Annotated in this window: 54 protein-coding genes and 2 pseudogenes (2 of these 56 running past the window's edge); 46 read left to right on the forward strand and 10 right to left on the reverse strand. The window is 54.5% G+C overall.

The window, feature by feature from the left end:
* From RUESEDTHA_RS07345 to RUESEDTHA_RS07360, 4 genes are all read left to right on the forward strand, one after another.
* Nucleotides 1–701 carry the 3' portion of a site-specific integrase gene (locus tag RUESEDTHA_RS07345; protein ID WP_180885700.1) on the forward strand. The gene continues 523 nt to the left of window position 1, outside the view, so the window shows 701 of its 1,224 coding nt (coding positions 524–1,224); the start codon falls outside the window, past its left edge; it ends in the stop codon at nt 699–701.
* 456 nt (nt 702–1,157) lie between these two features.
* Nucleotides 1,158–1,352: an AlpA family transcriptional regulator gene (locus RUESEDTHA_RS07350; protein WP_170387985.1), complete on the forward strand. Its 195-nt coding sequence runs from the start codon at nt 1,158–1,160 to the stop codon at nt 1,350–1,352.
* A 244-nt stretch (nt 1,353–1,596) separates the two neighbouring features.
* Nucleotides 1,597–1,938: a hypothetical protein gene (locus tag RUESEDTHA_RS07355; RefSeq protein WP_180885702.1), complete on the forward strand. Its 342-nt coding sequence runs from the start codon at nt 1,597–1,599 to the stop codon at nt 1,936–1,938.
* Nucleotides 1,931–2,458 carry a helix-turn-helix domain-containing protein gene (locus tag RUESEDTHA_RS07360; protein WP_180885704.1) on the forward strand — a complete coding sequence of 176 codons (528 nt, stop codon included), beginning with the start codon at nt 1,931–1,933 and terminating at the stop codon, nt 2,456–2,458. The genes RUESEDTHA_RS07355 and RUESEDTHA_RS07360 overlap by 8 nt, the downstream gene beginning before the upstream one ends.
* 1,120 nt (nt 2,459–3,578) lie before the next feature.
* Here RUESEDTHA_RS07360 and RUESEDTHA_RS07365 read toward each other — a convergent pair.
* The 4 genes and pseudogenes from RUESEDTHA_RS07365 to RUESEDTHA_RS07375 form a co-directional block, all read right to left on the reverse strand.
* Entirely contained in the window at nt 3,579–4,523 is a 945-nt protein-coding gene (locus RUESEDTHA_RS07365; RefSeq protein WP_180885706.1) for an aldo/keto reductase, read from the reverse strand.
* Between the two features lie 321 nt (nt 4,524–4,844).
* A complete protein-coding gene (locus tag RUESEDTHA_RS21000; RefSeq protein ID WP_370456772.1) occupies nt 4,845–5,351 on the reverse strand; it encodes a zinc-binding dehydrogenase in 507 nt (168 codons plus the stop codon).
* A gap of 147 nt (nt 5,352–5,498) precedes the next feature.
* Nucleotides 5,499–5,879: pseudogene (locus tag RUESEDTHA_RS21005) on the reverse strand (alcohol dehydrogenase catalytic domain-containing protein); the annotation flags it as partial.
* A 54-nt stretch (nt 5,880–5,933) separates the two neighbouring features.
* Complete coding sequence (locus RUESEDTHA_RS07375) at nt 5,934–6,782, reverse strand: TauD/TfdA family dioxygenase (protein ID WP_180885712.1); 849 nt, start codon at nt 6,780–6,782, stop codon at nt 5,934–5,936.
* Nucleotides 6,783–6,926: 144 nt separating this feature from the next.
* Here RUESEDTHA_RS07375 and RUESEDTHA_RS07380 point away from each other — a divergent pair, with 144 nt between their 5' ends.
* Nucleotides 6,927–7,814: a LysR family transcriptional regulator gene (locus RUESEDTHA_RS07380; protein WP_180885714.1), complete on the forward strand. Its 888-nt coding sequence runs from the start codon at nt 6,927–6,929 to the stop codon at nt 7,812–7,814.
* Between the two features lie 830 nt (nt 7,815–8,644).
* Here RUESEDTHA_RS07380 and RUESEDTHA_RS07385 read toward each other — a convergent pair.
* Complete coding sequence (locus RUESEDTHA_RS07385) at nt 8,645–9,715, reverse strand: adenylate/guanylate cyclase domain-containing protein (protein ID WP_180885715.1); 1,071 nt, start codon at nt 9,713–9,715, stop codon at nt 8,645–8,647.
* Between the two features lie 454 nt (nt 9,716–10,169).
* Between RUESEDTHA_RS07385 and RUESEDTHA_RS07390 the strand changes: the two genes are divergently transcribed.
* The 11 genes from RUESEDTHA_RS07390 (at nt 10,170) to RUESEDTHA_RS07440 (ending at nt 19,343) form a co-directional block, all read left to right on the forward strand.
* Nucleotides 10,170–11,345, forward strand: coding sequence for a substrate-binding domain-containing protein (locus RUESEDTHA_RS07390; RefSeq protein ID WP_219635827.1), 1,176 nt, complete (start codon nt 10,170–10,172; stop codon nt 11,343–11,345).
* Nucleotides 11,346–11,419: 74 nt separating this feature from the next.
* Nucleotides 11,420–12,184, forward strand: coding sequence for an ABC transporter ATP-binding protein (locus tag RUESEDTHA_RS07395; RefSeq protein ID WP_180885717.1), 765 nt, complete (start codon nt 11,420–11,422; stop codon nt 12,182–12,184).
* Nucleotides 12,177–12,899 carry an ABC transporter ATP-binding protein gene (locus tag RUESEDTHA_RS07400; protein ID WP_180885718.1) on the forward strand — a complete coding sequence of 241 codons (723 nt, stop codon included), beginning with the start codon at nt 12,177–12,179 and terminating at the stop codon, nt 12,897–12,899. The genes RUESEDTHA_RS07395 and RUESEDTHA_RS07400 overlap by 8 nt, the downstream gene beginning before the upstream one ends.
* Nucleotides 12,900–13,931 carry a branched-chain amino acid ABC transporter permease gene (locus RUESEDTHA_RS07405; protein WP_170464589.1) on the forward strand — a complete coding sequence of 344 codons (1,032 nt, stop codon included), beginning with the start codon at nt 12,900–12,902 and terminating at the stop codon, nt 13,929–13,931.
* Nucleotide 13,932: 1 nt separating this feature from the next.
* Nucleotides 13,933–14,991, forward strand: a complete 1,059-nt coding sequence (locus RUESEDTHA_RS07410) for a branched-chain amino acid ABC transporter permease (protein WP_180885719.1) — start codon at nt 13,933–13,935, stop codon at nt 14,989–14,991.
* The gene (locus RUESEDTHA_RS07415) at nt 14,988–15,773 is read left to right on the forward strand and encodes an alpha/beta fold hydrolase (RefSeq protein WP_180885720.1); all 786 of its coding nucleotides are present in this window, start codon (nt 14,988–14,990) and stop codon (nt 15,771–15,773) included. Before RUESEDTHA_RS07410 ends, RUESEDTHA_RS07415 begins: the two co-directional genes overlap by 4 nt.
* Nucleotides 15,770–16,366, forward strand: coding sequence for a TetR/AcrR family transcriptional regulator (locus RUESEDTHA_RS07420; protein WP_180885721.1), 597 nt, complete (start codon nt 15,770–15,772; stop codon nt 16,364–16,366). Before RUESEDTHA_RS07415 ends, RUESEDTHA_RS07420 begins: the two co-directional genes overlap by 4 nt.
* Nucleotides 16,363–17,130, forward strand: a complete 768-nt coding sequence (locus RUESEDTHA_RS07425; protein WP_180885722.1) for an enoyl-CoA hydratase/isomerase family protein — start codon at nt 16,363–16,365, stop codon at nt 17,128–17,130. The genes RUESEDTHA_RS07420 and RUESEDTHA_RS07425 overlap by 4 nt, the downstream gene beginning before the upstream one ends.
* Nucleotides 17,131–17,135: 5 nt before the next feature.
* Nucleotides 17,136–18,626: a class I adenylate-forming enzyme family protein gene (locus tag RUESEDTHA_RS07430; protein WP_180885723.1), complete on the forward strand. Its 1,491-nt coding sequence runs from the start codon at nt 17,136–17,138 to the stop codon at nt 18,624–18,626.
* The gene (locus tag RUESEDTHA_RS07435; RefSeq protein WP_180885724.1) at nt 18,619–18,969 is read left to right on the forward strand and encodes a MaoC/PaaZ C-terminal domain-containing protein; all 351 of its coding nucleotides are present in this window, start codon (nt 18,619–18,621) and stop codon (nt 18,967–18,969) included. The genes RUESEDTHA_RS07430 and RUESEDTHA_RS07435 overlap by 8 nt, the downstream gene beginning before the upstream one ends.
* Nucleotides 18,969–19,343, forward strand: coding sequence for a phosphate acetyltransferase (locus RUESEDTHA_RS07440; RefSeq protein WP_180885725.1), 375 nt, complete (start codon nt 18,969–18,971; stop codon nt 19,341–19,343). The genes RUESEDTHA_RS07435 and RUESEDTHA_RS07440 overlap by 1 nt, the downstream gene beginning before the upstream one ends.
* 210 nt (nt 19,344–19,553) lie before the next feature.
* Here RUESEDTHA_RS07440 and RUESEDTHA_RS07445 read toward each other — a convergent pair whose 3' ends face one another.
* The gene (locus RUESEDTHA_RS07445) at nt 19,554–21,437 is read right to left on the reverse strand and encodes an aminoacylase (RefSeq protein WP_180885726.1); all 1,884 of its coding nucleotides are present in this window, start codon (nt 21,435–21,437) and stop codon (nt 19,554–19,556) included.
* Between the two features lie 304 nt (nt 21,438–21,741).
* Between RUESEDTHA_RS07445 and RUESEDTHA_RS07450 the strand changes: the two genes are divergently transcribed.
* The 5 genes and pseudogenes from RUESEDTHA_RS07450 (at nt 21,742) to RUESEDTHA_RS07470 (ending at nt 26,833) form a co-directional block, all read left to right on the forward strand.
* Nucleotides 21,742–23,673: a DUF3604 domain-containing protein gene (locus RUESEDTHA_RS07450; protein WP_255431643.1), complete on the forward strand. Its 1,932-nt coding sequence runs from the start codon at nt 21,742–21,744 to the stop codon at nt 23,671–23,673.
* Between the two features lie 224 nt (nt 23,674–23,897).
* Nucleotides 23,898–24,323 carry a GFA family protein gene (locus RUESEDTHA_RS07455; protein WP_180885728.1) on the forward strand — a complete coding sequence of 142 codons (426 nt, stop codon included), beginning with the start codon at nt 23,898–23,900 and terminating at the stop codon, nt 24,321–24,323.
* Nucleotides 24,324–24,534: 211 nt separating this feature from the next.
* Nucleotides 24,535–24,993: a YdeI/OmpD-associated family protein gene (locus RUESEDTHA_RS07460; protein WP_180885730.1), complete on the forward strand. Its 459-nt coding sequence runs from the start codon at nt 24,535–24,537 to the stop codon at nt 24,991–24,993.
* Nucleotides 24,994–25,467: 474 nt separating this feature from the next.
* A pseudogene (locus tag RUESEDTHA_RS21010) lies at nt 25,468–25,800 on the forward strand (ester cyclase); the annotation flags it as partial.
* A gap of 304 nt (nt 25,801–26,104) precedes the next feature.
* On the forward strand, nt 26,105–26,833 hold the full coding sequence (locus RUESEDTHA_RS07470) for an SDR family NAD(P)-dependent oxidoreductase (protein ID WP_170687599.1): 729 nt from the start codon (nt 26,105–26,107) through the stop codon (nt 26,831–26,833).
* 48 nt (nt 26,834–26,881) lie between these two features.
* Here the strand turns inward: RUESEDTHA_RS07470 and RUESEDTHA_RS07475 are convergent, their stop codons facing one another.
* On the reverse strand, nt 26,882–27,595 hold the full coding sequence (locus RUESEDTHA_RS07475) for an N-acyl homoserine lactonase family protein (protein WP_255431644.1): 714 nt from the start codon (nt 27,593–27,595) through the stop codon (nt 26,882–26,884).
* 194 nt (nt 27,596–27,789) lie between these two features.
* On the opposite strand from RUESEDTHA_RS07475, the gene RUESEDTHA_RS07480 reads away from it, so the two are divergent.
* From RUESEDTHA_RS07480 to RUESEDTHA_RS07530, 11 genes are all read left to right on the forward strand, one after another.
* The gene (locus tag RUESEDTHA_RS07480) at nt 27,790–28,797 is read left to right on the forward strand and encodes a pyridoxal phosphate-dependent aminotransferase (protein WP_255431645.1); all 1,008 of its coding nucleotides are present in this window, start codon (nt 27,790–27,792) and stop codon (nt 28,795–28,797) included.
* 188 nt (nt 28,798–28,985) lie between these two features.
* Nucleotides 28,986–29,459 (forward strand): DUF427 domain-containing protein, encoded by a 474-nt coding sequence (locus RUESEDTHA_RS07485; RefSeq protein WP_180885736.1) that lies wholly within the window; start codon nt 28,986–28,988, stop codon nt 29,457–29,459.
* A gap of 6 nt (nt 29,460–29,465) precedes the next feature.
* The gene (locus tag RUESEDTHA_RS07490; RefSeq protein WP_180885738.1) at nt 29,466–30,785 is read left to right on the forward strand and encodes an AarF/ABC1/UbiB kinase family protein; all 1,320 of its coding nucleotides are present in this window, start codon (nt 29,466–29,468) and stop codon (nt 30,783–30,785) included.
* A gap of 229 nt (nt 30,786–31,014) precedes the next feature.
* Entirely contained in the window at nt 31,015–32,529 is a 1,515-nt protein-coding gene (locus RUESEDTHA_RS07495) for a deoxyribodipyrimidine photo-lyase (protein ID WP_219635831.1), read from the forward strand.
* A 2-nt stretch (nt 32,530–32,531) separates the two neighbouring features.
* Nucleotides 32,532–32,663, forward strand: coding sequence for a DUF2256 domain-containing protein (locus RUESEDTHA_RS07500; protein WP_370456773.1), 132 nt, complete (start codon nt 32,532–32,534; stop codon nt 32,661–32,663).
* Nucleotides 32,660–33,904, forward strand: a complete 1,245-nt coding sequence (locus tag RUESEDTHA_RS07505; protein ID WP_180885741.1) for an FAD-binding domain-containing protein — start codon at nt 32,660–32,662, stop codon at nt 33,902–33,904. The genes RUESEDTHA_RS07500 and RUESEDTHA_RS07505 overlap by 4 nt, the downstream gene beginning before the upstream one ends.
* A 3-nt stretch (nt 33,905–33,907) precedes the next feature.
* Nucleotides 33,908–35,407 (forward strand): cryptochrome/photolyase family protein, encoded by a 1,500-nt coding sequence (locus tag RUESEDTHA_RS07510; RefSeq protein ID WP_180885743.1) that lies wholly within the window; start codon nt 33,908–33,910, stop codon nt 35,405–35,407.
* A 66-nt stretch (nt 35,408–35,473) separates the two neighbouring features.
* A complete protein-coding gene (locus tag RUESEDTHA_RS07515; protein ID WP_180885745.1) occupies nt 35,474–35,968 on the forward strand; it encodes a YdeI family protein in 495 nt (164 codons plus the stop codon).
* Between the two features lie 277 nt (nt 35,969–36,245).
* On the forward strand, nt 36,246–36,749 hold the full coding sequence (locus RUESEDTHA_RS07520; protein ID WP_180885747.1) for an aggregation factor core: 504 nt from the start codon (nt 36,246–36,248) through the stop codon (nt 36,747–36,749).
* A 13-nt stretch (nt 36,750–36,762) separates the two neighbouring features.
* Nucleotides 36,763–37,215, forward strand: a complete 453-nt coding sequence (locus RUESEDTHA_RS07525) for a TspO/MBR family protein (protein WP_180885749.1) — start codon at nt 36,763–36,765, stop codon at nt 37,213–37,215.
* 11 nt (nt 37,216–37,226) lie between these two features.
* Nucleotides 37,227–37,781, forward strand: coding sequence for a CIA30 family protein (locus RUESEDTHA_RS07530; RefSeq protein ID WP_180885751.1), 555 nt, complete (start codon nt 37,227–37,229; stop codon nt 37,779–37,781).
* 1,233 nt (nt 37,782–39,014) lie between these two features.
* Here RUESEDTHA_RS07530 and RUESEDTHA_RS07535 read toward each other — a convergent pair.
* Nucleotides 39,015–40,739: a phosphoenolpyruvate hydrolase family protein gene (locus RUESEDTHA_RS07535; protein ID WP_180885753.1), complete on the reverse strand. Its 1,725-nt coding sequence runs from the start codon at nt 40,737–40,739 to the stop codon at nt 39,015–39,017.
* Nucleotides 40,736–41,377: a phosphoenolpyruvate hydrolase family protein gene (locus RUESEDTHA_RS07540; RefSeq protein ID WP_180885755.1), complete on the reverse strand. Its 642-nt coding sequence runs from the start codon at nt 41,375–41,377 to the stop codon at nt 40,736–40,738. The genes RUESEDTHA_RS07535 and RUESEDTHA_RS07540 overlap by 4 nt, the downstream gene beginning before the upstream one ends.
* A 190-nt stretch (nt 41,378–41,567) precedes the next feature.
* Here RUESEDTHA_RS07540 and RUESEDTHA_RS07545 point away from each other — a divergent pair, with 190 nt between their 5' ends.
* From RUESEDTHA_RS07545 to RUESEDTHA_RS07580, 8 genes are read left to right on the forward strand one after another with little or no spacing between them, the layout of a single operon-like run.
* Nucleotides 41,568–42,434, forward strand: a complete 867-nt coding sequence (locus RUESEDTHA_RS07545; protein ID WP_171210936.1) for a branched-chain amino acid ABC transporter permease — start codon at nt 41,568–41,570, stop codon at nt 42,432–42,434.
* Nucleotides 42,431–43,411, forward strand: coding sequence for a branched-chain amino acid ABC transporter permease (locus RUESEDTHA_RS07550; protein ID WP_180885757.1), 981 nt, complete (start codon nt 42,431–42,433; stop codon nt 43,409–43,411). The genes RUESEDTHA_RS07545 and RUESEDTHA_RS07550 overlap by 4 nt, the downstream gene beginning before the upstream one ends.
* 15 nt (nt 43,412–43,426) lie before the next feature.
* Nucleotides 43,427–44,665 carry an ABC transporter substrate-binding protein gene (locus RUESEDTHA_RS07555; RefSeq protein ID WP_180885759.1) on the forward strand — a complete coding sequence of 413 codons (1,239 nt, stop codon included), beginning with the start codon at nt 43,427–43,429 and terminating at the stop codon, nt 44,663–44,665.
* A complete protein-coding gene (locus RUESEDTHA_RS07560; RefSeq protein ID WP_180885761.1) occupies nt 44,656–45,429 on the forward strand; it encodes an ABC transporter ATP-binding protein in 774 nt (257 codons plus the stop codon). The genes RUESEDTHA_RS07555 and RUESEDTHA_RS07560 overlap by 10 nt, the downstream gene beginning before the upstream one ends.
* On the forward strand, nt 45,419–46,138 hold the full coding sequence (locus RUESEDTHA_RS07565) for an ABC transporter ATP-binding protein (protein ID WP_180885763.1): 720 nt from the start codon (nt 45,419–45,421) through the stop codon (nt 46,136–46,138). The genes RUESEDTHA_RS07560 and RUESEDTHA_RS07565 overlap by 11 nt, the downstream gene beginning before the upstream one ends.
* 11 nt (nt 46,139–46,149) lie before the next feature.
* A complete protein-coding gene (locus RUESEDTHA_RS07570) occupies nt 46,150–47,358 on the forward strand; it encodes a Tm-1-like ATP-binding domain-containing protein (protein WP_180885765.1) in 1,209 nt (402 codons plus the stop codon).
* Nucleotide 47,359: 1 nt separating this feature from the next.
* Nucleotides 47,360–48,220: a phosphoenolpyruvate hydrolase family protein gene (locus tag RUESEDTHA_RS07575; protein ID WP_180885767.1), complete on the forward strand. Its 861-nt coding sequence runs from the start codon at nt 47,360–47,362 to the stop codon at nt 48,218–48,220.
* Nucleotides 48,221–48,278: 58 nt separating this feature from the next.
* Complete coding sequence (locus tag RUESEDTHA_RS07580; protein ID WP_180885769.1) at nt 48,279–48,677, forward strand: cupin domain-containing protein; 399 nt, start codon at nt 48,279–48,281, stop codon at nt 48,675–48,677.
* A 688-nt stretch (nt 48,678–49,365) separates the two neighbouring features.
* On the opposite strand, the gene xylB is transcribed toward RUESEDTHA_RS07580, so the two are convergent.
* Nucleotides 49,366–50,802 (reverse strand): xylulokinase, encoded by a 1,437-nt coding sequence (gene xylB / locus RUESEDTHA_RS07585; protein WP_180885771.1) that lies wholly within the window; start codon nt 50,800–50,802, stop codon nt 49,366–49,368.
* Nucleotides 50,803–50,923: 121 nt separating this feature from the next.
* On the opposite strand from xylB, the gene RUESEDTHA_RS07590 reads away from it, so the two are divergent.
* From RUESEDTHA_RS07590 to RUESEDTHA_RS07615, 6 genes are all read left to right on the forward strand, one after another.
* Complete coding sequence (locus RUESEDTHA_RS07590) at nt 50,924–51,949, forward strand: LacI family DNA-binding transcriptional regulator (RefSeq protein WP_180885773.1); 1,026 nt, start codon at nt 50,924–50,926, stop codon at nt 51,947–51,949.
* Nucleotides 51,950–52,044: 95 nt separating this feature from the next.
* On the forward strand, nt 52,045–53,346 hold the full coding sequence (locus tag RUESEDTHA_RS07595) for a sugar ABC transporter substrate-binding protein (RefSeq protein WP_180885775.1): 1,302 nt from the start codon (nt 52,045–52,047) through the stop codon (nt 53,344–53,346).
* 108 nt (nt 53,347–53,454) lie between these two features.
* Nucleotides 53,455–54,321, forward strand: coding sequence for a carbohydrate ABC transporter permease (locus tag RUESEDTHA_RS07600; RefSeq protein ID WP_180885777.1), 867 nt, complete (start codon nt 53,455–53,457; stop codon nt 54,319–54,321).
* A gap of 12 nt (nt 54,322–54,333) precedes the next feature.
* Complete coding sequence (locus RUESEDTHA_RS07605) at nt 54,334–55,164, forward strand: carbohydrate ABC transporter permease (RefSeq protein ID WP_180885779.1); 831 nt, start codon at nt 54,334–54,336, stop codon at nt 55,162–55,164.
* 12 nt (nt 55,165–55,176) lie between these two features.
* Nucleotides 55,177–56,181 carry an ABC transporter ATP-binding protein gene (locus tag RUESEDTHA_RS07610; RefSeq protein ID WP_180885781.1) on the forward strand — a complete coding sequence of 335 codons (1,005 nt, stop codon included), beginning with the start codon at nt 55,177–55,179 and terminating at the stop codon, nt 56,179–56,181.
* Nucleotides 56,178–56,744: the 5' portion of an L-iditol 2-dehydrogenase gene (locus RUESEDTHA_RS07615; RefSeq protein ID WP_180885783.1), read on the forward strand. The gene runs 207 nt beyond the window's last position; 567 of the gene's 774 nt are visible here — the first part of the coding sequence; the start codon lies at nt 56,178–56,180; the stop codon falls past the right edge of the window. The genes RUESEDTHA_RS07610 and RUESEDTHA_RS07615 overlap by 4 nt, the downstream gene beginning before the upstream one ends.

Below are 56,744 nucleotides of genomic sequence, written 5' to 3' on the forward strand. Positions count from 1 at the left end.
AGTCACTAACCCGGCTCAAAGCCTGCTTGAGCTATGCAAGCGCCAAACGGTACGAAATCGACCGTCATGCGATAGAGGATGCCCGCGAACTGCTAGGCAAACAGGTTCACAAACCCGAGAACATACCGTCGATGAATTGGAGGGATGTCCCGACGTTTTATCAGAGCCTTGAAGGCGGTGGCACGGTTCAACTCGCTTTACAATTGCTAATCCTGACAGGGCTACGGTCGAAACCTATCCGGTTTGGGCAGATTAGCCAGATTGAGAACAACCTTTGGACCATACCGGCAGAGCTTGTGAAAGGCCCGCGCGGCAAAACGGATGATTTCCGCGTACCGCTGTCAAAAGAAGCAATGCGGATCGTGGAATTGGCCGAGAAGACTACCCGAGATGGGTTTTTGTTCCCCGGAGCGCGCAAGGGCGTCATCAGTGATGCCAGCATGTCCCGACATATGGAGCGGTTGGGGCTTGAGGCGCGACCTCATGGATTCCGTGCCAGCTTCAGGACGTGGGCTGACGAAGCGACCAGCACGGATTATGAAATCAAAGAGACCGCAATAGGCCATAAGGTCGGATCAGCCGTTTCGCGCGCCTACCAGAGATCTGACTACTTTGAAGAACGCCTGCTGTTGGCTGAACGTTGGGCCGCTCACGTTACAGGAAAAGAGGTCGTTTCGATTCGGGGTATTGCGAATGCGTGACCATCGGTCAGTTAACCACAGTTTATCCACAGCTTATCCGCAAAATCGACCCTTTATCCCCCTGTATATTGTGGAGATCATGAAACCTGTCATCAAGGTGTTGCGGTCCAAGATGCACGGGGTTTATGTTCATTCCATAGGCAGTACACTCCACGATTGCTTATGAAGCATCACCGCAGAGGGGCGCCGCGGTCTCCTACAACTTGGGCGCCCCACCTGCTTAGAACGAAACCTTAGCGAAAAGGCCTCGAATAGAATGCAACTCTCAGGAGAACATCGCGGCTCAAATTTTCAGCCGACTATCCTTTGTTTCTCCCTCGCATTATACGTTTTTATGACGACTGCGAGAAAAATTGGCAAGGATAAATGTCCGCTGTTGCCGACACTATTCTTGTCAATGTCCTTGGGAACTCGGTGCTCTATTCCTGGTTTTTTCCTTTTTTCAAGGAAAACTAGATGGCAGAGCAGAACACAAAAACTGCAAACCTGATCCGTCTTACGGACGCTATCAAGCGATACTCGTTGAGCCGGTCCACATTCGACCGAGCAGTCAAAAAGGGTGCCATTACAAAGCACACCGTAGGGCGTGCCGCGTTCGTGGACACCCATCAGATTGATGCCTGGATCATGGGTGAAAGCCTGAGCGCATAACGAAAACCCGCGCCAATGGGACGTCATTGACACGGGTGATTTCGTTCTCACACTGTAGAAAATCTACACTCGAAATCTATCGTGTTTCGTCCCTACGCGCAAGCGAGGACAGAATACATGAAAATAGTAAGCAACTACGACTCAAAGCGGGCCGCTTCCAAGAAACCTAACGAGCGCCGGTATTACTGGTCGCCTTTGAGCCGTTCGGTTGAACGGGTGATCGTACGGAAAGGACGGATCAAACATGGCTAATATGTCCTTTTCCAAATCGCGCAATCAAAGCTATGAAGGCGGGCTGGATGACGGCTCTCTTTCCTGGACCGATCATCGGGAAACCGCTGAGAACTACCATGGCGAACTCTTTCGCCATGGTATCTACCGCGTCTCTGTCTGCCGGGACGATATCCAATGGCTGTTTCAGCGTCAGAGACCCCAATTTCCGACCGGTGGAGCGGCATGGGACACGCTCGGGTACTATGTGTCCAAATCTGGCCTAACCCGGCTCGTCCGGGCGCATATCGGCTGTGACTTTCCTGAACTGGATGCATTGCCCGCGCATTTCCAGCGGAGATGTCGCGATGAGTAGGCGGCGGTCTCCCAAGGGTAAACGTTCGGATGAGGGTCAGTTCGTTTATCTGCCCTACGCCATGATCAAGTCCCCGGCGTGGCGGGCTCTGTCCGGACCTGCAGTGAAGCTCTGGCTGGAGCTTCACACCCGCTTCAACGGCGGCAACAACGGCAAGGTGTTTCTGTCGATGAACGAAGCGGCAGAGATATTGGAAATAGGCAAGGCCACTGTTCAGCGTGCCTTGGAGGAGTTACAGGACAAGGGCTTCCTTGTGCTGGAGCGGAGAGGCAACTGGTATCACCGTCGCGCCCATGAGTGGCGGTTGACGACCAAGGCCATGCAGACCCGGTCCGGCAAGAAAGCAGCCACCAATGACTGGAGGTTCTGGCAGCCCCAAAAAACAAAACGCGGTTCTGAGTCGGACCCGTCACCTTCCTCTGTGGTTCCGTTTGAGAACCCAAAGACCACCGATGGTTCCATATCAGAACCCGTCAGGCCGGTTTCTCTCCGATCGGTCGGTTCTGATTTGGAACACTAATACTAACCACTCTGTGAGAAGCAAAGAGACATACGAAGGAACAATGAAGGGCGACTAAGGAGTAGGCCAGCGCACCATCTTAACGGCGGGGGGTAGGTCAATCATCGTTGCTTTCGCACCGCATACCGACCCACCCGCTGTTTGCACATATCCGCAATTCAGAAATTCGAGGTACAGAATGCCCAGACCAAAGACACCACTAGGCAAGGCGATCCTGACAGGCGCCGCAAAGAAAGACCCCCAGCGGTACAGAGGACGAAACGAACCGGAAGGTCTGGGCGAACTCGGGGGGCCGCCGAATTATCTCAACGAGACTGAAAAGGTCGTCTGGCGTGCCTTTGCAGAGGAATTGCCCTGGTTGGTTCACAGCGACCGTGCCTTGTTGGAGTCGGCGTGTATCCTGAGGGCTCGAGTACAGGTCCAACAGGACCTCAGCGCGGCGCTATTGAGAGAACTTCGTTTACACGTCAGCGCATTGGGTGGGAGCCCAACCAACCGTAGCAATATTCAGGTTCCTGAAGCAGAGGCGGAGCACAATCCATTTGATCGGTTCGCGTAGAGCAAAAGCGTAACGGATATTCAGTATTTGAGGCTGCTTTCCCGCAGAAAGCAGCCTTTGATCAACAAGCAGCACCTAAAGTTAGGCAGACTGTTCCAAGTTTTTCCGTGCAGAAGTCAAAGAAGGTGGCCAAGCCGTTATCGACAACGTGCAACACGAGGGGCGGCATGATGACAAAAAGCAACGACAAACTCGTGGGCGCTACGAAATTGACCAGGAATGCGCTCAGATGCGCAGCTAAAGCGAAGTCTACCGGCTAGCGATGCTGCCGCCAGCAGTTCAAGGTTGGAGTTTTTGCCGCCGGCGTGGCGCCAGAGTTGGGAACGCTGCAGGATCAACACATCCGCCCGGGAGGCGCGGAGAAAGATCGAGAAAAGCCGAGGAAACGCGCAAGACGATCAATGAGCTTATCCGCGCCAATAGGAAACTGCAGAAAATGATCAACCGCTTCGACACCGACCAGTACCAAGCCAAAGCAGTCATTCGACCGAACTGTTTCGATGACCGCTTCGAGCCCAAAGCGGCCAATTGGCAGAACAGTATCCTATCCGAAAATTGACTCTAAGCTTCTGGGTCGCTCGAAGTTTTATCGAGCTCAGCGAGTTCCTCCCAAACGCCTTCAGGGATTGACCACTCTGCCCATTCCATCGCCTGTTCAACATGCTGAGACCACGTCACTCCGCAAACCGTCGAAGTTATTTCATCGTCGTTTAACGAGTATTGCAACGCGACTGCCCCGACCGGGACATCGTAGTGTCCGCATATGTCTTCAACAGCACGTATTGGCGCAAGTACTTCATCATTTGCAGGTCGATAGACGTAAAAGCGATGGATCGCGCTGCCCCGGGCAAGTGCGCCTCCAGAATAAGGTGCGGCGTTCAAAATCGAAACTCCTCGTGATTTTGCGAGTTCTATTAGCGGTCCCGCGTTATTGTTTACGAGAGTATGCCTGTTGTGTGTCAGGACCACGTCAAAATCCCAACTCTCCAAAATTGGCATCATCAAGTCGATACGTCCCGCTGCGATTCCGACCGCTTTGGCCAGACCTTCCTCCTTGATACGGAACAATTCTTCAATCGCGCCACCCCGTCCTTTGACCTCAGACAGGTCATTTGCGTATTCGACATCATGGACGTGCAGTATATCAACGCTGTCGACGCTTAGGGCCGCAAGACTTTCCTCGAATGATCTACGTGCCTGAGAAGCATCAAAAGCACCGGTTTCCATGTCCCGGTCGACTTTGGTGGAAAGCACCCGCCCGTCCGGCCAACCACCAAGCTCATGAACGACCTTTCCTATACGCTCTTCACTTCGTCCCATGGCATAGCAGCGGGATGTGTCCAAGAACGCATTTGGCTGCGAAAGAATTGCCCGAATTGTATCAATCGCGCGATCTTCCTCAACCTCATACCCATAAATTTCCGGGATACTTCCCAATCCCGTCGATCCAAACCCGATGCGAGGGACTCGTATCCCTGTCTTACCAATTTCGCGTAGCTCTGCCATGCCAACCTCCCAATTGGTTCCGGACATTCACGGATTTCGCGCGAGTAATTTATCGAAAACAAGTCAGACTTGTCGCTGGAGCTAATCTCTGGCCTCAACGCTATTGTTGAAACCGCAAATTCACAAAGCTTTTCGCGAATTGTAGTAATGTCCGCATGGTGGGTGTACTAGCAAATTTGTTGAACGACTGCCTCGAGTCAAATCAGGCGTTCATTGCGTTACCCTGAAAAGCCAATTTTGCACGAATAACTGAATTTGCACAGGGGCGTACAATGATAGAGAGAATGACTGTTTAAAAAACCTATCAGGCGTTTGGGCTGATCACGGCTGAAACCTTGTGATAACAGCTGTTCCTGGGGGAGTCGGTCCATTCATTGCGCGAAGTTCATTGCTAGCCTCTTCCAATCGGATTTCTCTGGCGACCATTGGCTGGATATCCACTTCGCCACGTTCGATCATTCCTAGAAGACGAGGGTATTTCCACGAAGGCATACCACGAGTGCCGAAAAACGAGAGTTGTTTAGAATAGATCGCACGCATGTTCACCTGCATCAGGCCGTCGCCCGACGGCATACCAATTTGCACGTGTCGACCAATGATAGCGAGACACTCTAAGGATGCGTTCGTCGTTTTTTCGATCCCCAACGCTTCTATGGATACCTGTGCTCCTCCATCCGTGATATCTAGGATCGCTGCTGCGGCGTCTTCTTTGCTGGCATTTACTGTAGCGTCTGCACCGTTGAGCTTTGCATGCTCAAGTTTCTCTTCAACCACATCCACTACGACAACTCTGCATCCAAGCATTTTTGCCAATAGAAGAACGGACAAGCCAATACCTCCTGTTCCGTGGACAGCCACCCATTCACCAGCTGCGACATCTGCACGGTCTGTCAAAGCATGCCAAGCAGTGGTTACGCGACACCCGAGCCCTGCCGCCAAGGAAGGAGAGAGCGTTTCTGGCAAGTGAACTAAGTTATGGTCAAACGGCACAGCAACATATTCTGCGTAGGCACCTGGCGTTCCAAATCCTGGAACGATTTGGTTAGCACACGTGTTTGATGCGCCTGTTTGACAAGCGCTGCAGCTGCCGCACCCCAAGATGAATGGCGCTATGAGGCGGTCACCAACACTGTGCTTCGCTTGAGGCCCTGCCTCTACCACAGTTCCACAATATTCGTGCCCTAGGATGGAGCCATTTTGAACTTTGGGGTGTGCACCAGACCATCCATGGTAATCCGAGCGGCATACGCCACAGGCAGCGACCTCTAGGACCACTCCATTGTCTGGGCAGGTTGGGTCCGGGACCGTCTCAATCGAAAGGTCTTCACAAAACTCTCTTACGACTGCAGCTCGCACTTGGCGCTCCTAAAGATCTGGTTTCTTTGATCGAGCAATTCGGTTCGGTCGAGTCTAGACTGGTCTATCGCCTTTCACGGTTACGCGTCGCCCTTTTCGCTCTGCTGGCCAATAGTCCCAGATCGCACGATGCATACAGCACCGGTTGTCCCAAAAGGCCATGTCGTTAAGCGACCACCTGAACCGGATTTGATAGTTGATCTGTTCCGCATGCTCGAAAAGCATGTTGAGGATCGCGTCGCTTTCCTTTTCCGACAAGCCCAAAATCTTTGTTGTAAACGTTCGATTCACAAACAGCGATTTCCGGCCCGTTTCCGGATGAGTCCTAACCATCGGATGAACTGTTTCGGGACAGTCAATTTCGCTGTCTTTTTGCCCCCGGTCGCTATAGCGGCCTTTATAGATATGCTCGGAACTATGAAGCGCAGATAACCCGCCGATCATATCTTTTATCGGTTCAGAAAGATCGTCGTAGGCCGCATACATATCACTGAACATGGTATCCCCACCGCAGGGTGGAGCGATATGAATTTGTAGCATAGTTCCAAGGGGGGGTGTCTCATCGCAAGAAACGTCAGAATGCCAAAACTCACCGTTTGCTACCTTGGAATTCTTAGTTGCATGTATTTCGAAAATCTCCGGATACCCGTCCATCGTTGGGGCTGCGGGGTGTGCGTGAAGCGGCCCAAAGCGTTTCCCAAATTCAATGTGCTGCGCAGGTGGTATTTCCTTCTGCTCTTTGAAGAACAGCACTTGGTAGGTGTGAAAGGCGTCGCAGATCTCTGCAAACTGAACGTCAGGCACAGGCCGGCTTAGGTCGACTCCGTAGATCTCAGCACCGAGATTTGGAGCGAAGGGTTTGGCGACGATGGAAGTATAGGTGTTGGATTTAGGAGCAACCATAAGCACCTCTGGGTTTGGTTTCATAGGGCGGGCTATGCGCAAGGTACACATCAGTAAAAATGAACAAAAACGAAAAATCTTTGACTAATTAGTGAAAAAATTTCACATAATGATCGCGGTTTTAGCGCTAGCGAGGTTATCGGAATGAGCATTCGGGCGCTGCGAACTCTAGTCGCAGTTCATCGACATGGCAGCTTCCGTGCCGCGTCAGAGGCGGAGCATCTAACTCCGTCGGCGGTCAGTCACCAGATGCGGAATCTGGAGGTCGCGTTGGGGCTCGAATTATTTGACCGATCATCCAAGTCGCCCAAACTTACTCATACCGGGCTAACCTTCGTCGGAGAGGCTGCTGCGGTGGTGGCCGCATATGACGGTTTGGCGGAAAGGGTGAAGTCGAATAACGAACTCTCTGGTGAAATAACTTTGGGTGCCGTTCCAACGACACTGACTGGATTAGTACCGACTGCGCTAGCGACGCTAAAGTCCGTGCATCCGGATATCCTTGTACGGATTGTTCCAGGTTTGACCAATCAGCTTTTGCTACAATTAGACCGCGCGCAGATCCAAGCGGCTATCATCTCCCGACCAGATATTCTGCCAAACACGTTGGAATTCTCTGAAATTGTATCCGAAAAATTGGTCCTGCTTGTCTCGGAAAACACCCCAGATTTATCTTCAAGAGAATTGCTTTGTGCGTCACCGTTTATTCGTTTTACGCGTGATGCGGTTGTGGGAAGGCAAATCGAGACTTGGCTGCAAAGGAAAGGCATTGAAGTCAAAGACGCTATGGAGCTTGAGAGTCTTGAAGCAATCTCAAGTATGGTCGCCGCTGAACTTGGCGTATCAATCATACCAGACAGCCGTTTAGCTGCATATGACCATCTGCGGCTCAAAAGGATCCCCCTTGAACATAATGGACCAGAACGCATTGTTGGCTTGGCAACTATGACGGCGTCGCCTCACACCAAAATGATCGACGCAGTTACGACGGCGCTAGTGGAAGCAGCAGATAGCCAACGGGTTTATCTGTGAGATGGCTCTCCAATAGGTATCCACAAGACATTTTCGACTAGTTGAACTAAGAAAACTGGAAGTCAAAACTGGTCTTGGTTCAGTCATTAGCATGCAACGTGGAGAAAAGCAGCTTCGAGCACATAACGAACACTCATCCAATGTCTTTTTGCCGTTCTGCAAAGTATCGCTGCCATCATCCAATGCGAATTTGAGAGATGGAGAGGCAAGGTATGGCCGGAAAGACAGTATTGACGCGCTTAATTTGCAGTCTAATTAGCTGGCTACCCTTGCAAAAAGCAGACTGCCTTCGTGATCTAACATCTTACCTCTACGGTCACATGCGGTCCAATAGTAAGGTACCCACGTAGCTGGTTCGTCGGTAGTGAGTGACGTCGAGCCAGCTTGGTCTGCACGGCTTCAAACGCCGTCTGAGTGGGGCCTCGCGTGGGCCAAACGATCCCCAACTCGGCCTCGCGAGGTTTCAGACACCGCTTGAGGGGTTACCGATGGAACATAGCAGCAGCTATCCAACCAAGGCCTTCGGACGTCTGGTTTGAGCCCAAACCTGACCGGTTTCATTCCGGTACTCGCGTCTCAAAACGCGCCAATACGAATGATTGCAATTCGCCCAATTCAATTGTGCGTTATGTGAAAATTTCGTAACTAAAGACATCTAAGTCTTCCTCAAAACCCCGCAGAGAATGCCGCCCCAATTTTTTTGGCCCTTCAGATACCAAGTTCACAAAATCGCCCGTTGCCAAAAGCCGCGCCTCCAGTTTTCGCGTCAGGCCCTCTAACCTGCTGGCTATCGCGACTGATGGCCCGGTAACCGTAAAATCCAAGCGCTTTTAAGTGCCAACATTCCCGTAAACGGCCGCCCCAGTGTGCAAGCCAACCCCAAATTCAACACGGTCCGATGGATCAAGTTCTTCATTCCTTTGGAACGCTTCACGCGCCGCGGACAGGGCCGCTTCGCACATGTCTTCGGGTAGTCTACGTTGACCATCAAAAGGAAAGATCGCAAGCAATCCATCGCCAACGAATTTAAGAACCTCTCCGCCGTGATCGTGTACCGCCCCACCGACACAATCGAAGAATTGGTTAACCGTTGCGACATAATTTTCCGATGACAAGCGCTGGCTCAAAACCGTAGAGCCGCGCATATCGCTGAATAAGAGAGCACAGTCAATTATGCTGACATCTCCCCGGGCTATTTGACCGTTCAGTACGGATCGACCGGACAACTTGCCTAGATAGACCTCCATCAACTCAGCTGCCAAGAACTGCTCCGACAATACACGCGCTGCACCAAGCAAAGGTAAAGATAGCCGCGACAGACCATCTATCTCACGGTCTGTGAAGCCAGAACGACGTTTTGTAGCAAAAGATACAGACGCGCCCAAAGCCCACTCCATCTCTCCGTCAAAGACAACAGTACGATTGCCGAATGGTGCACTGCATACGACATAGTCGGTGACACCTGCTTGAGCGAGTTTTTGGAATAGCGGAAATTTGTCACGGGTCGCTTGATCTGTCAGATTTGCCCGCATGAAAGGAAACTTGATTGTGCCGTTCGCAAGTCCGTCCGCCAAGTCCCATACTTCCTTATTGAAGTGCTGTTTCGCAATCTCATTGGCCAATTTCGAATTCTCCCCGAAGGGTGCTTTGTCGAAGAGATCGGCCGTTACTGAGCTGCGTGGAAGAACGGTCCATTCAATACGATGGTTTGATGCATCCCACGTTGCATCGAGTAATCCAATTACAGGGTGCATCATCAGGCGGCCCAAGGAAACACGCGTGACCGGCACGCCACCATCGATCAGCCGGTCACTTAACTGCTCGACTAGCCCGCCAAGATCAGCGTCAAAAAAGGCCAGCTTTTGCAGCCAATCTGCTATGCGGTCGAAAACATCCGCCATATCTTACACCTCCACCATCATCTTGTTACAGCCGAAGGCTCGTGTCATTCGGTTTGTCTTCGAACGCTCAATTCTCCAGCGATAGGTTTGCAAATTCGCACGCGCGTGTGCTCGCAATGTTGGCCAAAGCCCGTCAATTTTTCGAGCTGCGAAAAAGTGCTGGGCGCAGCATTCGATAGAGAAATGTGACTATTAAAATCTAAAGTGCTCTTTCCAAGGTCTTGTGCAGCGGCGCAACTAACGGCCACTTTGTCCGCTCAGCGGTCATTCCGACGTAACACATTGAACGGCCCCTCTGCACCCAAAACAACATATGCAACTTGGTGTTTGAGTGCCTGCAACGAAGCGGACCTATGGAGTAGGACAGACCTTTTGCCGTTTCAAAGGACAAACACCTTTGACATGAATAATGATTCATGTTTCATATCTAATGAGGAAAACGGGAGGAGCCTTTATGTTGCGCATGCTTGCACTAACCGCTGTCAGCGCGTTGATATCGTCGACAGCGAGCGCGGAAATTAGAATTGCCCATGTCTACGGCAAAACTGGACCTTTTGAGGCCTATGCAGCCCAATCCCACAATGGTCTGAAGCTAGGGTTGGAATACGCCACCGATGGCACGATGGAGATCAATGGCGAGAAGATCGTCATCATCGAAAAAGACACGCAGTTGAAGCCGGACATCGGTCGGGCGCAACTGGAGGAGGCTTATGGCGACGATGATGCCCATATCGCTGTTGGCCCGGTCAGCTCTGGTGTCGCCCTGGCGATGCTGCCCGTTGCCGAGGAGTATGAGCGTGTTTTGATCGTAGAGCCCGCTGTGGCGGATTCGATCACCGGCGCGAACTGGAACCCATATATTTTCCGTACCGGTCGCAACTCATCTCAGGATGCAATCGCGAACGCCGTAGCCTTGGGCGGTGAGAACGTCACCGTTGCAACCCTGGCGCAGGACTATGCTTTTGGTCGGGATGGCGTGGCAGCGTTCAAGGAAGCTTTGGAGGGCACCGGTGCGACATTGGCACATGAGGAATATGTGCCGACCGACACGACGGATTTCACCGCGGCCGCAGAGCGCATCTTCAATGCGATGAGCGAAGTCGAGGGCGAAAAGAAGCTGTTCATCATCTGGGCCGGGGGCGGCAACCCCATGAGCAAGATCAACGCGATGGAGCCCAGCCGGTTCGGAGTTGAGATTGCCACTGGCGGGAACATCCTTGCAGCTTTGAAAGCGTACAAAGAACTGCCTGGTATGGAAGGCGCCACATATTACTACTATGAGATCCCGCAAAACCCGGTGAATGACTGGCTTGTGAAAACACATTTTGAGCGTTTCGACAGCCCGCCGGATTTCTTTACCGCCGGCGGCATGGCTTCAGGCATCGCCATTGTTGAAGCGATCAAAAAGGCCGGTGGCGCCGAAGATACCGAGGCGTTGGTTGCGGCGATGAAAGGGCTTACGTGGGAAACGCCCAAGGGCACCATGATGTTCCGTCCGGAAGACCATCAGGCAATGCAGACTATGTACCATTTCCGCACCGAAATTCAGGACGGCAAGGACTATGGCGTGCCGGTTCTTGTTCGTGAGATCGGCATGGACGAGATGGAAATCCCGGTTCGCAATCAATAATCTGCGACCGCAGTCTGTCACATGAAACCGGGGCGGTTCGTTTTTCCTGCCCCGGGACCTTAGGACTTCATCCAATGACCCAGATACTTTTGGAAACTGACGCACTTACTGTGCGCTTTGGTGGGCATGTGGCCGTGGATGCGGTGACCTGCAAATTTCCCGCCGGAGAGCTGACGGCGATTGTCGGACCCAATGGCGCAGGCAAGACGACGTACTTTAACCTGATCTCGGGGCAGATCGCAGCGACCGCCGGAACTGTGACGCTGAAAGGTCAAGACATCACCCGCCTGGGCGTCGCTGAACGCTGCCGCCGTGGTCTGGGGCGCGCCTTTCAATTGACCAACCTGTTTCCCGACCTTTCGGTTCTTGAAAACTTGCGGCTGGTGATCCAGTCGCGCAAACACAAAGGCTTTGGGTTGTTTTCGATGGCTGACAGCCACACAGAATTGACTGCGGAAGCCAGCGGTATTCTGGAACGGGTTCGCCTTGATACTCAGAAAGATCAACTGGTGACCGAACTGTCGCATGGCGATCAGAGAAAGCTGGAGGTGGCCATGCTTATTGGTCTCGACCCGCTGGTTTACATGTTCGACGAACCGACCGCAGGCATGAGTGTGGATGAGGCCCCGGTGATCCTTGACCTGATTGCCGAGATCAAGGCCGATACCAGCAAAACGGTGCTGCTTGTCGAACACAAGCTCGACGTAATCCGCACCTTGGCTGACCGAATTATCGTTTTGCACAATGGCGCCTTGGCCGCTGACGGTCCGCCCGCTGAAGTCATGGCCTCGGCCGTGGTGCAAGAAGCTTATATGGGTAAGGAGCTGGATCATGTCTGACCCAATCCTGACGCTGAAAGATGTTTACACCGACATCGCGCAATACCACATCCTGCAAGGTGTCGACTTTGAGGTGCCACGTGGCGAAGTAACCATGCTGCTTGGCCGCAACGGTGTGGGCAAAACCACGACGCTCAAGACGATCATGGGGCAATGGACCGCGAAGTCGGGCGAAATACTCTATAACGGGCAGGACCTGAAACGCCTGCCAGTCTCTGCCCGCGCCCGCACAGGCATTGGCTTTGTGCCCGAGGATATGGGTATCTTCAGCGATTTGACGGTCGAAGAAAACATGGTGCTGGGTGCCAGTTCTGGTCCGCTTGACCCAAAACGGAAAGAGTGGCTGCTAGGTGCGTTTCCTGCACTGGGCACCTTCTGGAACAGCGAAGCCGGTAACCTGTCGGGGGGGCAAAAGCAGATGCTCTCTATCGCCCGGGCCATGGCCGAAGACCGCGAACTGTATCTGATTGACGAGCCCACCAAGGGCCTGGCACCCGCCATCATTGCGACCATGGCAAACGCTCTGCGCGACCTAAAGGCACAGGGGCGTTCGATCCTTCTGGTGGAACAGAATTTTTCGGTCGCCAAAGCCCTTGGGGACAGCGCCGTAGTCATGGATGACGGGCGCGTAATCTGGACCGGGGCCATGGCGGAACTTGCAAGTAACAAAGACCTTCAGGAAAGCCTGATGGGTTTGAGCATGGAGGCGCACTGAATGACGGCCGCTCCTGATCATAGACCAACCTTCGCAGACGTATCGCTGGGCGAGCGTCTGGACAAGGCGATGCCGTTCCTCTTGATCCCGATCCTTGTGGTGCTTGGGTTCTTCGCGATCGGGGCACCATCGTCCTGGCTGACTTTGACGGTTTCGGGCCTCGCTATGGGGATGATGATTTTCATCATGGCATCCGGGCTTACGCTGGTGTTTGGCCTGATGGATGTCATCAACTTTGGCCACGGCGCATTCGTATCGGTCGGGGCATTCGTCGGGGTCTCGGTCCTGATTGCACTTGGCGACTGGACCGGAGCGACCTCGTTGCTGCTGAACATGTCGGCAGTTTTTCTTGCGGTTGTGGCGGCGATGACTGTGACTGGCGCGTTGGGCTGGGTGTTCGAAAGAGTGATAGTCAAACCCGTTTACGGCGCGCATCTAAAGCAAATCCTTGTCACTGTCGGCGGCCTGATCGTGATCGAACAGTTGATCCATGTGATCTGGGGCCCGGATGAGATCTTTATCAACCGCCCCGAAATGCTGAAAGGCGCGATCACCTTTGCAGGCGCTGCGATGGAAAAGTACCGCCTTCTCGCCGTGGGGATCGGCGCTGTTTTGTTCATCGCCATGCGCATGATCCTGCGCCGCACCAAGATCGGTCTGATCGTGCGGGCAGGCGTCGAAAACGGTCCGATGGTCGAAGCGCTGGGGTATCGGCTGCGCGTGGTTTTCGTCGGCGTATTCATTGCCGGATCAGCACTTGCTGGCTTGGGCGGTGTAATGTGGGGCCTTTATCAAGAGGTTATCACTGCGGGCATGGGCGAACGCATGATGGTCCTTGTTTTCATCGTGGCGATTATCGGTGGCCTTGGCTCGGTCGAGGGAGCTTTTATCGGCGCGCTGCTGGTGGGGCTTTTGCAGAACTACGTCGCGTTCCTTGAACCGAAACTGGCGCTTGTGTCCAACATCGCGCTGATGACTGCAATCCTGATGTGGCGGCCACAAGGCATGCTGCCTGTAGTGAAGGCGAAATGAAATGATTGTGCGTCTGATATCTGGCGATACGCCCCGGTCCCCCATTTTAACCGCGCTTTTGCTGCTGATCCTGATTTGTCTGGCCGGAGCGCCGTTTCTTTTTGAAGGTGTGCGAGCGTTGGATACTGCTGCTCGGATTTGCATCTTTATCCTGCTGGTGGCGGGTTATGACCTGCTTCTTGGGTACACTGGGATCGTGAGTTTTGCGCATACCATGTTCTTTGGCATGGGCGCGTATGGTGTCGCACTGGCATCCACCCATATGGGGCGCGGCTTTGATGCCCTTCTGGTCGGCACGGTCCTCGGCGCGTTGGCGGCAATCGTACTGGCGCTGCTGATTGGATTATTCAGCCTCAGGGTGCGCGCGATATTCTTTGCGATGATCACACTAGCCGTTGCCTCTGCCGTCGCAGTTCTTGTGTCGCAGTTCTCCGACATAACCGGTGGTGAAGACGGGCTGACCTATAAAATCCCGCGCGTTCTGACCTCTGCCAACAGGATGGGCGAGGTGATGGGGGTCAAGTTCACCGGGAAGATCCTGAACTACTACCTGATCTTCTTCAGCTCGCTGGCGCTGTTCCTGCTTCTGCTGCGTATCGTGAATTCTCCGTTTGGTCGTGTCCTGCAAGCCATCCGCGAGAACGACTTTCGGGCCGAAGCAATCGGTTACCGGGTGGTCTGGTATCGCACGGCTGCGACCTGCTTGTCGGCGGCTACTGCCGCCCTTGCCGGAAGCCTGTTTGCAATTTGGCTAAGGTATGTCGGTCCGGATACAACGCTGAGCTTCGAGATTATGCTCGACATCCTGCTGATGGTCGTCATCGGCGGCATGGGCACGATGTATGGCGCGGTGCTGGGTGCGGTGCTTTTCGTACTGGCGCAGACCTACCTGCAAAACCTCATGGGGGCGGCATCTCATGCCACCGAAGGCTTGCCACTAATCTCCGAGCTTGTTGATCCTGATCGTTGGCTGATGTGGCTGGGCATCCTGTTTATTCTCAGCGTCTATTTCTTCCCAACCGGAATCGTCGGTCGCCTGCGCAGGCAGGGCACCACATGAGCGTACCGCTGGTTTTCCTGCATGGCTGGGCCATGAATGGCGCGGTTTTTGACGACGTCAAAGCTCGGCTCGGGCCTGATTTCGACTGCCATGCACCGGATTTGCCCGGACATGGTTCCCGAGAAAAGGATGAGCCAAGCCTTGCGCGTTGTGTCGAGGTTGCGGGCAAAATCATCGACCAGTTGGATCATGCTATTCTAGTCGGCTGGTCCATGGGGGCCGCTGTTGCATGGCAGTATCTCGCGCAGGCAGGCACTCAAAACTTGGGCGGGCTGGTCACCATTGACATGAGCCCACGTTTGCTGCCTGACGATCAGTGGACGTTTGGACTGGGCGGCCAAACCGCGGATGCTGTTCTGTCCACGTCCTCTAAGATCGAATTTCAATGGCGCAGCATGGTCAAAAATATTCTGCGTAACATGTACGCGCCTAGCGGCCTGCAAGAGACCGACGAGGACGCGATGAGGGCGCTTCTATTGAAGCAGGACCCGACAACACTGCGCCCGATTTGGGACGATCTTGTTGCAATGGATGCACGGCAGATCATCGCCACGATCGATATTCCCTACCTGGTTTGCGCGGGGGCGCAGAGCAGGCTTTATGATCCGGGCGTAGCGAACTGGATCGCGCGACACTCACCTATGGCCGAGGTGCAGATTTTTCAGAACTCGGGCCATTCTCCGCATCTCGAAGAGCCCGACGCCTTCTGCGATGCCCTCCGGCGCTTTGTCAGTACACTGCAAAGCGCAAAGACCGAGCAAAGGAAGACACTATCAAGATGACAAAATCCTCTGCTTCCCAACCGAAAACCAAACGCGGAATCGAACGCCGCGCAAAGATCCTTGCGGCTGCCGAGCAGGTGATCGGTGAAAAGGGCTTTGCCGCCGCTTCCATCGCCGACATTACACGTGCGGCGGAAACGGCACTTGGCACATTCTACATCTACTTTTCCAGTAAGGAAGAGCTGTTTCGCGAGCTGGTCGAGGACATGGGCCGCGCCACAAGAACCCAAACGACCGAACGGATCGTGGACGCGCCAAACCGCTTGGAAGCCGAGCGTGCAGGGCTTGAAGCCTATTTGCGTGTCGTTCGCGACCGCCCGTTGCAATACCGGATCGTGGAAGAGGCCCGATTTGTTGATCCCGAAGCCTATCGCACCTACTACAAAGAGTTTGGCAAAGCGTACGCCGATCAGTTGGAACACGCCGTGCAAAAGGGCGAGATTTCTGAAGGTGATGCCGAGGTCAGAGCCTGGGCTTTGATGGGGATCGCGAAGGCCTTGGGCGAGCGCTACGTGCTTTGGGACGACAATGTCGATATCGACCGCGTTGTTGCCGAAGCGCATGAGTTGATCTGCAACGGACTGGCCCCATGAGCGGGTTAGTCACTTGGCAAACAATAGAACTGCCGAACTCGGAACCCTGCTGCCACATCCAATTGCAAGCGCCGCGCGCAAATGCTCTGGAACCGGGCCTTCTGGCCGAACTGCACCGGGCATTTAATGCGCTGGATCAATCGGATGTACAAAAAGCGCTGATCTCAGGCGGGCGCAATTTTTCGACCGGCGGGGATGTCGGACGGTTCGCCAAGGCGGCGAGGGATGGGCAAATCGAAAGCTATACAGCGCAAGTTGTACCCGTTCTGCAGGGGCTGGTTTTGCGCATGGTTGAGATGCCGGTCGTCCTGGCTTCGGCCATACGCGGTGCAGCTACAGGTGGTTCGGCCGGATTGGTTTTTGCCTCTGATCTGGTGGTTTCAGCGCCTGACGCCTTTGTTCAACCCTATTACGGAGTGGTGGGTTTTGCTCCGGATGGCGGATGGACCGCCCTCTTGCCGGACTTAATTGGCGGTGCAAACGCAAGCGGTTGGATAATGGCCAACCATCGGAAGGGTTCAGAGCAGCTAAAAGGCCTTGGGCTTGTTCAGGCTGTTGATCCTGACCCCGAAACGCGCGCCGCGAAGCTGATTGCCGACATCGATACCGGCACTGCGCTGGCAACAAAATCCCTGTTCTGGGACGACAAGCGCCGGGCGGTTGTGAAAACACGTCTTGAGGCAGAAACCGAGGCTTTCCGGGCCCTCATTGGGCGACCGGAAACTCTGACCAAGATGAAAGAATTCCTTCAACATGGGGGATGAAAGAGATGTTTGAACAGATCCCTGACATGGCCGCAAAAAGGGCGGAGCTTTCGCCCAGTGCCCTGGCGTTTCATGACACGGCGCCCTCGCGAGATTGGACCTTTGGTCAGATAAATGAAGCCGCCAATGCAGTTGCCGCCGGACTCACTGCCCAAGGTCTTTCCGAGGGCGATCGAGTGGCCATCCTGTGCCAGAACTCCGCTGAGTTCTTCATCACCCTGTTTGCCTGCCAAAAAACAGGCATCATTCTCTGCCCACTGAATTGGCGTCAGCCCGCACCAGAGCTTGTGGAGACCATAGAGCAAGTTGGTGTCTCGATTATGCTTGCGGACACGGAATTCCAAAAGGTTGCGGCCGAAACGGCTAAAGAGGTCGGGGCACCGCTCTTGACGATAGAAAACGACCTTGCCGGATGGATCGAGCAGGGTGGCCCGGAGTTGACGGCTCTGATCCCATCCGATCGGCCTTGGTATCTGCTTTTCACCTCTGGGACGACGGGCCTGCCCAAGTCCGTCATTCAAACCGCAGGAATGGCATGGGCAAACACCATAAACATTGGGCAAGCCATCGACATCGCGTCAACAGACCGCTCTGTGTGTTTCTTGCCTTTGTTTCATACAGCGGGGATTAACCTATACACGCTGCCCATTTTTCTATCCGGCGGTTCATCGACCATCTTTCCAAAGTTCGAAGTGGAAGAGATACGTGACCTGATCGCGTCGGGCCAGATCAACCAGTTCTTCGCCGTACCCGCGGTGTATCAGGCGTTGTCGCTTGCCCCCTGGATTGACGATCTTGACTGGCGCAATATCCGTTGCGGTTGCGGCGGTGCGCCTCTGTCGGAACCACTGATCCAGTTTTTTGCTGAACGCGGTGTGAAAGTCCTGAATGGAATGGGCATGACCGAAACTGGCCCAACTGTATTTCTGATGGACGCCGCCCGTGCCGAACATAAGATCGGTTCGGTCGGCAAGCCACAAAGCCTGGCGCAAGTGCGATTGTACGGGGTACCCGATGGCACGGAGGGTGTTGGCGAGTTGCACATCAAAGGTCCCGGTGTGACGCCGGGTTATTTTGGCAACCCGGAAGCCACGGCAAATACCTTTTCCGAAGATAGGTGGCTCAAAACCGGAGACGTCGCACGTCGCGATACAGACGGGTATTACTACATCGTTGACCGCATCAAGGACATGTACATTTCAGGTGGAGAAAACGTCTATCCGGCTGAAGTTGAAAGGGTTTTACATTCCCATCCCTCCGTTCTCGAAGCAGCTGTAATCGGTGTGCCCGACGACAAATGGGGGGAGGTTGGCGCCGCGTTCATTCTGCTGCGACCGGAAGAAGCGCTTAGTGTTGAAAGTTTGCTTCCGTGGTGCCGCGAGCGCCTGGCCGGATACAAAGTGCCTGCGCATGTTAGAATTGTCGAAGATTTCCCTCGTACCGCTGCGGGTAAAGTTCGCAAGCCCGCCCTGAGTGAGGCATTTATTCATGATTGACATCCAAGAACGCTGGACGCCGATGCAGGATGACTTCGATACTTTCGCGCGCGTGTCCGGTGACGACAACGCGATCCACGTGGATCCGGATTTCTGCGCAAACACCGCATTTGGTCGGACGGTGTCTCATGGCATGCTGCTCTACGCCAAGCTTTGGGGCATGCTGAAGCAACACGACCCGTCTCTCAACACGACTTCACAAAGTCTAATGTTCCCAAATCCGGCTTTTGCCGGAGAACCCCTGGACTTGTCTATCAAGCAAGATACCCAAAGACGCCTGAATATGCGCGTCGTCAGGGTTGCCGACGGTGCAGAATGTTTGATCGGAGAGGTCGAGATCTGATGCTGAAATTAGGACAATCAGCTCAAATCACCCGACGATACACCGAAGAGGACATGAGCGTTTTCACGTCGCTGAGTGGGAGCAAATCCGAAAGCGTCCCAGAACCGTTGGTCGCCGCTTTGTTTTCTTACCTACTTGGGGTCGAGCTACCAGGTTCAGGCACCAACTACCTAAAACAAGAGCTACAGTTTAATGCGGCGGCACCATTTAACACAGTCCTGACAGCGCAAGTTACGATTACTAAACTGCGCCCTGAAAAACACCTGGTGGATCTATGGGCCTGTTGTACGACACCAGACGGCATAGTGATTTGCGAAGGTCGCAGCTTAGTAAAAGCTAAGGATGTGTATGGTGCCTTTCCCGAGCAAACATAGATTTGCAACGATCCTGAAAAGAAAGAGCAATCCTTCCTTGGAATCCACTTAACAAAAGGTCTGTCTGTAAAGCGGACGCTCCCGGCGAGCGCAGCGAATGACAGTTTGGAGCCCAATGCAGACGACGTCAGCACCACTAACCAAGCCCAATATGTTGCCGAAGCGCCCACAGTTCTATCAGCGTCAACGGAGTTGATTTTTCGCCCTTGCCTATTGAGTTTCCAGCGGATCGAAATTTTTTCTTGGAGCACCGCCTCGCTTCGCTGCCATTGCCATTGCCCAGTCTCGTGCAGCGGTGTTCTTGTCCTCGTAGCGCCCATGCAACACGCAGAAGAACAGTGCGCTGTCGTCGAGGCCGTTTCGAGGCGAAAACCAGTCGAAAGGATCAATTGGTTTGACGTATGCGAACTGTTTTGAGGCAGGTGTATTGCGCTCAAGTTTCGCCTCATCATTTGTGATGTCCTGCAGCAATGTCGGGCGTGTCGTACCAGTATCCGGTGTCAGAATTCCCATGATTTGCTCGCGACCCGCAGGTACAAATCGTCCCTCTTCCTCCACCGGGAACCGTATGGCTTGCCCTGCAAAAACATCTCGCTGAACAACACTATCGCGGACAACAACGGTTCCGTTCACCAAAACAAAGGGAATTCCAGTAGACGGCAAGCCCTGCTGTCCCAGTGTATAGTTCGCATTTTCAGTGACGTTTTCAGGATCAAAAATAGTGATGTCAGCCACCATGCCTTCCTGCATGCGTCCGCGTACTTGCATCGCAAGCAAACCGGTATCGCCAAGGCGTTTAGCATGAATATAGCTCAATTGGGTCAATGTGAGCATCAGTGGCACGTCCGCTTCTCGCGCCATCCGAAGCACAAGTGCATGGCTGCCTGCCGACCTTGGATGCCCGGCATAGTCTTCATATGGCGATTCCCACCTCAAAGGCTGACCCTCGACATCGAGACCCATCATACCATCACCTGAAATCCCATAGCCCGCGATAGTGATCCAATCGTTCAACCATTGCTCCCTTGGTGGGCTAAAAACAATGGCAGTTCGCCCCGGTTCATTCTCAGCAAATTCGAGAAACTCTTCTTTGGTCACGTATCGATTGAGTTGAGGGTCAAAGATGGTTTCTTCATACTTGTAACCCATTGATCCTTCCCAATTTTCAGGGGCGATAATTGAGGCTCCGTAATTTCCCGAACCGGCCGTCCAAGGGTAATAGCTGGACCAAACATTGTAGCCTTGGTCTCTCGCCATCTGCAGCTTTTCCTGGTTCTCCCACCAACCGTAGTCATTGTCATGATGGATGTGCAGCGGTGCCTGCAGAACCATCGCATTGACAAGGATTTCATTCACACCAGTCTGGGTCTCGGTCGGTGTGGATGCGCTCGGGTGAAATCGGTGATGGACAGAGGTGAGCCTGCCGTAGCGAGAGGCAGCGCGTTGCGCTTCGAACATTTCATAGGTGGTAATGCCTTCACGGGCATAGCCGATGGTCGACCCGACGCCTATGGCTCCCAGGCGCAAACCTTCGTCGAGCTGCGCTGTTATCTCGTTCATCTGTTCGCGGTTGCTCGGCACAGAAGACCAGCCTTCAACTCCATCTTCTACGGATTCTGCACGAAGCGCGAAGAAATTTCGAAAATCGATGTCTCCACCTTCGAGCACAAGCCCGTCGTGGACCCGCATGCGCGCATATTCCTGTCCTACAACAGTCCCATAGTTCGCTTGGGTGACACCGGCCCGCGCGTCGTACCACTCGCCAATGTTGGCCGCACCCACCTCAAAGTCCATTTGCGTGGTGACACCATCGCGGAGGTTCACCTTGATACCCCAGGGATCAAGCCCATGCTGTTCAAGATCAATGAATCCGGGTGCGACGACGTGGTTGGTGGCATCTATCGTCTCCTCGCCCTTGATAGCCTCGGTCGTTATTGCTGTGATCCAACCGTTGTTGATCCCGACATTTGCTATTTGGTCGAACCCAGTCTCGGGGTCCATGACCCGACCGTTCAGGATTACAACATCGTAGCTTTGTGCGTGTACCGAAGCCGCAGCCAAAGCTATGGCCGCCGCTGTAGAAACAAGTCTCATGCGAATCCTCCCGTCCAGCAAAGCTTACGGTGACTGCATAATTCCAGCAACGTTGGGGGTGGCATCACAAAAGCCAATGCGGAGCAACACCAAATGCTCGCCGTGTTCCGTTTTTGAGCGACGGCTTTGTCCGCAGAGCAGAAATTCGCCCAAACTCTGCGAGCGACCGCTTCGATCCCAACGCAGTCTTGGCGAGAAACGTGCTTCAGCGTGCTAATGGTTCGTTCAACTGCGTAGAATTTGAGCAATTAGGAATTGTTGACTATGCTTCACTGTACGTGTTTTCAACTTTCGGGAGATAAGGATGCCAAATTTGATCCTTCAAGAATGCCGCCGAAAAGCAGGAACCATCGCCTACATTGTACTTGGTTGCTCAATGACGTGGGCATCAGCCATTTCCGCGCAAGAATTTCAAACGGAGCAAGAAAACACGGAAGTTATTCTAGCACCGGATGCATTCTCGCCCTATGCCGGCCGAAACTTTCCGCAACGACCTCTCTGGGGAGACTCTCACCTCCACACGTCTGTATCTGTTGATGCGGGCACTATGACTCGGCTCACGCAGGAGCAGGCATTCCGCTTTGCGCGTGGCGAAGAAGTAACCACTACTCATGGTCTACGCGCGAAGCTATCACGTCCGCTCGACTGGATTGTAGTGTCTGATCACGCCGAGATGTATGGCCTTATGCCGCAGCTTCTCGCCGGGGACGCGGAAGTCTTGGCGACCCCGCAAGGAAAGGCCTGGTACGAAGCATTGACCGCAGGAGATCCCCAGCTGGCTTTTACTACAGCGATGGAAATCGTAGCTTCCCTTTCTGATGACGAACCGCCAATAGACAATCCAAAGGCCATCAAACACGCTTGGGAAGAATACACTGAGCTGGCCGACAGCTATAACGAACCTGGCGTCTTTTCTGCGATAATCGGATATGAGTACACCACAGAAGGTGCAAACAACCTTCATCGCAACGTTCTGTTTAGAGATGGGCAGTTCAGAGCCAATCAAACTCGCCCATTTTCGCAATACGACAGTAAAAATCCGGAAGACTTGTGGGCATTTCTGTCCGAGTACGAAGAACGAACTGGCGGCGAAGTTCTCGCTATTGCGCATAACGGGAACCTGTCAAACGGGCGGATGTTTTCGATGAACGCCTATGATGGTTCAGCTCTTACAGAAGAAATCGCGAGTCTTCGCTCACGATTTGAACCTCTTTATGAAGCCACACAAATAAAGGGCGACGGTGAAGCGCACCCGTTCTTAAGCCCTGAGGATGAGTTCGCAGACTTCGATACGTGGGATGCTGCCAATTTGAACGGCACGGAACTGAAACGGCCCGAGATGCTAGCCGGTGAGTATGCGCGCGAAGCATTGAAGCGCGGCATGTTAGTTGAACAAGAACTTGGGGTGAATCCTTTTAAGTTCGGGATGGTCGGTGCGACGGACTCGCATACTGGCATGGCAACAGCCCAAGAAGACAACTTTTTCGGAAAGCACTCTGGCGTAGAACCTGAACCGAACCGCTGGGAACATTTGGTCATTGAAGCACCCGATCCCGATCTTTCTATCTATGGATGGAAGCAAGCAGCGGGAGGACTTGGCGGAGTATGGGCTGTTGAAAACACTCGAGAGGCAATCTTTGATGCAATGAAACGCAAAGAAACCTATGCGACAACGGGTTCTCGCATGGTTGTTAGGTTTTTTGGGGGCTATGATTTCACAGCAGAAGACGCCTCGCTTCGCCTACCGGCAGATGCAGGCTATAGGAAAGGCGTACCGATGGGGGGCAACCTGACGAACGCCCAAGAAGGCAAAAGCCCCAATTTTCTAGTTGCTGCTCTTAAAGACCCGCTCTCTGGAAACCTCGACCGCATTCAGATCGTCAAAGGTTGGGTTGATGAAAACGGCGATACCCAAGAAAAAATTTTCAACGCAGTATGGGCAGGGGATCGCGAGATGGATGCCGACGGCAAATTACCGGACGTCGGCAATACCGTTGATGTGGAAAACGCAACGTGGACCAACACTATTGGATCGGGTGAATTGATTGGGGTTTGGGAAGATCCAGAGTTTGATCCTGCATTACAAGCCTTTTACTACGCTCGTGTGATCGAAATCCCAACACCTCGATGGACCGCTTATGAAGCGAAACGCTTTGGCGTAGAAATGCCGAACTACGTCCCAATGGTGACAACTGAGCGCGCATACACTTCACCGATTTGGTATTCGCCAAGCTGAATACTGCATAGGTAAGCTTGAATAGGAGCCAAAAAGTGGCGTTATTTTAAGAGAGCAAACGTCCGATTTGTCCGCATAGCAACCTCTAGTTAGATCGGATCGCATGACCATCGCAAACCGAATTTGACCTTGAGCTTCGACGTTTTCAACTGATTGAACGTCCAAATATATCCATCAAAAAACCCGCCTGCATCCTATGTTTTGGAGGTTGGGAGGAAAATCGAATGGCGACGCGCGGGTATTGTCTCTGTAAAAAAACAAGCTGGGCCTACAAGGGTGATCTAACATGGTCATGCTATTGCCACTGTGATGACTGCCGTCGGAATTGTGCGGCGCCGGTGGTTGCGTGGCTAGGTGTGCCGATAAGGAACTTTGAGTGGACTGGTGATAAACCCCGCACTTACGAAAGTTCCAAAGGCGTTTTCAGGCACTTCTGCGGGACGTGCGGGTCACCCATTGGATTTGAAGCCGATCACTATCCGGGTGGTATGCACCTCTATGCAGGGTCGCTCGAAAACCCGGAAGACTTCAAACCGACTTTTCACGTCAACAAACAAAGCAAATTGTCTTGGTTGCATGTGAATGATAATCTCGACGCGTTTGAAGGCACATTACTACACACGCCCAACGATCCAGACGGATATATGTAAATCGGGGAGCCACCTAACTTCCTATCTGTTGCTTTGTCCGAACGGCATCCACTTAGCCAAACTCCACGGGCGACCGTTTCAGCTCGACCTACCACTGAGAGTCCAAAGCAAGCTGCATCCGCGTTTAGCAACTCGCAGTCCAAAGCGAACATCGAGCACCTTGAAGCAATCAATATTCAAACCATCATTTCAAGAAATGAGGGAGAGTTCTTTGGCTGATTGGTTTTCGTTTATAGGACGTATCGAGCCTATGGAATGGGGCCAGAGCACCTACACGGTCTTACCTATTCCACATGAAATCGCTGCCGCGCTCAAAAAGTTGGGGACGAAACGCGTCGAAGTTGAATTAAATGATCATCCTTTCAATATGGCTCTTACGAAATCCCCTGCCATTACCGAAACCTTTGTATACACGGGAAAGACTATTCTCCGTTCCGCTCAGATATCACCCGGTGAGGATATCGACGTCCGCCTACGCAAAGCCGATCCAAACTCTGTGGAAGTACCAAACGATGTGGTTTCGGCCATTCGCGACGCAAATCTCAGTGACACTTGGTCTGCGTTGACACCAGGCAAGAAACGCGGCCTCCTTCATACTATTAACACGGCAAAGCGAGCTGATACACGCGTGAAACGCATTGCGCAGTTGATTGCTTTTTTGCGAGAGTAACGCAACAGATGCGCCTCACCAATTTGGTGTTGAGTGTTGAAGCGCGTTTTCGCGAAAGCCTGCATATGCTCGTCCGTTTTGAACAACAGCTGTGTCCGCATTTCGCGAGCTTAGGCAGCTACTGTTTTTTGCGATCGCAGCGGACGGCAGTTTTGACGGATCGCGCCGCAGCACGGAGACTGGGGGTGAAGGTTCGCAATGGGCCGATATCACACGTGCTAACAAGCTGACTTGTCGGCAGCTTTGTCCGCAAAATAGGCATTCAACCTACTTGGTCGTGCCGACGCTGGACCGCCAGCGGCTGCTTCGGAATCGCGTTGGACCTAGTGGTGGACAGGTCGCCTCCGATCGATACTCTTCTTGTTCAGACGCGCAAAGTAGCTTGGCAATGCATCCGACCGAAAGGATTGTAAGGCAATTCCACGAATCTAGGGACATGCGTGATCCCGAACGCAGCGTTGCTGTTTTGCGAGCCACTGCCAGTTCGAAGATATCCCACGAAGCGAGAGCCAGATCGGAACTGAGGGCTACAGAATGGACTATGAACGCTGGCGACGCGCGCTCCCTGATGGAGAGGTGAAGGTCACAAACGTAGTAGTAGATGGCGACAGAGCAGTGGTTGAGTTTATTAATCGCGGAACCCATACCGGCCTTCTTGAGTCTTCGCTTGGATCGTTCGAACCAACTGGTAGGTGGCAAGAGGCGCACTATTGCAGTGGTATGCGGGTCAAGGATGGCAAAATAGTAGTAGGTAGGGAGTATTACGATGCTGCTTCTATCGCTCAGCAGCTTGGTCTCGTGTCATGACGAAGTATCTCAAGGCATACCGGCCATCTCGCTAGCTAACGTTGAACGTCGGCTTTGTCCGCCAAGCAGTCAATTATCCAATACGCAGCGAATGGCCGCTTCGAGCCCATAGTGACCGATGCTGCGCTATCAACCGACGGCGACTATGCGCAGAAAGCTGACTTTGCAAAGTCTAGCTTGAGCCCAAAACGGACGTGCACTGAATTAAACGAAATTGGCTTTCGCCGCTTTCAGAAAAAAGGGGTATGAGTTTCCTTCTTTAATTCGAAGTATCGCAAATCATACCTAGGTAGGAGGAGTTACCATGAAGACAGCGGTTGTGACCGGCGCCGCGGGAGGGATGGGGCAGGCCATCTGCCGCCAATTGCAGACAAACGGGTTGCATGTGATTGGTCTGGACCTCAAAGAAGAGCGTCTGAACGAACTGGCATCAGAATTTAGTTCGGACTTCACACCTATTTACGTTGACTTAACTGATCCTTTGGCCGTGGCTCAAACGTTTGAGCGCATTAGGACAGCCCATGGCGGTCTGGATGCTTTGGTAAACAACGCTGGCACCTGCTTTATGTCTGACTTCCCGCACATTCCGCCCGAGGAACTCGAAAAGCAGATGGCAATCAACTTTAATTCTGCATTCCATTGTTGCCAGCAAGCGGTCCAATTGATGTTAGAACGCGAAGGCATCAAAAAGATTGTAAATATCTCATCGAACGGTGCTTACAATTTCGATGTGTTCGACCCTCCGCACTACCGCGCGTCAAAAGCAGCAATGGATACCCTTACAAAAGACCTCGCCCGTCGATACGCACAGGATAAAATCTGTGTAAATTCTCTGGCACCTGCCATGACTAAGACACCGTTGTTCAATGTCTTGACCGAGGAAGTCTTGAAGAAAGCCGTTAGTGCCATGCCACATGGTCATGCGATGCTACCTGAGCAAATCGCCTCTTGGGTTGGTTTTCTCATTTCACCGGCAGGGGATGTTTCCAGTGGGAATGTGATTATTCTGAACCAAGGGCGCGACGTCAGATAATTCTTTGGTGCGACATAATTTTCCGGAAAAATGGTCCAAGTGGTGGGATCAGCTGTAGACTTCTGGTGCTTTCTTCAGATCAGGCCACTGCTTTGGACAATGCCCATAGATTACAAAGGCATCTCGCTCGGATGCCAGACGCATCAACCTGTCTGCGCTGGCAATTGCTGCATCTTCGTCCCAAGACCCGGCAAACTTCTCGTCGATTTCTGATGGTCGGGAAATCGCATCACTGGTCAATAAAATCGCCCCCGACGGAAGATCGACCATTACCGCGATCTGGCCAGGCGCATGACCGGGTGCCATCAAAACTAAGATACCCGGCCCAATCTCTACGTCGTCATCAATTACCAGGTAATCCTGCTCGGGCCATTCCATCAGCCGCATATCGCCCCAATACAAGGGGCGAGGTAAGGCTCGCTCGGCAGAGGAGATGAGAATGGGACTGTTTGGAAAGTCGCCCAATGCACCGATATGGTCGATATGGGAGTGCGTACAAATCTGTAATGTAATGTCTGACGGAATAAGCCCGAGTTTTGCCAGCTGTGCGCGTGGCAGATTATCTGGTTCGCACTTCAGAACCTCGCCAAACTCGAACAATCGATCTTCTTTGACCGCGGCGTCCGTATCAATGGCGTATTTTTCAGGAAATCCAGTGTCGATGAGTATTGCTTCTTCCAAATCTGTTCGGATCAGAAACCCGCAGATACCTATGATGCGGCCAGTGGAATGGACCTTGAACAGCCCGTAGTCCAAAACCACAAGGTCAATCGGTCGCCCTTTGACAAATCCCTCTGCTTGCACAGACTCTCTCCCTGATTGACTACAAAGATTTTGAGTAGAGCATGAAAGTCAAGATACACACACTTTTTCAATACCTACTGGATACCACGGAAGCGGATCCAGAAGCTTTCGTTGGGTTTTCCTTGTCCGAGTCGCCGCGTTTGGGTGAGTTCATGAATGCGCTGGATCCAGCGCTGCCGTTGGATTGGAACCAAAAGAGCTTTCGGGGTCTGCCCGCTTTACGACGGCATGTTTTGGACCGCGCCGGCTTGTCTGATGTTTGCAAGCCAGACGATGTTCTGATCACCGCCGGCGCCGCGGAAGCCAATTATCTTGCATTCATGCAATTGGTCCAACCGGGCGACGAAGTCGTAACGGAACGTCCGGGCTGGCCACAAGCGGGCGTATTGGCAGAGGCAGTTGACGCGACGCTAAAAGTTGTCGACCGCGAAGAGAGAGCTGGTTGGGTATTGCCGCTCGACAAAGTTGAGGCCGCAGTAACAACGCGCACGCGGCTCATCTTTATGACCAACCCCAATAACCCCACTGGGCAGTTGATGACACAAGCGGAGCTGGAAAGGCTTGTCCAAATCGCAGATCGCGTAGGTGCATGGCTGGTTGTTGACGAAGTTTACGCGGGATTGGAGTGGGACGGGTCCCGTGCCCCTTCGATTGCTGGTTTGTATCCAAGGGGTATCACGACGGGCAGCGTTTCCAAGGCACTGGGGCTCCAGGGGCTACGCACCGGCTGGATGATATGCCGTGATTCAGATCTCATTTGGGATGCTATTATTCTGCGGGAAAACTCGAGCGAAATTATGAATATTCTCGGCGAAGTCATCGCGGAAATTGCCTTGAGGTCTGACCGATATAATCAGGCTTTGAAAACTGCACGGGCAGCTGGGATGAAAACGTTGGAACGCCTGGATAGGTTTGTTGCCGATCAGCCCAACCTCGATTGGGTCAAACCTCAGGCTGGATTAATTGGTTTGGCACGGCTCGATGGGATTGATGGCGACGTGTTCGCCAAACGCTTGCTCGCCGATCCCTATCGGACATTTCTACTACCGGGTTCGTCTTACGGGATGCAGAACCACATCCGACTGGGTGTGGGGGGAGGTGCTGCTGCCAACCTCGACCTTGGCCTAGAGCGCATGGGCGAACTATTGGCAAACTGGTAGATTTAGGACACTCATTTCGACGGTTCGGGCTGCAAAGTCGGTCAAATAACGTTGCCCGCCCCAAGCTGACACTACGCCCAATTTTGGTGCAAGTTCACCTGCCATACGCTGAAAGCTCTATCGCTAGAATAACGCTGTCGGCGCGCTAGTTCGAAGATGGAACAACTGATTCATAAACAAGGTTCGAAATGACAGGTTGGACAACTGAAAACGTCCAAGACTATCCGCGACCACCTGCGCTGCGGGCAGTGCCTCATCGAGTGCGGATCGAGCTCGGCGGTCAAGCAATCGTGAAAACCGATCAGGCGTTTCAGGTTCTCGAAACCCATCACGCCCCCACGTATTATATTCCGCCGCAAGACATTGATGCCGTTCTGACAAAGGCCTCAGGTAGATCATTCTGCGAGTGGAAGGGTGTTGCGAGCTACTGGGACGTTCAGAACGGGGCAGCTGCGGCTAAGAAAGCTGCGTGGAGTTATGCGGCACCAACCATCAAATTTGAACGGATTAAGGGCTATCTCGCCTTTTACGCCGGACTTATGGACGCTTGTTTTGTTGGTGAGTACCCGGTGATCCCGCAACCCGGGGACTTCTATGGAGGTTGGGTCACCGAAAACTTGAAGGGTCGCATAAAAGGCGCTCCGGGCACGGAATTTTGGTGAGTATTGATGACCGACCCTAAATCCTCACCAACCCCTTTGGCAGTTCCTACAAGCCGTTTGGGCCGTGTTGCCGGTTTAAGCAGCATGACGGCAGGCATTGCGGGGAACATGGCAGCACGCGCCCTAAGAGAGATCGGTCGCGGCGCGCGACCCGATATGCGTGGTTTGTTGATGACACCCGGCAACGTGACACGAGTCGCGGATCAACTCGCTCGCATGCGAGGCGCCGCGATGAAGGTGGGTCAGTTGATTTCGATGGATGCAGGTGAGGTCTTGCCGCCTGAACTGGCTGACATCATGGCGCGTTTACGAGATCAGGCGCATTTCATGCCACCGAAACAATTGCGTGACGTCCTGAACCGAGCTTGGGGTGCAGATTGGCGAAAATCCTTCAAAGACTTTAACGTTAGGCCCATAGCGGCAGCGAGCATTGGGCAAGTACATCGTGCGACATTGAAAGACGGGCGCGATGTGGCGATCAAAGTGCAATATCCCGGTATCGCGCGCAGTATCGACAGCGACGTGGCCAACGTTGCCACTCTGGTTCGCATGTCAGGTCTGCTTCCCCAAAGCTTTGATCTGGCTCCGTATATCCAAGAGGCGCGCAGTCAATTACATGAAGAAACGGACTATGAACGCGAGGGGCAATATCTGCGCTGTTTTGCTGATCTATTGCAGGGCGATGAAGCGTTTAAAATCCCAGAGTTCTATGCAGATTGGAGCACGCCAGAAGTTCTGACGATGTCCTTTCTGGAAGGTCGCCCTATCGAGGCCATGAGTGATGAGACAAGCGAGGAACGCAATCGAGTCTCAGAGGCCTTGGTCAATCTCACGCTGAGCGAGGTTTTTGAGTTCGGTATGATGCAGAGCGATCCAAACTTTGCCAATTACCGATACAACCCATCCAATGGAAAAATCGGTCTCTTGGATTTTGGCGCGGCACGCGCACTGCAACCATCTGCAATAGATGGATACGTGGATCTATTGCGCGCCGGTTTGCTTGAAGACGGCGCGGCGCTTCGAAAGGCTGCCATACAACTGAAGCTTATTGAAGGTGATGGCCCATTTGACGACCGGATCCTCAGAATGATCCGTAGCGTTTTCGAAGCAATTCTATCTGCGAATGAATTTGATTTCTCTGACCGAACGATTTTCCACCGCCTGAACAAAGAGAGTATGGCTCTGATCGAGGTCGGCTATATCCCACCCCAGGTGCCAATGGACGTTCTTTACCTTCAGCGAAAGATTGGAGGAATGTTTCTGTTGGCTACTCGATTGAATGCCTCGCTGCCCGTGAAGATGCTGCTTGAAAAGTACGTCATCTGAACTAGCCCAATTCACTCAAAACCAACAAGGCGAACAACTACAAACCTGCGTCACTGATCAGCGTGACCAACGCAAGATGAAGTGTGAATACGGCGCGAATGCTGCCAAACGCGGATTCGAGAACGTCTTTGAAGAGCCAAGGCCGCGTCCACAGCGAAGTGGAGAAGTGGTTGAAACAAAGATCCAATTTCTGTGGCCATACGTACAGTACTTGAAGAACGGAGGTATCGTGCAAGTCGTTTGGTTCAAACGGGATTTACGGGTAAATGATCATCCGGCACTTTCGCAAGCGTCTGAGGTCGGGCCAGTTCTGCCACTCTATGTTGTTGAACCGGAGCTTTGGCAGCAACCCGACGCGTCAACACGGCAGTGGAACTTTGCTGCTGAGACAATCGCCGGACTTCGAAAAGACCTTGGGGAACTTGGCCAGCCTCTTGTTGTGCGCACCGGGCAGATTGTGTCGGTCCTATCCGAGTTGAAGGATTGTGGTCTAGTCGACGTACTTTGGTCACACGAGGAAACAGGGAACAATTGGACGTATCAGCGGGACCTTCAGGTCGCGGCTTGGTGCAAGGATCATGGTGTGCATTGGCACGAAGTGCAAAACCACGGCGTTTTTCGAAGGCTCAAGTCTCGCGATGGCTGGGCGGGACAGTGGGACAGGTATATGGCATTGCCCGTTTCGTCACCAGTTGCGCTTAAACCAATCGACATAGAGCCAGGGTATATTCCCACGGCGCGCGACCTCGGCTTGCGGGATGGTCTGTGCGTTGGTCGTCAAGCCGGTGGACGAGCTGCGGGTTTGGAGCGGCTGAACAGCTTTCTGACCTACCGAGGCAAAAGATACCAACGCGAGATGTCCAGCCCTTTGGAGGGAGCCGTTGCGTGTTCGCGGCTATCACCCTACCTGGCTTGGGGCGCGCTTTCGATGCGCGAGGTAACCCAAGCGACTGAAAAGCAAAGACGCAGATTGCCGTCGCAAGCAAAGGACTGGCGCAATTCGCTGCGCTCGTTTTCAGGCCGATTGCATTGGCATTGCCATTTCATTCAGAAACTTGAGGATGAACCTCGAATTGAGTTTGAAAATTTGCATCGGCTCTACGACGGGCTTCGACCGAAAGCGCCAGATTGCGAGCTTTTGGCTGCCTGGTGCAAAGGCGAAACGGGATATCCGTTTTTGGATGCATGCATGCGGTCATTGCAAGCGACGGGGTGGCTCAACTTTCGGATGCGCGCAATGGTGATGGCCACGGCGAGCTATCATCTCTGGCTGGATTGGCGTGCCCCGGGGGAGCATTTGGCGCGCATGTTTACCGACTATGAGCCGGGCATTCACTGGAGTCAGGTGCAAATGCAATCGGGCACCACCGGAATCAATACCGTGCGCATCTATAACCCAGTTAAGCAGGGTTACGATCAGGACCCTGATGGGGTGTTCATTCGGACATGGTTGCCGGAATTGGCCAATATTTCGGATCAGCATATACACGAACCCTGGAAAGCTGAAAGCGCGCAGAAAATCGTTGGAACGGTCTATCCAGATCGTGTTTTTGACCATCTCGCAGCAGCTAAAGCCGCGCGCGAGCGGGTTTGGGATGTCCGCCGGAGCACTGAGTTTCGCGCCCAAGCGCAAGCCATCTCGGCAAAGCACGCGAGCCGAAAGACCAGGTGGACTGCTCGCAAAGATGCGCGGTCGGCTCAAGATCAAGAGCAACTCGACCTGCCTTTGGGGGACCAACGATGAGGATGCGGAAGAAAGCCGATTTGCCCCAGAAAATCTGCCCGATCTGCAAGCGCCCGTTCACCTGGCGCAAGAAATGGGAAAACGTTTGGGATCAAGTGAAATACTGCTCAAAAAAATGCAGGTCGGCCGCATGACCGAGATTTTTCCAGAAATTGTGGAAGCGAAAGAGACGATCAGTTTCAAGCCCACACGAACCAATGGCCTTAAAAGGCTGAAGCAGTTCGTAGGACGCGCCGGTCGGCATTATGCAGGTAAGCGGAACTACGATTTTGGGACCGATCAACGCAGCAATGTATCGGGTTTGTCACCTTGGGTGCGCCACCGTTTGATAACGGAACAAGAGGTACTGGCGACTGTACTAGCGTCACATAATCCCGACGCGGCGGAGAAGTTCGTTCAAGAAGTGTTCTGGCGCACTTACTTCAAGGGCTGGCTGGAACAGAGGCCCAGCGTCTGGGCACATTATCAACGGGATCTGTTGAGCGCTTTAGAGCGACTAAAATCCGATCAGGGCTTAGAGATCCGTTTCAACGATGCAGTGAACGGCAATACCGGCATCGACTGTTTCGATCATTGGGCGCGGGAACTGGTGACGACCGGTTACCTCCACAACCATGCGCGCATGTGGTTTGCATCAATTTGGATTTTTACGCTCCACATACCCTGGCATCTTGGCGCGGACTTCTTTTTGCGGCATTTGCTGGATGGCGATCCCGCGTCAAACACGCTGAGCTGGCGGTGGGTCGGCGGATTGCACACGAAAGGCAAAACCTACCTCGCGCGACCCGATAATATTGCCAAATACACGCAAGGACGGTTTCAACCAAAAGGCCTCGCCAAATTTGCAAAACCGTTGACCGAGCCGCTAGATCACCCGCTCATTCCACTTTCTATCCCGCTCATTCCCGCGGACAGCCCTTATCTGTTGCTGTTGACAGAGGATGATCTGTCAAGTGACTGCTTAGTGCGGACATCGCCTGCGGCCGCGATTGGACTTTTGGCGACGCATGGTCGGTCTCCAAACCCGATGGGGGACGCCGCAAAGGATTTTGCCAAGGGCGCGATTAACAGCGCCCTGGAACCCTACGGAAAGCTTGCTCAGTCCGCCGAAGACTGGAGTGGTCCGTTGATCAAGGCAGCACGGAATGCTGGTGTCACAACCATTGCAACAGCCTATACGCCTGTCGGTCCCACTCGGTCACGATTGGATCGTGCGGAACCCTTTTTGAGGGACGCAGGCCTATCCTTGAATCGGATTCTTCGGCCTTACGACGCTTTGACATGGCCTCACGCAAGGGCCGGCTTCTTTGGTCTTCGAAAGAAGATCCCATCGCTTTTGAGCCAATTAAACCTGGCCACCCAACCAAGGCCATAGCCGGTGTCCACTGCCGCGCTTCTACTTCCCAACCAATTGTTTGCCCAGCACCCCGGTGTCGCCGCCCGACCCGACGCGGTTGTGCTTTTCGAAGACCCGCTTTTCTTTTGCGATGCGTTTTATCCTGCCACGATGCACAAGCAAAAGCTTTGGCTGCACCGTGCTTCCATGACGCGCTATCGCGATGGCTTGGTCGCAAAGGGATTTGATGCCGCGATTTGGCCCTTTGAGCGGCAGCCGGGCGCATGCCTGTGCCTGTTTCAAAGTCTGCGGGACCGCGGCATCAGCCATATAGTCATGGTTGATCCGGTAGACTTCATTGCAGAAAAACGTCTTAGGGCGGCGGCTGGCAAAACCGATATCACGCTCGATTTCCAGCCATCACCTGGTTTTTTGAACACTCGGGCCGACAATCAGGATTGGTTTGCCGGTCGAAAACGCTGGTTCATGGCAGAGTTCTACAAAAGCCAACGCCGCCGCTTGAATGTGTTGATGGACGGCGGTCAACCGACGGGTGGACAGTGGAGCTTTGACGAGGAAAACCGCAAGAAAGTACCTAAGGCGCTGTTGGGCAGCCTGCCCTGGATCGACTGGCCTGTCCATGACGCCGTTGATGAAGCTGCAAAAGCAAGTGTTCTTGCTGACTTTCCAGAAGCATTGGGCAGCCTGGATACGTTGTACTATCCGACATCACACAAAGCTGCGTCCGACTGGCTGGCGCAGTTTCTGGAACGGCGGTTTTATCACTTTGGCGACTATGAAGATGCCATTGTTGCGGGCGAAAATTGGCTGTGGCATGCCGTTCTCACGCCAGCCTTGAACATTGGATTGTTGACGCCCAGACAGGTTTTGGACGCTGCCCTGGCGCATGCGGATCGCAAGGGCGTTCCCCTGAATTCGGTGGAAGGTTTTGTCCGTCAGATCATTGGTTGGCGCGAGTTTATGCGCGCGACCTATGAGAGCCTGGGTGTGCCGATGCGCACTACAAATCATTGGGGCCATCACCGCCCAATGCCCCGCGCTTTCTACGACGGAACCACTGGTATTGATCCGCTGGATGACACGATCAAAAGGGTGCTCAAGACAGGGTATTGTCATCATATTGAACGCCTCATGGTTTTGGGTGGATTTATGTTTCTGTGCGAAATTAATCCGGATCATGTCTATCGCTGGTTTATGGAAATGTTCGTCGACAGCTATGATTGGGTTATGGTTCCCAATGCCTACGCGATGAGCCAGCATGCCGATGGCGGGTTGATCACCACCAAACCGTACTTTTCGGGCTCAAACTATGTTCGCAAAATGAGCCATTGGGGCAAGGGGCCATGGGCCGATATTTGGGACGGGCTGTATTGGCGCTTTATTCTGAAACACAGCGATAGACTGGCTGGCAATCCCCGATGGGCGATGATGTGCCGTACGGCTGAACGGATGTCGCCAGAGGCCAAGAGCACGCACATAAAGACGGCTGAAGCTTTTTTGCGACGGATGACACAAGCATGAACACTATGGTGGCGCGTGACTGATATTGAGGTCACATCCCGTGATCAACTGTGGGAGTGGCTAAGCATGCATTTTGCCCAACGTGATAGCGTCCGCCTGATCACGTGGAAGGCGGCACATCCGCAGAAATATGTCAGTCGGGACGAGGTGCTGGATGCGCTGATCTCGCATGGTTGGATTGATGGAAGACGATTTACAATCGATGAAGACCGGACGGCGCAACTGATCAGCCCGCGAAAACAGCAAGCCTGGTCCAAAAGCTACAAAGACAGAGCAGAGCGCCTCAGGCAAGAAGGCTTAATGCACCCCGCAGGAGAGGCGTCCATACAATCCAGTAAGGCGTCAGGACTGTGGAACTTTTTTGATGACGTCGACGCTCTGATTGTGCCAGACGATTTATCTGGTGAATTGGACCTGAACAAATGGGAGCAATTGCCGCCCTCTTATCGACGCAACGTCCTGCGCTGGATCAAGATAGCTAAGAACCCAACAACGCGCCAACAGCGGATCACTAAGACGGTCGAAACAACGCATGCTGGAAAAAGAATGCAGCAAATGTAGCGACTTCTGGTTTGCCCTTTGTTTACAATCGCAATCTGAGCTTTCTTAGTGAAAGCGTGTGGACATCAGATGAGCCTGTGTTGAAGACGACGGTGTTGTTGTGCTGTCCCATCAGACCTGGCCCGATGGTCTGGCGAACGTGGGGATCGATTTTAGTGCGGTGCACGGAATCTCTATAGGATCTGTCGGCTGAACCGCGATAATCAAAGGGCATTAGTCTGATCCAAGAAATCCGCCGAAGCGTATCTATCAAGAACCAATAAGGAAGGAGATAAATATGCTCCCGAAGAGTATTCTTACGGCGACCTTTGGATTACTCGTAGCATCTTCGCTTCAAGCCGGAGTACAAATTCGCTTCATAGAAGGCGCACCCAAGGACCGTTTCGTTCTGACAAATGTGGGAACGTGCCAAGTTGAAGCCTCGAACGTCAAAATTGACCTGTCGCAATCTGCCGGACGATTGATTTTCGACGTGACCGAAAAAGGTGCGGGCGTAGAGGTCTTCCAGCCTCTCGAATTCGTTGAGGGTGCAGATGCACTGCGTCAACTTCCTTCGGTTGTGGACGGGCAAAATACAATTGAACTTGAGATCGCCTCCCTCGCAGCCGGGGACACACTCGCCTTTACCATCGATGTAGATGACACTATCGGGCAACGCGAAATCACCGTAACCGGGTCGGAGATCGAAGGCGCCACGGTGTCATATACTGATGCGGATAAGACCAGTACTGCGACCTTCTCTTCCGAAGCACTTGTCAACGTTACGACCAAGGACTGCTGAAAGCTATCCTACAATGTCGAATTGGTTGATCCGCATAGCATTCCTTGCGCTTGTGATGGGCGGCGGCATCCTGATCGGGACACTGACTGCACCTGGCGATTGGTATGCGCAGCTTTCTAAACCTGCTTTCAATCCACCAAATTGGATATTTGGCCCGGTTTGGACGGTGCTATATGTTTTGATCGCTATGGTTGGTTGGCGTCAGTTTGACACAGACCGAAGCTCGACCGCTATGAAGCTGTGGTGGGCGCAGATGGGTCTGAACTTCTTGTGGTCCCCAACCTTTTTCGTATTGCAAATGCCGTGGGTGGCCCTTGTGGTCATTGTCGCGTTGCTGACTGTCATCGTCGTGTTCATCGCTGAAGTCAGGTACACTGATCGAGTCTCTGCCCTGGCCTTCCTGCCGTATTTAGCATGGGTCGCATTTGCCACGGCGCTTAACCTTTCCATTTCGATATTGAACTGAGGAAGAACAATATGCGTGGCAACTTCGTTGGGCTTGTTTCAAGTCTATTTCTCATCGGATCTACAATGGCACAGGCTGACGGAAATCTTACTGAATACTTCTCCGAGTCTCCGGAGACGCGTTGGGACTACGTTGCCGACACTGTCATGGGAGGGGCCTCTTCAGGGCAGGTGCAGTTTCGTTCGGAAGGTAATGTTGCATTCGCGCGGTTGACCGGAATAGTGAGTACAGAAAACAACGGTGGCTTCATCCAGTTTCGACGCAAGTTGCCTGATCGGCCAGATGCGAGTGCTTCGGGCGTCAGGCTATTGGTCCGGGGTAACGGCGAGCAATACTTCGTCCACCTCAGGACACGTGGCACGGTGGTTCCTTGGCAATATTATCAGGCCGCGTTCGCAACTTCTAACGAGTGGACAGAAGTTTATTTGCCTCTGTCAGACTTCAAGGCTTCAGGTGCCATGTTACGCGCTATTCCCGTCGCTGACGGAATCACCTCAGTTGGAGTTGTTGCCTACGGGCGCGATCACGAGGTTCGCGTAGATGTCAACGAGATTGGTTTCTACTGAAGGTTTCCCAAAATAGGACTGATATCTTCAAATAGGTTAGTTTGACATGGTTCGAGATCGAAGTGTGCCAAAAGAAACTGCAAAACTTGATTTTGGATGTCCGCTTTGGGCTGAGAGCGGAAATTTCGTTGCGCTGAGTAGATGGCGGCTCTGTCCGCAAGGCAGACTCTCGGTAAGTTTTGGTGAAGGTCTGCTTCTGAGCCCAAAGCGGAAGTGTATTATAGTGTGGCCATTCCTACAGCGGGAAGTGGGCGATCGGCATGTAATTGAAACTAACCCGGGATCATCCTGCATCAATATCTATTCGGGGGACGGATCAGGGGATGATTTTCAGACTCATCCTTGAAAGATTTAAAAATCAACAGATTGCAATGATAATTGGTGCCCAGGAGAGGCACATGCAACCTGTTTGAGGTCGTTCGTTCCTCTTGTATTTTACTATATGCTACAATTGTTTATCTTATCAAATTGTCCAAACTTATCGTGCTGCGTTTGACATCATCCAATAGGATAAGGTGGATATTAAGCATTTTCTTTTGCCATGAGGCAGCGCTCGGGTTGGACGTGGATCTTCAGGCGACGGAGAAAGCCAGGGTATTATTGGGAAAGTTCCGTCATCAGCCGAAACATATTCCCCCGATGCAGTGGGACGAAGATCCCAGTTTCTATGAAAGCTTGAAGGAGTCGTTTCTCTCGAACTTGGCAATGAGGTTGCTCATCCTAAGCAGGGGGCCGAAAAGGAAGAGAAGAGTTGATGTTAATCTTGAGCTGGGCAGCAAATGAACAGACGCGATGCGGCGCCGCCGTAGCTCCACCGCTAGACTCTGAAACTAACAACGGGCTTAGACTTCAGCGGCAGCTTCACAAAGTCGCTATTGGCTCTCCTCGCCGCGCCCGCGGAATTGGGTTTACCGAATTACTGGAAATCATGGCTTTGCGGATATTTAACGGAACAGGTTAGCTGACTGCTCTGAGCCCAACTCGGCCATCGTGTTTTCGAGCTACGCGCTCGAAGCACGGTTTTGCTGCATAAGCAACAACGCGTCGAGGTAATGCGGCGAGAAAATCGGTCATTTGTGTCTGGTTCAGCAGGGTTTCATCAGACTATGAGCAAATCCCGGGAAAAAGCGAGAATTCGTGAACCTAGTCCAAAACACTTGACGGAGCAAAACTCAGTAGGCTTCCCGGCCAAATGCGATGAGAGAATTAGATAATGCTGGGTAACTGAGTGTACTATCCCTGCAAGCCATGCTTCTTGATTTTGTTGTAAAGTGTGCGGGTGGTTATTCCCAGTTCCTGTGCCGTTTGCGCCCGGCGGAAGCCATTGCGGGCCAGAGCCTCTGCTATCCAGTCGCGTTCTGAGACTAGCGTTCCAGCCGAAGTCTCTAGGGCGGGAGTAGCTGAAACCGAGGCGGGCTTACGGCGCAGGAACTCGACATCCTTCAGATTGATTGTCGACCCATCTGATTTGCGTATCGCCCGCTGGACCGCAAAATAAAGTTCTCTCACGTTGCCGGGCCAGTCGTGCTCTAACATCAGACGAAGCGCAGCGTTTGAGAATTTCGGAGTCTCGTTGATCACCTGCCGTCCGATGTGCAGTGCCAGCTCGGGGATATCGTCCACGCGTTCGCGCAGCGGTGGCAGCAGGATTTCGTGCCCTGAAATCCGGTAATAAAGATCTTGGCGAAACCTGTTGTCTTCAACCACTTCAATCATGTCCTGTGTCGTGGTCGAAATGATCCGCGCGTCCGCCCGTCTGAGCGTATGATCCCCGATACGCTGCACGGTCTTTTCATCGGTGAACTTTAGAAGCTTGCCCTGATGTTCCGGCAGCAAGGCGGTGATTTCATCAAATATGACAGTGCCGCCCGAGGCTTGTTCCAAAGCACCGCGTTGTGTCCCCGTCGCACCAGAAGCACCGTGTACCTTACCCAGAAGGTGTGCGCCGCCGTCCTCGCTACCCAGGGCGGGGCAATCTACGACCACTGGCTGCCGTCGTGCAGACGGGCCTGCGTGATGCAGTTTGAGCGCTGCACGGCTTTTGCCGGTTCCCGTTTCACCGATTAACAAAACCGGGATATCCTCATGGGCAAGATCATCAAGTTCTTCGCGGATCAACTGCATGGAGTAAGAAGACCCGACCAATTCATGTTCAGTTGTTGGCGCACCGGTCTCGATTCGTGACAGGCTGGGAATGGCAGTGAACCCCTTGGTCACCTCATTCAACGTTTGTTCTACCGGCAGTCGGTCCAAGGTTGACCCTGCTACAAAACCTTGCACACCGCACAGGCGGGTGATGGCCAGCGCTTCTTCGGGCGAGGTGATCGGCCCCCCATGGCAAAGTCTGTCCACCGAAGTGGGAACGCCCTCTAGAACGCGGTCAATTTGGGCTGCGGCGGTCTCTAAAGTCAGGTGCGTGTTGACCCCTGTTCCGCCGCTTGTAAAACCAATATTCACGCAGATTGCGGTTGCCCCGGCATCGACCATTTTGCGAGCTTGCGCATTCGTCTGGACGTAGGAAAACACGCCCAACCCGACATTTGTGGCTTCCTTGACCATCGCAATTTCCCGATCAAGACCCAGCCCTTCGCGTTCGATCAGGGCGCCCAGACGCCCGTCGATCAATGTGGTCGAGGGGAAGTTGCAGATGCCGGAAAAGCCTAATGTTTTGGCCTTTTGGACCAATTCCGCAATATCAAGTTGAGGATCGCTTACGGAAAATCCGGCATAAATCGGGGCAGAGCATCGCCCCAGCATTTCCCGCTCGGCGAATTCCATGACCCAGTCATTGGCCGCGCGCACTGGCAGAAAGCTGGTCAGTGACGATGCGCCTTGAACCCGAAACCGGCCTGCGTTCAGCGCAAGCAAATAATTGGCCCCTGCCTTGTCAGCAGCCTTGGCAGTCAGTCCGGAGCCTACGACCGCGGCAAATAAGAAGCTGTCTCTGCGCGCGCTCATGCGGTGGCCTCACATCTGACCAGCCCATCTACTTCCAACGTACTGAGCGGGACGGATCGCTCATGCCAATCGGATGTGTAGGCGTAGATAGTAGCATCGGGTGCCTCGGTTCGGATCGTGTCGATGATACGTTGCAAGGATCCCAGAACCAGCGCACTGCTCTCGCGGGTTTCAACCTCAAGTAAACCAGGGTGCAACACCAGATGCTTTAACCCCGCCTTCAAAGCGCCACGCCCCTGCGCCAGAGATATGAAAAAGGCCAGAGTTCTAAATCCGGCCTGTTGGGCCCGGGCCAGAAACGCATACTCAAATTCAGGCGAGGCTGGGATGGTCGACATGGATTGCCGCAACGCGCCGTCCAGCAGGATCGACGAAGGCCAATTGGTGATCCCACGGTACCCAAGCGCGTAAAGCTGCGAGAACATGGCCACTTCGGAGCCGAACGGGTCGCTCGCCAGCAGAGCAGCCCAATCGCCCTGCCGGGGTGTTTCGCGGACTGCCCTATTGTGATCAAGCCTTGGCATGACAAATGCCAGGTCTGCTTGCGCCACTGTTAAACCGTTCAGCGTTGGACAGTAGATTCGATTGGCTTCTGTAGAGTTGTCAGATTGCGCACCAGTCAGGGTCAGAGTGGTCATGGCTCAACTTGGGAAAGCTTTTCTTATTTTCAGAAGCTTTTTCTCATTTTTTCCTAATTCGAGCAAGGCCAGTTGAGGTGATTTGACTTAATTATCTGATTTTAAACATTATATTTCTCATTCGAAAAATGCGCTTATCTCTGTGATGGCTCAAATTCCTGCGTCATGCTTTCCCCAAGCGGGAGGAACCATGACCTTATTTCTAATCGTCACCCTGAATGGGTTGACGCTTGCAGCACTCTATTTTTTGGCGGCCAGCGGCTTCAGCCTGATCTTTGGGCTAATGCGGACGGTGAACATGGCCCATGGCGCGTTGCTGTTGCTGGGTGGATATGTCGGATACAGCATTGTCGATGTCACTGGTTCATGGGGGCTGGGCGTTGTCGGTGGTGGCCTGGCAGCCGCATTGGCCGGAGCCATCGTGCAGGCAGGGGTTTTGGGCTGGATGCAGGGGGATGAGCTGCGCCAGACCCTCGCCTCGATTGCGATTTCGATCATCATGGCCGATCTGATGCTGTGGTATTGGGGCGGGCTGACCTATCAGGTCGAGCTGCCGGACGCTCTGGCCGGGGGACAGCGCCTGCCAGTTTTGGGCGTGGGATATGCCAATATCCGTCTGGCGCTGATGGGTTTCGCGCTGGTGGTTGGGATTGGCCTGTGGTTCCTGATCCAACGGACACGCTTTGGTGCTGTGATCCGCGCGGGCGTTGATGATCAGGACATGCTGCGGGCGCTGGGATATCCGATCAACCGTATCTTTGTCATTGTGTTTGCCTTGGGAGGCATGTTGGCCGGTATGGCCGGGGTCGTCGCCGCGAGCGCGCTGTCGATTGCGCCGGGGACGGACCTGCAATTCCTGTTGTCTTCGCTGGTGGTGGTGATCGTCGGCGGAATGGGCTCGATCGGCGGGGCCGCCTTGGGTGCGCTGCTGGTCGGTCTGGCCGAGCAATACGGGCTGGCCTATGCGCCCACCTACGGCGTGGTGTTCACCTTTGCGATCATGGTGCTGGTACTGGCGGTACGCCCACAGGGCCTGCTGGGAAAGGCCGAGCTATGAAACAGGCGTTCATCCTTATTCCTCTGCTGATCCTGCCCTTCGTTCTGAACGATTTCTGGCTGACGCAGGTCGCCACACGTTCGCTGATCCTTGGCATCATGGCACTAAGCCTCAGCTTTCTGGCGACCTATCTGGGCGTTGTCTCTTTCGCGCAGGCGACCATGGCCGGGATTGCGGGTTACACCATCGCCTTTTTTGGCCCCAATACAGTGGGGATCGGAGTTCCGCTGCCATTCTGGGTCTCGATCCCACTGGCGCTGGTCCTTGCGACTGTTTCAGGTGCGTTGGTTGGCCTAATCGCACGCCGGTCACGTGGTATCTACGCCATCATGATCACGCTGGCGATTGGTGTGGCGTTCTTCTACTTCACCCGCCAGAACTATACCTTCTTCAATGGCTGGACTGGCTTTTCCGGCGTTCGAGCGCCCGAAATTGCCGGCCTCAGCCTGCGCGATCCGCTGCCGCTGTACCTGTTGTCTCTGGGCATGGCCGCGCTTGCATTGGCGCTGGTCAGCGGCTTTGTCCGCTCACCGCTTGGGCTGACCATTCAGGCCGTGCGTGACGCACCCGGTCGTGTGCTGGCGCTGGGGGTTTCCATCACCACGCCTATCGTTGCCGCCTTTGCCTTCTCGGGTCTGCTGGCCGGGGCCGGTGGCATCCTGAACGTCTGGTACCAGGAACGCATCTCATCCTTTTCAGTCGGGCTTGGGCCCATCATCGACATCCTCATCATCTCGGTCATTGGGGGCCTGCGCCATCCGGGCGGAGCGTTTGTGGGCGCGGTGGTCTTTGTTCTGCTGGACACCTTCGCCGTCGACCTGATCGACCGGGAACGGTTCAACACGCTGATTGGCGTTGTGCTGCTGCTGATCGTGATCGTGGCCCCGGGCGGGCTGCAACAACTGGCAAGTGACTGGATGGCGCGGCTGCGCCGTCCAGAAGTCAAAGAAAAGTCAACTGTCCGAGCAAACTCATAGGGAGGAACCTAAGAAATGAATAAGCTCAAAATGGCTGCATCCGCGCTGGCGCTCTGCGCAATGGCGGTCCCGGCCTCTGCCGAAGATGTTAAAGTTGGAGTGATCTCGATCCTGGAAGGCGCGTTTGCCGCGCTCGGTCAGGATGGTATTCGGGGCGCGGAACTGGCGGTTCTGGAAACCGGTGGCGAGGTCGATGGCAACAAGATCGAAGTCATCACTATGTCGTCCGACGCCAGCCCCGACAGCGCCGTGAACGCGGCCCGTAAGCTGATCGAACAGGACGGCGTGGACATCATCGTTGGCCCGCTATCCGGGTCCGAGGGTCTGGCGCTGCGCGATCTGTCGAAATCCTATCCCGGCGTTACCTTCCTGAACGGATCGTCAGCCGCGCAAGATACGACACTGCGCGACAGCTCTGACAACTTCTACCGTTTTGGCGGTGATGGCGCACAGTGGATGGTCGGCGTCGGCGATTACGCCTTCAACGATATGGGCTACAAATCCGTGGCTGTGATCGCCGAGGACTATTCCTTCCCATACACGCAGGTTCTGGGTTTCATGACTGAGTTCTGCGAGGCGGGCGGTAAGGTCCCTGAGAAGTTCTGGACGCCCATCGGCAACAAAGATTACTCCTCGGTCGTCTACTCGATCCCACAGGATGTCGATGCTCTGTTCGTGGCGCTGGGTGGCGCGGATGCGGTCAACTTCCTGACCCAGTATAGTCAGGCGGGTGGTGAAAAGCCCATCATCGGCGGTTCGATCACCATCGACCAGTCCATTTTGGACAGCAAAGGCCCGTTCAAGAAACTGCTGGTCGGCGCACCTGCGGGCACCCCGACCGTCGGCGATTATGACGGTGACGAATGGAAAGCCTTTACCGCCAGCTATACCGAAGCCTTCCCTGATGGCTTCTCGGCCCCTTCGATCTTTGCGCATCACTACTACATGAGCGCCAAGGCCGCGATGCTGGCTCTGGACGAAGTTGATGGTGATCTGTCGGACGATCATGCCGCCTTCCGTGCAGCGCTGAACGATCTGACCTTTACCACCCCCACCGGCGGCACGATGCGGCTGGACAAGAACCGCAATGGTGTGATCGACAACTTTGTGACCGAAGTCTACGAGCGTGAAGACGGCTCGCTGGGCAACCGCGTGGTCAAGGTTGTGCGCGATGTGGATCAGCTTCTGGGACAGGACGAAGAGGTCTTCCTGGCCTCGGGTCCGGTCAGCCGGGACAACCCCTCGTGCCCGTAAACCACTCACATAACACAGCCAATGCCCTGGAGGTCCGGGGCATTGGCAAACGCTTCGGCGGGTTCTGGGCGGTTCAGGATATCGACCTGACCGTCCGCCCCGGCGAGCGTCGCGCTATCCTGGGGCCGAACGGGGCGGGCAAGACCAGCCTGTTTAACGTGCTGACCGGAGATACCAGCGCTACGACCGGCCAGATCACCCTGTTTGGTGACAGTGTAACGCGAGAGCCGATCAACAAGAGAATTCAACGCGGGCTGCGTCGGACCTACCAGCACGCCCATCTGTTCAACGGTCTGACTGTGCGTGACACGCTGTTTCTGGCTGTCGCCGGGCTGCGGGGCAGTTGGCGGCAGGTAATGCCCCTTCGCGCCAGCGATGCCCGCCTGGCCGAGGCCGAACGACTGGCCGAGGTCGCTGGTGTTGCTGATGTGCTGGACCGCGAGACCTCGGAACTCAGCCACGGACAACGGCGGCAATTGGAGATCGGTATCGCACTGGCCGAAGACCCGAAAATATTGCTGTTGGATGAACCGGCGGCGGGGCTTTCGCCTGCTGAACGTCCGAAACTCAGCGCGCTTCTGAAGTCCTTGCCCGAGGATGTGACCGTAGTGCTTATCGAACATGATATGGATATCGCATTGCAAACCTCGGAAAGCGTTTCGGTCCTTTATAACGGGCGCTTGCTGGCCGAAGGCTCACCGGATGAGATCATGCGCAACGAGGATGTGCACCGCGTCTATATCGGGGGTGCTCATGGCCACTGACGCTTTGCTGGAAATTCGCGGGGTAGACCTGCGCTATGGCTCTAGTCATGTGCTGCACGGGGTTGATCTGAACCTCGGTACCCGCCCTTTGGGCATTCTGGGGCGCAACGGAATGGGCAAGACCAGCCTGTGCAACGCGATCATGGGCCTGCACCCGCATTCGGCGGGGGAAATTCGGTTTGACGGTGTGGATATGACTGGTCTGCCGCCTGAGAAGCGCGCGCAGATGGGCATCGGCTATGTGCCGCAAGGGCGGCGGGTGTTCCGGTCGCTGACAGTCGAGGAACATCTCAAGATCGTCGAACGCAAAGGGGGCGCCTGGTCGATTGACCGCGTGTACGAAACCTTTCCGCGCCTCAAAGAACGCCGCCGGAACCTTGGCAACAGGCTGTCCGGGGGCGAACAGCAGATGCTGGCCATCGGTCGCGCGCTGCTGCTGAACCCGCGCCTGATGGTTTTGGATGAACCGACCGAAGGGCTGGCCCCGGCCATTGTCTCGGACGTGATTGATCTGATCGAACTGATAGCAAGCGAAGGCATCGCGGTGTTGCTGGTTGAACAGAACATGCACGCGGCGCTTGCCGCTGTGCAGGACGTGGCCCTCATGGTCGGAGGAGAGGTGGTCGAACGGATGACAGCAGAGGCGCTGGAAAACGATCAGGCGATGCAAAAGCGCCATTTGGGGCTGGAGCCGGGCCAGTCGGGCTAAGGGAGGGAAGGATGACAAAAAGAGCTTACGTGATCGGCACAGCCGACACCAAAGGGCCAGAGTTGGCATATGTGCGTGACCTGATCGACGCGACGGGCATCGAAACTGTCCTTGTCAATGTCGGCACCAAAGGTGGCGAGACTGGCGTGGATGTCACGGCTGCCAGTGTCGCGGCCTGCCATCCCGACGGTCCGGCGGCGGTGTTCGTGAATGATCGCGGGCAGGCTGTGACCGAGATGTCGCGGGCACTTACCGCTTTTGTATTGGGCAGAGAAGACCTGGGCGGCATCATCGGGCTGGGCGGTTCGGGTGGGTCAGGGATTATAGCGCCCGCTATGCAAGCCTTGCCGATCGGGGTGCCTAAGGTGCTGGTCTCGACGCTCGCGTCGGGCGATGTCTCGGCCTATGTGGGCGCGTCAGATGTGAACATGTTCCACCCGGTAACGGATGTATCCGGTCTGAACCGTGTGTCGCGCAAACTGCTGGGCAACGCGGCGCACGCGCTAGCCGGTATGATGGCCAATGAGGTGCCCGAAGCCACGGATGACCGCCCCGCTCTGGTTTTGTCGATGTTCGGTGTCACGACCCCTGCCGTTCAGGCCATCACTGAAGGGTTGTCCGACGACTACGATTGCCTCGTTTTCCACGCCACCGGCAGCGGTGGGCGGTCGATGGAACAACTGGTCGATCAGGGCGACGTGGAGGGCGCACTGGATATCACGACGACCGAGATTTGCGACTTGATCGTGGGCGGTTTCCTCAGCGCGGGTGAGGAGCGTCTCGACAGCATTGCGCGCAGCAAACTGCCTTATGTCGGCTCGTGCGGGGCGTTGGACATGGCGAATTTCTGGTCCCCCGACTCGGTGCCCGCGCAATTCAAAGGTCGCAACTTTTATCATCACAACGCGCAGGTCACGCTGATGCGCTCGACCCCCGAGGAATGCGCCCAGATCGGTGTATGGATCGGCAACAAGCTGAACGCCTGTGAGGGGCCGGTGCGCTTCCTGCTGCCTCTGCGCGGGGTCTCAGCGCTGGATATCGAAGGTGGTGCTTTCCACGATCCAGCGGCAAATGAGGCGCTGTTCCAGGCGCTGCGTGACACGGTGGTCCAGACACCTGACCGGCAACTGGTCGAGCTGGATATGCATATCAACGATCCCGCCTTTGCCGAGGCCGCGATCAGCAATTTCAACGAAATCTACAACCGGAAGGACAATTGAGATGGCAGTCACAGGACGCGCAGAAATCCTTGGCCGCCTGCGGGCCAAAATAGCAGCAGATCAGGTCATTGTCGGGGGCGGAGCGGGCACCGGTCTGTCCGCCAAATGTGAAGAGGCTGGCGGCATCGACCTGATCGTCATCTATAATTCGGGCCGTTATCGCATGGCCGGTCGCGGGTCGCTGGCGGGGTACATGTCTTACGGTAACGCTAATGAGATCGTCGTCGACATGGGGCGCGAAGTTCTGCCGGTCGTCAAGAACACCCCTGTTCTGGCAGGGGTAAACGCCACTGACCCGTTCTGTTTGATGGACAAGTTTCTGGATGATCTGGAGGCAATGGGGTTCGCGGGCGTGCAGAACTTTCCCACCGTCGGCATCATTGATGGCCGCTTCCGGCGCGAACTTGAGGCTACGGGCATGTCCTATGACATGGAGGTCGAGATGATCGCAAAGGCTCATGAGCGCGATCTGTTGACCACGCCCTACGTGTTCAGTGCCGACAACGCCGCCGAGATGGCCAAGGCGGGCGCGGATGTGATCGTGGCGCATTTCGGCCTAACCACAGGCGGATCAATCGGAGCAGGCGACAGCGCACCCGACATCGAAGAATGTGCGCGGCTTTACGACGAATGGGCAGCAGCGGCGCGGACCTATCGCGATGACCTGATCTTTATCTGCCATGGCGGTCCGCTAGCCGAGCCGGAGGATGCACAGAGGTTCCTTGACCTCTGCCCGGATTGCCACGGTTTTTACGGTGCATCATCAATGGAGCGTCTGCCGACCGAACGGGCGATCACAGCCCAGACCGCCGAGTTCGGCAACCTGCGGCGGGGTGCAGAACGCTCCAAAGGCGTCGCTTGACTGCAAAGCGACAAGGTTCAGAACTATTTCGTAACCAAAACACTACCGGAGAATTGGGATGATCGGAAAATTCATGCTGTCGGCGGAGACACCGCAGGAAACGCTTGATTGGGGCAAGTTGAAGTGGATGAGCAATCCACCCGCAACAGGTGCTGGGCAACTCACTGTGATTGAGGTCAGCCTTGCACCGGGGCATGGCCACGATTTTCACAAGCACCCCGATCAGGAAGAGGTTATCTATTGCGTCGCAGGCAAGGTCGAGCAATGGCTTGGTGAGGAAAAGCGCGAGATGGGGCCGGGGGATTCGGTTTTTATCGGCGCAGACGTGGTCCACGCCACTTTTAACGTCGGCGATCATGATGCAACGCTTCTGGCCATTTTGGGACCATGCGTCGGAGAAATGGGGTACGAAATCGAAGACGTCGCGGATCAGGCGCCTTGGAACGGTCTGCGGTAAATCCGTACAAAAAACAAAGCGCCAACTACAATCACATGTGCACGCTACCCAAAAATTCTAGACTTGGCAGTCTGGCCAGACGCAGGATGGTGACGGGAAGCCTGGGTTCTTTCTTGGGCAAGATCAGAGCTGCTCAATTGGGTGTCCGTTGCCGGGTCACTAGGGCCAAATGGAGATTGGAACCTGTGCACCTACAGGTGCTGACAGGACTGGGTTGTTCTGTCAACCTGTGTCTGCCGAATTGCGGTTTAGTGGTTATGACGGCGCACTGCAATACAGCGAGAACGAGAATTGCATGGCTCGCCTGCCTCATTTCCCAAATTGAAAAGCCCGTCACCGCAGAAAGGCTTCATTACACTATTCGGAACGGACCATGAATGACCGGCTTTGACTCGAAATAGCAGCACGGTGATCCGCAATCTGGAAATGCAAGCAGCTGCTAAGTCAGCAATAGCCGCATGTGCACAAGGTCGCTGTGCGGACGACGCCACAATTCGGCCAAAGGGCAGCGGAGACAACAACGGCCCAAAACAAGTGATTTGGTGAGGTGCAGAATTGCTTCGCCTACGCCCGCATTGTCGACATTCGCTGCCAGCGCAAGTTTTGAGGACCGCCAAATTTACAGATCGCAGTCAAAACATGCTTTAGCTTCTCGTTTAGCCGATGTCTGCATCCAACGCGCAGACAATTAGTTGACTGCTCTGACCGCAGAATAAAGCCTGCGAAACCGCAATAACCGTTCGAACATTTCTGATAGGTCAGAGGGTTCAAACATTTTGACAGCTGACGGACGAAGCGCGAGATCGGTCATGCTCAATGCGCCGTCGCCACAGGCTGCCAATCGCGCCGCGCCACAGGCCGGACCGGAATCCGCGTCCTCTGAGCGAACAATGGGTTTTCCAGTAACCGACGCGATCATATCCAGCAAAAAATCTGACTTGCTGCCTCCTCCGATCGCTGCGAGTTCCGGCAATTCTTTAATACTGTCACCGAAACTCTGTGCCGCATCGGCAAAGCAGAAAGCAATCGCTTCGACCACGGAACGGCAGATGTCTGCGCGAGTTGTGGAATCCTCCAGGCCAAAAAAACAGGCTCGGATATGCGGGTCGCCATGAGGGCTGCGTTCCCCTGTCAGATAGGGCAGAAAAATTGGTACACGGTCCCCGTTGACCGTTTCGGCAAGTGCAACAACTTCGGCTGCGGACAGTCCCAACTGCCCACCTATCCATGAAATCGGCCTTGCGCCGTTCAGCATCGCTGCCATTTGATACCAACGGTCGGGCAAAGTGTGCGCAAAAGCATGCACATAGCGTTCGGGGTTTGGCTTGTAAGCCTGGTCCGCCACGAACAACTGGCCGGACGTTCCTAGAGAGATAAACCCGCGCCCCGTTTCGGTGGCGCCCAAAGATACTGCTCCGGTTGCTGCATCTCCACCTCCGGCAACGACTGGCGTGCCGGGTTTCAAGCCGGTCTCAGTTGCCGCTTGCGTTGTTACGGCTCCAACGCAATTGTGGCCATCGAATATCTGTGGCAACCAATCCCCTGCAACATCAGTGGCTTCGACGATACCGGCGTGCCAGTCACGCGACACCTGATCTAGCCACAATGTTCCGGCGGCATCGGACGTATCGGTTCCCAATTCCCCATGCAGGCGCAACCCGACATAGTCCTTGGGCAGCAGAATATGGGCAAGTTGGGCATAATACCTAGGTTCATGCTGTTTTAGCCATGCAATCTTGGGTGCGGTGAAGCCGGGCAAAGGGAGGACGCCCGCGATTTGACCAATCTGAGGCAAGGCCGAACGCAATTCATCGCACTCTTGCGCTGCCCTGCTGTCATTCCACAGGATTGCCGGGCGGATTGGGCGCAAATAACGGTTCAGCAAAACGGCCCCGTGCATCTGGCCTGACAACCCAATTGCTTTCACCTCGGACAGACTAATTTGCCCAGAAAGATGACCCAAGGCGTCGCGCGTCGCCTGCCACCAAAGATCCGGGTGCTGCTCTGACCAACCGGGCTGCGGTGAGGACGTTTTTATCCCTATAGAGGACGTCGCCAGAATTCGATCAGTGTCTGCGCAGACAAGTTTGACCGCAGACGTTCCGATGTCGATCCCGAGATACATTCAAACCCCTTGCCTGCACAAAAGTTCGAAACTTGTCTTTCTATTGATCTTTTTCGCGCGCGCAAAGAATATGTAAAAATAGGATAAGATCAAGGCGGCTCAGGTCGGCAGGCAGACAGGTATGACCAAGATAAAGAACATGGAAGAGTTCGCGGCCCTTAGCGGTATCTCGCGGCCAACGGTATCCAAGTATTTCCACGATCCAGACAGTGTCCGCCCGACGACGAGGGCTCGGATAGAAGAGGCGTTGGAGCGGTTTGACTACCGCCCAAACATCTATGCAGTGAACCAGAACCGCAAACTAACCAAGAATATAGGCATCGTCGTGCCTTACCTAGCCGATCCGTTTTTCGCTGAAATCGCTCGGTATCTAGAGCAAAGCTGTATCGCGGCGGGGTACCGCCCGTTTCTGTTCAGCTCTCATGGCGAACAAAAGCTGGAAAATGAAATCCTGGACGGCTTGCAATCTTTAAAGCCCGCAGGCGTTTTGTTGGCGCCTTTGGGACGTATCTCAGACAAGTCAGCAATCGAGAAATTCTGCGCCAGAGTCCCGACAGTCCTGTTTGACAGTAACCTTGACGGATTGGGCGCGGCGTTTATTGGGTCCGATAATTTCAGCTTTGTGTCTCAGACCGTTGAATATATGACCCGCACGGGTGAGCCGCCTTCGTTCTTCGAAATGCGGACGCCTGCGAACCCCAATGCCAACAAGCGGCGCAAGGCTTATGTCGACGTAATGGACCGGCTGGGTTTTGAGCCTCATGTGATCAAAATTGAAGGCACGGGCTGGGCCTTTGAAGAGATTGGCCGAAAGGGTGCGCTCAAGATTTTGGGTGAACGCAAGCTGCGCACGGATTCTGTCCTGTGCAGCAATGACCGGTTGGCCATCGGTTTTCTGGCGGCGTGTTTCGAGGAGGGGATTCGCGTTGGGCGGAAAGACGGTTGTGCATTGCGGGTGGCGTCGAACGACGATCATCCGTTCGCAAAATTCACATGTCCCTCACTGACAACCGCCGCGCATGACTATGATAATGTGGCGGCGCGAAGCGTCGAAACGCTTTTTGAACTTATTGAAAACGGTGGGAAATTTGAGAAACGGACAGAAACCCTCTTTCCAGCACGGTTGGTCTTAAGGGAATCTGCATAACAACTAAAATTTAACGCGCGTAAAGTTTTTATTGACGGCGCGACAAATCTTCAACTAGGCTCTCTGCACAGCATCCAAGCTCAGGGAGGACAGGGATGTACTTGAAACACGCACTTCGTGCGGCGACTGCGCTGACTTTCGTCGCAACGGCAGCGGCCCACGCACAATCCATAACGATCGCAACCGTAAACAACGGCGACATGATCCGGATGCAGGGCTATACCGACAAATTCACCGAAGCGACGGGCGTTGAAGTCGAATGGGTGACGCTGGAAGAGAACGTTTTGCGCCAGCGCGTGACCACCGACATCACCACCAAGGGTGGTCAGTTCGACATCATGACGATCGGCATGTATGAAACCCCGATCTGGGGTGCGAACGGCTGGCTGGTTCCGCTGGATGGTTTGTCAGAGGAATATGACGTCGGTGACATCCTGCCCGCTATGTCGGGCGGTCTAAGCCATGACGGAACGCTCTACGCGGCGCCGTTTTATGGCGAAAGCTCGATGATCATGTATCGCACCGACTTGATGGAAAAAGCAGGCATGGAAATGCCCGAAGCGCCAAGCTGGCAATTCATTAAAGAGGCCGCAGCGGCCATGACCGACCGGGACGCTGACATCAACGGCATCTGCCTGCGCGGTAAAGCCGGTTGGGGTGAAGGTGGTGCCTTCATCACGGCCATGTCCAACTCATTCGGCGCACGCTGGTTCGACGAAGATTGGAAACCCCAGTTTGATCAGCCCGAATGGTCCGACACGCTGAATTTCTACGTTGAAATGATGACAGAATCCGGTCCAGCAGGCTATGCGACCAACGGGTTCAACGAGAACCTGTCATTGTTCCAACAGGGCAAATGCGGCATGTGGATCGACGCCACTGTTGCGGCGTCATTTGTGACTAACCCGGATGACTCGACCGTTGCGGATAGCGTTGGTTTTGCTCTGGCACCCGACACCGGATTAGGCAAGCGCTCCAACTGGCTTTGGGCTTGGGCACTGGCCATCCCGGCCGGTACGCAGCAAGAAGACGCAGCTAAGCAATTCATCGAATGGGCCACTTCAAAAGACTACATCGAGTTGGTCGCAGAAAACGAAGGCTGGGCAAATGTCCCACCGGGCGCGCGATCTTCTTTGTACGAGAATCCGGAATACCAGAAGGTTCCATTTGCCAAGATGACATTGGACTCGATCCTGTCGGCTGATCCGAACAACCCGACGGTCAAGCCGGTGCCATATGTCGGCATTCAGTTTGCGGCGATCCCGGAATTTGCAGGTATTGCGACGCAAGTCAGTCAGGAGTTCTCAGCCGTCTATGCCGGACAGCAAACGGTTGAGGAAGCGCTGGCCAAAGCGCAGGCTTTCACAGCCGAAGAAATGGAAGCCGCAGGGTACTAAGGCCTCCTCCCCGGCGGGCGGGCAGCATTGATGCCCCCCGCTATTCTCTTCCACGACTCGCGTTTTTCTCGCAGGCTACGCTACGCCTGAAAAAAGAGGGTTTGCGTTATGGCAACTCAACATTCCCGCTCGGTTGCTCGCCTGATGATGGCACCTGCTGTGGTCCTGCTACTTGGCTGGATGCTCGTGCCGCTGACGATGACGCTATATTTTTCCTTCAAGAAATATCTGCCTCTGCGCGGTGGGGATCTGGGCTGGGTTGGAATAGACAACTACGTTCGGTTCGTATCATCCAGTTCCTTCTGGCCCGCAGTTCAGGCAACGCTGGTGATCGTCGGAGGCGTTCTGATCATCACCGTAATCTTGGGCATCCTTTTGGCGATGCTGCTGGACCAGCCGATGTGGGGCCAAGGCATTGTCCGCATTCTCGTGATCGCGCCCTTTTTTGTCATGCCCACCGTGTCCGCTCTGGTCTGGAAGAACATGTTCATGGACCCGGTCAACGGCCTGTTGGCCCATCTGTGGGGCTTTTTCGGGGCCGAGCCGATCTCATGGTTGTCCGAGGCGTCGATGACCTCGATCATCATCATTGTGTCCTGGCAGTGGCTGCCCTTTGCGACCCTGATCCTGCTAACCGCAATCCAATCGCTGGATAGTGAGCAGTTGGAAGCGGCTGAGATGGACGGCGCGCCGGTTCTAAAGCGGTTCTACCACATCATCCTGCCTCATCTGAGCCGCGCGATCACCATCGTGATCCTGATCCAGACGATCTTCCTTTTGTCGATCTTCGCCGAGATATTCGTAACCACCGGCGGAGCATTCGGCACCCGAACACTTACCTACCTGATCTTCCAGCGTGTGCTGGAAAGCCAGAATGTTGGCCTCGGATCGGCCGGAGGTGTTTATGCAATCATCTTAGCCAACATCGTTGCGATCTTCCTGATGCGCATCGTCGGCAAGAACCTGGACGCGTGAGGAGGAACGACTATGACCCGCGTCGTCACAACCCGCCGCAAATCGCTGAACACCGCCTTCGCTTGGGGTGTTGGTTTGCTGATCTTTTTCCCGATCCTCTGGACCATCCTGACCAGCTTCAAGACCGAGGCACAGGCGATCGCCAGCCCACCGCTGTTCCTGAACTTCAACTGGACGCTGGAAAACTATGCCATCGTGCAGGAACGTTCGGACTATATGCGGTTCTTGTGGAATTCGGTCATTATCGCCGGGGGCTCGACTCTTCTGGGTGTGATCATAGCCGTGCCGGCCGCATGGGCCATGGCCTTCGTGCCCTCGAAACGCACCAAAGACATCCTGCTGTGGATGCTGTCCACGAAGATGCTGCCAGCGGTTGGCGTTCTCTATCCGATCTACCTGCTGTTCATTCGGCTGGGGCTTTTGGATACGCGCGGCGGGCTGGTTGTGGTCCTGATGCTCATCAACCTACCGATCATTGTCTGGATGCTGTACACTTATTTCCGCGAAATTCCGGGGGAAATTCTGGAAGCTGCGCGGATGGACGGGGCGACTTTGAAAGAGGAAATCCTCTATGTCTTGACCCCCATGGCTATCCCCGGCATCGCCTCGACCGTCTTGCTGAACTTCATCCTGGCCTGGAATGAGGCGTTCTGGACGCTCAACCTGACCGCAGTTGATGCGGCTCCGCTAACGGCATTCATCGCTAGCTATTCCAGCCCCGAAGGCCTGTTCTTTGCCAAGCTTAGCGCTGCCTCGACCATGGCCATCGCACCAATCCTGATCCTTGGCTGGTTTAGCCAGAAACAACTTGTCCGCGGCCTGACCTTCGGCGCTGTGAAATAAGGAACACGACACATGGGACGCATCCAACTCAAGTCCGTGACCAAAAGCTTCGGCGATGTGCAGGTCATTCCGCCACTGGACCTGACCATTGAAGATGGCGAGTTCACAGTCTTCGTCGGCCCTTCGGGCTGCGGTAAATCCACCCTGCTGCGTCTGATCGCGGGGTTGGAGGATATCACCTCGGGCTCCATCGACATTGACGGATCGGACGCCACCGACGTGCCACCCGCCAAGCGCGGTCTGGCGATGGTTTTCCAGTCCTATGCACTCTACCCCCATATGACCGTGCGCAAAAACATCGCCTTTCCTCTTCGGATGGCAAAACTGGATCAGGCCGAGATCGACAAGCGGGTCGAAGGTGCTGCCAGCGTCCTGAACCTGACCGACTATCTGGACCGTCGCCCCGGCCAGTTGTCCGGTGGACAGCGTCAGCGGGTCGCCATCGGGCGTGCTATTGTGCGCGAACCGGCGGCGTTTCTGTTTGATGAACCTCTGTCAAACCTCGACGCAGCGCTGCGGGTCGGTATGCGTCTAGAGATCAGCGAATTACACGAACGCCTCGCCACCACCATGATCTACGTGACCCACGATCAGGTCGAAGCCATGACCATGGCCGACAAGATTGTCGTCCTTCAGGCTGGGGTGATCGAACAAGTCGGCAGCCCGCTGGAGCTGTACCGGACACCACGCAACCTGTTTGTTGCGGGCTTCATTGGCTCTCCCAAAATGAACTTCATTGAGGGCGAAGAGGCCGCAAAACATGGCGCGAAAACCATCGGCATCCGCCCGGAACATATCGCTGTTTCGGAGACCGAGGGCGAGTGGTCCGGGGTTGTCAGCGTCTCGGAGCATCTGGGCTCGGACACCTTCTTCCACGTCCACGACACCGGATTGGCCGAGACGATCACGGTGCGCGCCGATGGCGAGGTCGGGTTCCGCCACGGGGACCGCATTCACCTGACCCCGCGCGCAGATGTGATCCATCGCTTCGACGCCCAGGGGTTGCGGATCGAATGAAACGGCTTGCGGGAAAAACCGCCCTGATCACCGGGGCTGCGCGTGGCATTGGTCTGGCCTTTGCCCAAGCCTATGTGGCCGAAGGTGCGCGCGTCGCGATCGCCGACATCGACATCGCACGGGCCAAAGACGCGGCCAGCCAGATCGGAGACGCGGCAATGGCCGTGGAAATGGACGTGACCCGCCAGCCCAGCATTGACGCGGCTGTCGCGCAAACGGCGGCGCAGTTCGGCCCGATAGATATCCTGATCAACAACGCGGCGATCTTCACCGCCGCTCCGATCACCGAGATCACCCGCGCTGACTATGGCCGCGTGTTCGACATCAACGTGTCGGGCACGCTGTTCACGATGCAAGCGGTGGCGCGGCACATGATTGAACACGGGATTCGGGGGCGGATCATCAACATGGCCTCGCAAGCCGGGCGACGGGGCGAGCCGCTGGTTGGTGTCTATTGCGCCAGCAAGGCGGCGGTCATCTCTTTGACCCAGTCGGCGGGGCTTAACCTGATAGCACATGGTATCCATGTGAACGCCATCGCGCCGGGCGTGGTGGATGGTGAA

It is taken from the genome of Ruegeria sp. THAF57 (genome assembly GCF_903914075.1).
Classification (GTDB): Bacteria; Pseudomonadota; Alphaproteobacteria; order Rhodobacterales; family Rhodobacteraceae; genus Ruegeria.

Bases quoted from the DNA above. Each gene is read 5' to 3' on its own strand.
- RUESEDTHA_RS07350 (WP_170387985.1), top strand. From the start codon at position 1,158: ATGGCAGAGCAGAACACAAAAACTGCAAACCTGATCCGTCTTACGGAC.
- RUESEDTHA_RS07355 (WP_180885702.1), top strand. From the start codon at position 1,597: ATGGCTAATATGTCCTTTTCCAAATCGCGCAATCAAAGCTATGAAGGC.
- RUESEDTHA_RS07360 (WP_180885704.1), top strand. From the start codon at position 1,931: ATGAGTAGGCGGCGGTCTCCCAAGGGTAAACGTTCGGATGAGGGTCAG.
- RUESEDTHA_RS07365 (WP_180885706.1), bottom strand. From the start codon at position 4,523: ATGGCAGAGCTACGCGAAATTGGTAAGACAGGGATACGAGTCCCTCGC.
- RUESEDTHA_RS07375 (WP_180885712.1), bottom strand. From the start codon at position 6,782: ATGGTTGCTCCTAAATCCAACACCTATACTTCCATCGTCGCCAAACCC.
- RUESEDTHA_RS07380 (WP_180885714.1), top strand. From the start codon at position 6,927: ATGAGCATTCGGGCGCTGCGAACTCTAGTCGCAGTTCATCGACATGGC.
- RUESEDTHA_RS07385 (WP_180885715.1), bottom strand. From the start codon at position 9,715: ATGGCGGATGTTTTCGACCGCATAGCAGATTGGCTGCAAAAGCTGGCC.
- RUESEDTHA_RS07390 (WP_219635827.1), top strand. From the start codon at position 10,170: ATGTTGCGCATGCTTGCACTAACCGCTGTCAGCGCGTTGATATCGTCG.
- RUESEDTHA_RS07395 (WP_180885717.1), top strand. From the start codon at position 11,420: ATGACCCAGATACTTTTGGAAACTGACGCACTTACTGTGCGCTTTGGT.
- RUESEDTHA_RS07400 (WP_180885718.1), top strand. From the start codon at position 12,177: ATGTCTGACCCAATCCTGACGCTGAAAGATGTTTACACCGACATCGCG.
- RUESEDTHA_RS07405 (WP_170464589.1), top strand. From the start codon at position 12,900: ATGACGGCCGCTCCTGATCATAGACCAACCTTCGCAGACGTATCGCTG.
- RUESEDTHA_RS07410 (WP_180885719.1), top strand. From the start codon at position 13,933: ATGATTGTGCGTCTGATATCTGGCGATACGCCCCGGTCCCCCATTTTA.
- RUESEDTHA_RS07415 (WP_180885720.1), top strand. From the start codon at position 14,988: ATGAGCGTACCGCTGGTTTTCCTGCATGGCTGGGCCATGAATGGCGCG.
- RUESEDTHA_RS07420 (WP_180885721.1), top strand. From the start codon at position 15,770: ATGACAAAATCCTCTGCTTCCCAACCGAAAACCAAACGCGGAATCGAA.
- RUESEDTHA_RS07425 (WP_180885722.1), top strand. From the start codon at position 16,363: ATGAGCGGGTTAGTCACTTGGCAAACAATAGAACTGCCGAACTCGGAA.
- RUESEDTHA_RS07430 (WP_180885723.1), top strand. From the start codon at position 17,136: ATGTTTGAACAGATCCCTGACATGGCCGCAAAAAGGGCGGAGCTTTCG.
- RUESEDTHA_RS07435 (WP_180885724.1), top strand. From the start codon at position 18,619: ATGATTGACATCCAAGAACGCTGGACGCCGATGCAGGATGACTTCGAT.
- RUESEDTHA_RS07440 (WP_180885725.1), top strand. From the start codon at position 18,969: ATGCTGAAATTAGGACAATCAGCTCAAATCACCCGACGATACACCGAA.
- RUESEDTHA_RS07445 (WP_180885726.1), bottom strand. From the start codon at position 21,437: ATGAGACTTGTTTCTACAGCGGCGGCCATAGCTTTGGCTGCGGCTTCG.
- RUESEDTHA_RS07450 (WP_255431643.1), top strand. From the start codon at position 21,742: ATGCCAAATTTGATCCTTCAAGAATGCCGCCGAAAAGCAGGAACCATC.
- RUESEDTHA_RS07455 (WP_180885728.1), top strand. From the start codon at position 23,898: ATGGCGACGCGCGGGTATTGTCTCTGTAAAAAAACAAGCTGGGCCTAC.
- RUESEDTHA_RS07470 (WP_170687599.1), top strand. From the start codon at position 26,105: ATGAAGACAGCGGTTGTGACCGGCGCCGCGGGAGGGATGGGGCAGGCC.
- RUESEDTHA_RS07480 (WP_255431645.1), top strand. From the start codon at position 27,790: ATGAATGCGCTGGATCCAGCGCTGCCGTTGGATTGGAACCAAAAGAGC.
- RUESEDTHA_RS07485 (WP_180885736.1), top strand. From the start codon at position 28,986: ATGACAGGTTGGACAACTGAAAACGTCCAAGACTATCCGCGACCACCT.
- RUESEDTHA_RS07490 (WP_180885738.1), top strand. From the start codon at position 29,466: ATGACCGACCCTAAATCCTCACCAACCCCTTTGGCAGTTCCTACAAGC.
- RUESEDTHA_RS07500 (WP_370456773.1), top strand. From the start codon at position 32,532: ATGCGGAAGAAAGCCGATTTGCCCCAGAAAATCTGCCCGATCTGCAAG.
- RUESEDTHA_RS07505 (WP_180885741.1), top strand. From the start codon at position 32,660: ATGACCGAGATTTTTCCAGAAATTGTGGAAGCGAAAGAGACGATCAGT.
- RUESEDTHA_RS07515 (WP_180885745.1), top strand. From the start codon at position 35,474: ATGCATTTTGCCCAACGTGATAGCGTCCGCCTGATCACGTGGAAGGCG.
- RUESEDTHA_RS07520 (WP_180885747.1), top strand. From the start codon at position 36,246: ATGCTCCCGAAGAGTATTCTTACGGCGACCTTTGGATTACTCGTAGCA.
- RUESEDTHA_RS07525 (WP_180885749.1), top strand. From the start codon at position 36,763: ATGTCGAATTGGTTGATCCGCATAGCATTCCTTGCGCTTGTGATGGGC.
- RUESEDTHA_RS07530 (WP_180885751.1), top strand. From the start codon at position 37,227: ATGCGTGGCAACTTCGTTGGGCTTGTTTCAAGTCTATTTCTCATCGGA.
- RUESEDTHA_RS07535 (WP_180885753.1), bottom strand. From the start codon at position 40,739: ATGAGCGCGCGCAGAGACAGCTTCTTATTTGCCGCGGTCGTAGGCTCC.
- RUESEDTHA_RS07540 (WP_180885755.1), bottom strand. From the start codon at position 41,377: ATGACCACTCTGACCCTGACTGGTGCGCAATCTGACAACTCTACAGAA.
- RUESEDTHA_RS07545 (WP_171210936.1), top strand. From the start codon at position 41,568: ATGACCTTATTTCTAATCGTCACCCTGAATGGGTTGACGCTTGCAGCA.
- RUESEDTHA_RS07550 (WP_180885757.1), top strand. From the start codon at position 42,431: ATGAAACAGGCGTTCATCCTTATTCCTCTGCTGATCCTGCCCTTCGTT.
- RUESEDTHA_RS07555 (WP_180885759.1), top strand. From the start codon at position 43,427: ATGAATAAGCTCAAAATGGCTGCATCCGCGCTGGCGCTCTGCGCAATG.
- RUESEDTHA_RS07565 (WP_180885763.1), top strand. From the start codon at position 45,419: ATGGCCACTGACGCTTTGCTGGAAATTCGCGGGGTAGACCTGCGCTAT.
- RUESEDTHA_RS07570 (WP_180885765.1), top strand. From the start codon at position 46,150: ATGACAAAAAGAGCTTACGTGATCGGCACAGCCGACACCAAAGGGCCA.
- RUESEDTHA_RS07575 (WP_180885767.1), top strand. From the start codon at position 47,360: ATGGCAGTCACAGGACGCGCAGAAATCCTTGGCCGCCTGCGGGCCAAA.
- RUESEDTHA_RS07580 (WP_180885769.1), top strand. From the start codon at position 48,279: ATGATCGGAAAATTCATGCTGTCGGCGGAGACACCGCAGGAAACGCTT.
- xylB (WP_180885771.1), bottom strand. From the start codon at position 50,802: ATGTATCTCGGGATCGACATCGGAACGTCTGCGGTCAAACTTGTCTGC.
- RUESEDTHA_RS07590 (WP_180885773.1), top strand. From the start codon at position 50,924: ATGACCAAGATAAAGAACATGGAAGAGTTCGCGGCCCTTAGCGGTATC.
- RUESEDTHA_RS07595 (WP_180885775.1), top strand. From the start codon at position 52,045: ATGTACTTGAAACACGCACTTCGTGCGGCGACTGCGCTGACTTTCGTC.
- RUESEDTHA_RS07600 (WP_180885777.1), top strand. From the start codon at position 53,455: ATGGCAACTCAACATTCCCGCTCGGTTGCTCGCCTGATGATGGCACCT.
- RUESEDTHA_RS07605 (WP_180885779.1), top strand. From the start codon at position 54,334: ATGACCCGCGTCGTCACAACCCGCCGCAAATCGCTGAACACCGCCTTC.
- RUESEDTHA_RS07610 (WP_180885781.1), top strand. From the start codon at position 55,177: ATGGGACGCATCCAACTCAAGTCCGTGACCAAAAGCTTCGGCGATGTG.